This is a genomic window from Streptomyces sp. NPDC048191, from assembly GCF_040652655.1.
Taxonomy (GTDB): Bacteria; Actinomycetota; Actinomycetes; order Streptomycetales; family Streptomycetaceae; genus Streptomyces.
In genome coordinates this window covers 55,143-112,347 of the sequence record NZ_JBEZMO010000005.1, presented here as the reverse complement: position 1 = coordinate 112,347, position 57,205 = coordinate 55,143, and the positions used below count along the sequence as shown (strand labels likewise).

General features: G+C 70.7%; 49 protein-coding genes (1 of these 49 running past the window's edge). 23 read left to right on the top strand and 26 right to left on the bottom strand.

Annotated features, from left to right (window positions below):
• Positions 1 to 44 precede the first annotated feature (44 nt).
• The gene (locus tag AB0D93_RS11040) at positions 45 to 911 is read right to left on the bottom strand and encodes an amidohydrolase family protein (protein WP_362116584.1); all 867 of its coding nucleotides are present in this window, start codon (positions 909 to 911) and stop codon (positions 45 to 47) included.
• Positions 912 to 949: 38 nt separating this feature from the next.
• On the opposite strand from AB0D93_RS11040, the gene AB0D93_RS11035 reads away from it, so the two are divergent.
• Complete coding sequence (locus tag AB0D93_RS11035) at positions 950 to 1,303, top strand: MerR family transcriptional regulator (RefSeq protein ID WP_362116581.1); 354 nt, start codon at positions 950 to 952, stop codon at positions 1,301 to 1,303.
• 253 nt (positions 1,304 to 1,556) lie between these two features.
• Here AB0D93_RS11035 and AB0D93_RS11030 read toward each other — a convergent pair whose 3' ends face one another.
• Positions 1,557 to 3,191: a M48 family metallopeptidase gene (locus AB0D93_RS11030; RefSeq protein WP_362116577.1), complete on the bottom strand. Its 1,635-nt coding sequence runs from the start codon at positions 3,189 to 3,191 to the stop codon at positions 1,557 to 1,559.
• 164 nt (positions 3,192 to 3,355) lie between these two features.
• The gene (locus tag AB0D93_RS11025) at positions 3,356 to 4,474 is read right to left on the bottom strand and encodes a hypothetical protein (RefSeq protein ID WP_362116574.1); all 1,119 of its coding nucleotides are present in this window, start codon (positions 4,472 to 4,474) and stop codon (positions 3,356 to 3,358) included.
• 204 nt (positions 4,475 to 4,678) lie between these two features.
• Between AB0D93_RS11025 and AB0D93_RS11020 the strand changes: the two genes are divergently transcribed.
• Positions 4,679 to 5,833, top strand: a complete 1,155-nt coding sequence (locus tag AB0D93_RS11020) for a cystathionine gamma-synthase (protein WP_362116571.1) — start codon at positions 4,679 to 4,681, stop codon at positions 5,831 to 5,833.
• A 375-nt stretch (positions 5,834 to 6,208) separates the two neighbouring features.
• Here the strand turns inward: AB0D93_RS11020 and AB0D93_RS11015 are convergent, their stop codons facing one another.
• From AB0D93_RS11015 to AB0D93_RS11005, 3 genes are all read right to left on the bottom strand, one after another.
• Complete coding sequence (locus AB0D93_RS11015) at positions 6,209 to 6,457, bottom strand: hypothetical protein (protein WP_362116568.1); 249 nt, start codon at positions 6,455 to 6,457, stop codon at positions 6,209 to 6,211.
• 55 nt (positions 6,458 to 6,512) lie between these two features.
• Positions 6,513 to 7,016: a sigma factor-like helix-turn-helix DNA-binding protein gene (locus AB0D93_RS11010; protein ID WP_362116565.1), complete on the bottom strand. Its 504-nt coding sequence runs from the start codon at positions 7,014 to 7,016 to the stop codon at positions 6,513 to 6,515.
• A gap of 150 nt (positions 7,017 to 7,166) precedes the next feature.
• Complete coding sequence (locus AB0D93_RS11005; protein ID WP_362117224.1) at positions 7,167 to 7,670, bottom strand: MarR family transcriptional regulator; 504 nt, start codon at positions 7,668 to 7,670, stop codon at positions 7,167 to 7,169.
• 162 nt (positions 7,671 to 7,832) lie between these two features.
• Here AB0D93_RS11005 and ilvA point away from each other — a divergent pair, with 162 nt between their 5' ends.
• The 3 genes from ilvA to AB0D93_RS10990 all read left to right on the top strand — a co-directional run bounded on the left by ilvA (position 7,833) and on the right by AB0D93_RS10990 (position 11,089).
• Positions 7,833 to 9,062 carry a threonine ammonia-lyase gene (gene ilvA, locus AB0D93_RS11000; RefSeq protein WP_362116562.1) on the top strand — a complete coding sequence of 410 codons (1,230 nt, stop codon included), beginning with the start codon at positions 7,833 to 7,835 and terminating at the stop codon, positions 9,060 to 9,062.
• Between the two features lie 208 nt (positions 9,063 to 9,270).
• A complete protein-coding gene (locus tag AB0D93_RS10995; protein WP_362116559.1) occupies positions 9,271 to 10,254 on the top strand; it encodes an ATP-binding cassette domain-containing protein in 984 nt (327 codons plus the stop codon).
• Between the two features lie 43 nt (positions 10,255 to 10,297).
• Positions 10,298 to 11,089 carry an ABC transporter permease gene (locus tag AB0D93_RS10990; RefSeq protein ID WP_362116556.1) on the top strand — a complete coding sequence of 264 codons (792 nt, stop codon included), beginning with the start codon at positions 10,298 to 10,300 and terminating at the stop codon, positions 11,087 to 11,089.
• Between the two features lie 532 nt (positions 11,090 to 11,621).
• Here the strand turns inward: AB0D93_RS10990 and AB0D93_RS10985 are convergent.
• The 3 genes from AB0D93_RS10985 to AB0D93_RS10975 form a co-directional block, all read right to left on the bottom strand.
• A complete protein-coding gene (locus tag AB0D93_RS10985; RefSeq protein WP_362116553.1) occupies positions 11,622 to 11,942 on the bottom strand; it encodes a hypothetical protein in 321 nt (106 codons plus the stop codon).
• 185 nt (positions 11,943 to 12,127) lie between these two features.
• Positions 12,128 to 12,628: a transcription elongation factor GreA gene (greA, locus tag AB0D93_RS10980; protein WP_360148976.1), complete on the bottom strand. Its 501-nt coding sequence runs from the start codon at positions 12,626 to 12,628 to the stop codon at positions 12,128 to 12,130.
• Between the two features lie 190 nt (positions 12,629 to 12,818).
• Positions 12,819 to 13,217, bottom strand: a complete 399-nt coding sequence (locus AB0D93_RS10975; protein ID WP_362116550.1) for a DUF4307 domain-containing protein — start codon at positions 13,215 to 13,217, stop codon at positions 12,819 to 12,821.
• Positions 13,218 to 13,331: 114 nt separating this feature from the next.
• Between AB0D93_RS10975 and mca the strand changes: the two genes are divergently transcribed.
• Together mca and AB0D93_RS10965 are read left to right on the top strand one after the other, a co-directional pair.
• Positions 13,332 to 14,213 carry a mycothiol conjugate amidase Mca gene (gene mca, locus AB0D93_RS10970; protein WP_362116547.1) on the top strand — a complete coding sequence of 294 codons (882 nt, stop codon included), beginning with the start codon at positions 13,332 to 13,334 and terminating at the stop codon, positions 14,211 to 14,213.
• Complete coding sequence (locus AB0D93_RS10965) at positions 14,206 to 14,451, top strand: hypothetical protein (RefSeq protein ID WP_362116544.1); 246 nt, start codon at positions 14,206 to 14,208, stop codon at positions 14,449 to 14,451. The genes mca and AB0D93_RS10965 overlap by 8 nt, the downstream gene beginning before the upstream one ends.
• A gap of 9 nt (positions 14,452 to 14,460) precedes the next feature.
• Here AB0D93_RS10965 and AB0D93_RS10960 read toward each other — a convergent pair whose 3' ends face one another.
• Positions 14,461 to 17,664 (bottom strand): tetratricopeptide repeat protein, encoded by a 3,204-nt coding sequence (locus tag AB0D93_RS10960; protein ID WP_362117222.1) that lies wholly within the window; start codon positions 17,662 to 17,664, stop codon positions 14,461 to 14,463.
• Positions 17,665 to 17,842: 178 nt separating this feature from the next.
• Complete coding sequence (locus AB0D93_RS10955; protein WP_362116541.1) at positions 17,843 to 18,232, bottom strand: hypothetical protein; 390 nt, start codon at positions 18,230 to 18,232, stop codon at positions 17,843 to 17,845.
• A gap of 123 nt (positions 18,233 to 18,355) precedes the next feature.
• On the opposite strand from AB0D93_RS10955, the gene AB0D93_RS10950 reads away from it, so the two are divergent.
• The 6 genes from AB0D93_RS10950 to AB0D93_RS10925 all read left to right on the top strand — a co-directional run bounded on the left by AB0D93_RS10950 (position 18,356) and on the right by AB0D93_RS10925 (position 27,679).
• Positions 18,356 to 18,946, top strand: a complete 591-nt coding sequence (locus tag AB0D93_RS10950) for a helix-turn-helix domain-containing protein (protein ID WP_362116538.1) — start codon at positions 18,356 to 18,358, stop codon at positions 18,944 to 18,946.
• Entirely contained in the window at positions 18,927 to 20,957 is a 2,031-nt protein-coding gene (locus AB0D93_RS10945; protein WP_362116535.1) for a thioredoxin domain-containing protein, read from the top strand. The genes AB0D93_RS10950 and AB0D93_RS10945 overlap by 20 nt, the downstream gene beginning before the upstream one ends.
• A 239-nt stretch (positions 20,958 to 21,196) precedes the next feature.
• Positions 21,197 to 22,465 (top strand): glycosyltransferase, encoded by a 1,269-nt coding sequence (locus tag AB0D93_RS10940; protein WP_362116532.1) that lies wholly within the window; start codon positions 21,197 to 21,199, stop codon positions 22,463 to 22,465.
• The gene (locus tag AB0D93_RS10935) at positions 22,462 to 24,108 is read left to right on the top strand and encodes a glycosyltransferase family 39 protein (RefSeq protein ID WP_362116529.1); all 1,647 of its coding nucleotides are present in this window, start codon (positions 22,462 to 22,464) and stop codon (positions 24,106 to 24,108) included. The genes AB0D93_RS10940 and AB0D93_RS10935 overlap by 4 nt, the downstream gene beginning before the upstream one ends.
• A complete protein-coding gene (locus AB0D93_RS10930; protein WP_362116526.1) occupies positions 24,105 to 25,274 on the top strand; it encodes a glycosyltransferase family 2 protein in 1,170 nt (389 codons plus the stop codon). Before AB0D93_RS10935 ends, AB0D93_RS10930 begins: the two co-directional genes overlap by 4 nt.
• Positions 25,271 to 27,679, top strand: a complete 2,409-nt coding sequence (locus AB0D93_RS10925) for a galactose oxidase early set domain-containing protein (protein ID WP_362116523.1) — start codon at positions 25,271 to 25,273, stop codon at positions 27,677 to 27,679. Before AB0D93_RS10930 ends, AB0D93_RS10925 begins: the two co-directional genes overlap by 4 nt.
• A 5-nt stretch (positions 27,680 to 27,684) precedes the next feature.
• Here AB0D93_RS10925 and AB0D93_RS10920 read toward each other — a convergent pair whose 3' ends face one another.
• From AB0D93_RS10920 to AB0D93_RS10905, 4 genes are all read right to left on the bottom strand, one after another.
• Positions 27,685 to 28,407, bottom strand: coding sequence for a Mut7-C RNAse domain-containing protein (locus AB0D93_RS10920; RefSeq protein ID WP_362116520.1), 723 nt, complete (start codon positions 28,405 to 28,407; stop codon positions 27,685 to 27,687).
• Between the two features lie 33 nt (positions 28,408 to 28,440).
• Entirely contained in the window at positions 28,441 to 29,082 is a 642-nt protein-coding gene (locus AB0D93_RS10915) for a TetR family transcriptional regulator (RefSeq protein WP_362116517.1), read from the bottom strand.
• Positions 29,079 to 30,683, bottom strand: coding sequence for an MFS transporter (locus AB0D93_RS10910; RefSeq protein WP_362116514.1), 1,605 nt, complete (start codon positions 30,681 to 30,683; stop codon positions 29,079 to 29,081). Before AB0D93_RS10910 ends, AB0D93_RS10915 begins: the two co-directional genes overlap by 4 nt.
• 111 nt (positions 30,684 to 30,794) lie before the next feature.
• A complete protein-coding gene (locus AB0D93_RS10905) occupies positions 30,795 to 31,508 on the bottom strand; it encodes a hemolysin III family protein (RefSeq protein ID WP_362116511.1) in 714 nt (237 codons plus the stop codon).
• A gap of 367 nt (positions 31,509 to 31,875) precedes the next feature.
• Here AB0D93_RS10905 and AB0D93_RS10900 point away from each other — a divergent pair, with 367 nt between their 5' ends.
• Positions 31,876 to 33,693, top strand: coding sequence for a phosphoenolpyruvate carboxykinase (GTP) (locus AB0D93_RS10900; protein WP_362116508.1), 1,818 nt, complete (start codon positions 31,876 to 31,878; stop codon positions 33,691 to 33,693).
• Positions 33,694 to 34,106: 413 nt separating this feature from the next.
• Here AB0D93_RS10900 and AB0D93_RS10895 read toward each other — a convergent pair whose 3' ends face one another.
• Together AB0D93_RS10895 and AB0D93_RS10890 are read right to left on the bottom strand one after the other, a co-directional pair.
• Positions 34,107 to 34,517: a hypothetical protein gene (locus AB0D93_RS10895; protein ID WP_362116505.1), complete on the bottom strand. Its 411-nt coding sequence runs from the start codon at positions 34,515 to 34,517 to the stop codon at positions 34,107 to 34,109.
• Positions 34,518 to 34,606: 89 nt separating this feature from the next.
• Positions 34,607 to 35,818 (bottom strand): pyridoxal phosphate-dependent aminotransferase, encoded by a 1,212-nt coding sequence (locus tag AB0D93_RS10890; RefSeq protein ID WP_362116502.1) that lies wholly within the window; start codon positions 35,816 to 35,818, stop codon positions 34,607 to 34,609.
• A 239-nt stretch (positions 35,819 to 36,057) separates the two neighbouring features.
• Between AB0D93_RS10890 and AB0D93_RS10885 the strand changes: the two genes are divergently transcribed.
• Positions 36,058 to 36,825, top strand: coding sequence for a hypothetical protein (locus AB0D93_RS10885; RefSeq protein ID WP_362116499.1), 768 nt, complete (start codon positions 36,058 to 36,060; stop codon positions 36,823 to 36,825).
• 835 nt (positions 36,826 to 37,660) lie between these two features.
• On the top strand, positions 37,661 to 38,494 hold the full coding sequence (locus AB0D93_RS10880; RefSeq protein ID WP_362116496.1) for a serine protease: 834 nt from the start codon (positions 37,661 to 37,663) through the stop codon (positions 38,492 to 38,494).
• Here AB0D93_RS10880 and AB0D93_RS10875 read toward each other — a convergent pair.
• Entirely contained in the window at positions 38,491 to 40,104 is a 1,614-nt protein-coding gene (locus AB0D93_RS10875; protein WP_362116493.1) for a D-aminoacylase, read from the bottom strand. The genes AB0D93_RS10880 and AB0D93_RS10875 overlap by 4 nt on opposite strands.
• 24 nt (positions 40,105 to 40,128) lie before the next feature.
• Positions 40,129 to 41,394: an amino acid deaminase gene (locus AB0D93_RS10870; RefSeq protein ID WP_362116490.1), complete on the bottom strand. Its 1,266-nt coding sequence runs from the start codon at positions 41,392 to 41,394 to the stop codon at positions 40,129 to 40,131.
• A 159-nt stretch (positions 41,395 to 41,553) separates the two neighbouring features.
• Here AB0D93_RS10870 and AB0D93_RS10865 point away from each other — a divergent pair, with 159 nt between their 5' ends.
• From AB0D93_RS10865 to AB0D93_RS10845, 5 genes are all read left to right on the top strand, one after another.
• Entirely contained in the window at positions 41,554 to 42,594 is a 1,041-nt protein-coding gene (locus AB0D93_RS10865) for a sugar kinase (RefSeq protein ID WP_362116487.1), read from the top strand.
• The gene (locus AB0D93_RS10860; RefSeq protein ID WP_362116483.1) at positions 42,591 to 43,373 is read left to right on the top strand and encodes an IclR family transcriptional regulator; all 783 of its coding nucleotides are present in this window, start codon (positions 42,591 to 42,593) and stop codon (positions 43,371 to 43,373) included. The genes AB0D93_RS10865 and AB0D93_RS10860 overlap by 4 nt, the downstream gene beginning before the upstream one ends.
• A gap of 16 nt (positions 43,374 to 43,389) precedes the next feature.
• Positions 43,390 to 43,800, top strand: a complete 411-nt coding sequence (locus tag AB0D93_RS10855; RefSeq protein WP_362116480.1) for a RidA family protein — start codon at positions 43,390 to 43,392, stop codon at positions 43,798 to 43,800.
• A gap of 113 nt (positions 43,801 to 43,913) precedes the next feature.
• A complete protein-coding gene (locus AB0D93_RS10850; RefSeq protein ID WP_362116477.1) occupies positions 43,914 to 45,392 on the top strand; it encodes a gluconate:H+ symporter in 1,479 nt (492 codons plus the stop codon).
• Positions 45,393 to 45,465: 73 nt separating this feature from the next.
• Positions 45,466 to 46,065, top strand: a complete 600-nt coding sequence (locus tag AB0D93_RS10845) for a hypothetical protein (protein ID WP_362116474.1) — start codon at positions 45,466 to 45,468, stop codon at positions 46,063 to 46,065.
• Between the two features lie 258 nt (positions 46,066 to 46,323).
• Here AB0D93_RS10845 and AB0D93_RS10840 read toward each other — a convergent pair whose 3' ends face one another.
• Both AB0D93_RS10840 and AB0D93_RS10835 read right to left on the bottom strand, forming a co-directional pair.
• On the bottom strand, positions 46,324 to 46,527 hold the full coding sequence (locus AB0D93_RS10840; protein ID WP_362116471.1) for a DUF397 domain-containing protein: 204 nt from the start codon (positions 46,525 to 46,527) through the stop codon (positions 46,324 to 46,326).
• Positions 46,528 to 46,535: 8 nt separating this feature from the next.
• Positions 46,536 to 47,387 carry a helix-turn-helix transcriptional regulator gene (locus AB0D93_RS10835; RefSeq protein WP_362116468.1) on the bottom strand — a complete coding sequence of 284 codons (852 nt, stop codon included), beginning with the start codon at positions 47,385 to 47,387 and terminating at the stop codon, positions 46,536 to 46,538.
• 205 nt (positions 47,388 to 47,592) lie between these two features.
• Between AB0D93_RS10835 and AB0D93_RS10830 the strand changes: the two genes are divergently transcribed.
• Both AB0D93_RS10830 and AB0D93_RS10825 read left to right on the top strand, forming a co-directional pair.
• Positions 47,593 to 48,012 (top strand): ATP-binding protein, encoded by a 420-nt coding sequence (locus AB0D93_RS10830; protein ID WP_362116465.1) that lies wholly within the window; start codon positions 47,593 to 47,595, stop codon positions 48,010 to 48,012.
• Entirely contained in the window at positions 48,012 to 48,908 is an 897-nt protein-coding gene (locus AB0D93_RS10825; RefSeq protein WP_362117219.1) for a hypothetical protein, read from the top strand. Before AB0D93_RS10830 ends, AB0D93_RS10825 begins: the two co-directional genes overlap by 1 nt.
• A gap of 654 nt (positions 48,909 to 49,562) precedes the next feature.
• Here the strand turns inward: AB0D93_RS10825 and AB0D93_RS10820 are convergent.
• The 5 genes from AB0D93_RS10820 to AB0D93_RS10800 all read right to left on the bottom strand — a co-directional run.
• Positions 49,563 to 54,266 (bottom strand): putative T7SS-secreted protein, encoded by a 4,704-nt coding sequence (locus AB0D93_RS10820; RefSeq protein ID WP_362116462.1) that lies wholly within the window; start codon positions 54,264 to 54,266, stop codon positions 49,563 to 49,565.
• Positions 54,266 to 54,928 (bottom strand): hypothetical protein, encoded by a 663-nt coding sequence (locus AB0D93_RS10815; protein WP_362116459.1) that lies wholly within the window; start codon positions 54,926 to 54,928, stop codon positions 54,266 to 54,268. Before AB0D93_RS10815 ends, AB0D93_RS10820 begins: the two co-directional genes overlap by 1 nt.
• A complete protein-coding gene (locus AB0D93_RS10810) occupies positions 54,925 to 55,446 on the bottom strand; it encodes a hypothetical protein (protein ID WP_362116456.1) in 522 nt (173 codons plus the stop codon). The genes AB0D93_RS10815 and AB0D93_RS10810 overlap by 4 nt, the downstream gene beginning before the upstream one ends.
• Positions 55,447 to 55,522: 76 nt before the next feature.
• Positions 55,523 to 56,173: a CatB-related O-acetyltransferase gene (locus AB0D93_RS10805; protein ID WP_362116453.1), complete on the bottom strand. Its 651-nt coding sequence runs from the start codon at positions 56,171 to 56,173 to the stop codon at positions 55,523 to 55,525.
• A 152-nt stretch (positions 56,174 to 56,325) separates the two neighbouring features.
• Positions 56,326 to 57,205 carry the 3' portion of a glycoside hydrolase family 18 protein gene (locus tag AB0D93_RS10800; protein ID WP_362116450.1) on the bottom strand. 842 nt of this gene lie beyond the right edge of the window, so the window shows 880 of its 1,722 coding nt (coding positions 843-1,722); the start codon falls outside the window, past its right edge; its stop codon occupies positions 56,326 to 56,328.

Genomic DNA, 57,205 nt, shown 5'->3' with positions numbered 1-57,205 from the left:
CGAGCGGTGAATGTACGGGGAAGGGGCCGTCGGCGTCGCCGGAATTAGCGGGCGTCCCCGGTGATGCCCAGCAAGGCGGCCGCGTTGCCGCCGAGGACCCGCTCGCGGACCTCCGCGGACCGCGTCGCCCGCTCCACGGTCGTACGCGCCACGACCGGGTCGCCGTAGGGGGCGTCGGAGCCGAAGAGGGCGCGCTCGGGGAGCTCGCGGACGGCGAGCCGTACGGCGAGGACCAGGAACGCGGTGGACAGCTCCAGGTACATGCCGGGCGTGTCCCGGACCAGCTCTATGGCCTCCATCCAGTGCAGGCCGCCCAGCTGGCTGACGACCAGCGGGACGCGCGGGTGGCGGCGGGAGAGGGCGGCGAGCGTGCGCAGGTCCTCCGCGGTGGTGGGCGCGAACCCGTGCACGACCACCGGCAGCCCGCCGTGGTCGGCGGCGGCCCGCAGCACCGGCTCCAGCCGGCGCCGGCCCGCCCCGGCGCGGGCGTCAGCTCCCCGATCCCGCGCAGCCCCCGCCCCACCACGTCCTCGGCGACGGCCTGTTCGACCTCCGCGTCCGGCAACTCCAGCGGCACGGACCCGAAGCCGACGAACCGCTCCGGGTGGGCGCCGACGGCCGCGACCACCTCCTGCAGAGCGCCGGCGAACGCCTCCCGCGATCCACCGGTCCCGCCGAGCGCGGTGTCCAGCACGGCGAACTCCCGGCGCAGGCCCGCCAGATCGGTGGCGCGCTCGGGGTGGGGACGGGTGGGGAACAGGACGGCCCTGTCGACGCCGGCCGCGTCGAGGGCGGCGAGATGGAGACCGACGGGGTCGTGCACATGCCCGTGCGCATCGATGATCATTTCTCTCCTCGGAGCCGTGGAACAGTGATCCGCGCGGGAGCGTTGCAGCCTGACACGGTGACAAGGTCAAACAGCGGCCGGGCCGGGAAACGGATGGTGGGAATGCTGATCGGCGAACTGTCGGCCCGCACGGGCGCCAGCCCCCGCCTCCTGCGCCACTACGAACACACCGGTCTGCTGACCCCGCACCGCCGCGCCAACGGCTACCGCGAGTACGCGGAGGAGGACGTCCGCACCGTCCGCCGCATCCGCACCCTCCTCGCGGCGGGCCTGCCGACCAGGGTGGTCGCCGCCCTGTTGCCCTGCACTGCCGACGGCGGGACGGAACCGGCCCTCGCGCCCTGCCCGGGCGTCGCCGAGGCACTGCGTGGCCGGCTGGCCGAACTCGACGACCGAGTCGCCCGGTTGCAGGCGGAACGCACGGAACTACGCCGCCTGATCGAAGAGTTGCCGTGAGGCCCGGTACCCGGATCCGGTACTCGGCCCGTGGCGACCGCCGGCCGGCCGCCTTCTCCCTGCTGCCCTACAGGCCGGTCACCACGGTCTCCAGCGCCGGCAACTCGGCGTGACGGCTGTCGCCGCATACTGGCGCCGGCCCCACGCCTACCTCGATCCGGAGGTACGCGCGGGTGTCTCGCTGCTCGCCCAGACCGGTCAGCGGCGGGGTCGGTCCGTTCGTCGTTCGTCGGGGGAAGGAGCGGGGTGCCGGTCAGGCGTCCTGGGTCGCCGGGGGCAGCAGGGCGCGCAGGGGCGCGGTGTCGGGGTCGTCGGCGAGTGCCGCGTCCACCGCCGCGTCCAGCGCGGCCTCCGGGCCGTCGCCCTGCGCGGTCCGCGAAGCCCAGCCCGGCAGTCGTACGGAGGCCGGCCGGGACCAGGAGAACTCCCAGTGCAGCAGCGAACGGGCGCTGAACTCGGCCAGCACCATCGTCCGCACCGACCTGGCCAGCACGGGCCGTACGAACTCGCGGAACGCCCGCCCCTTCGCGGCGGCCGCCTCCTCGGACAGCGGCAGCCGCTCGGCCAGCCGCCACAGCCGTCCCTCGTCGATGACCTGCAGCAGTGCGGCCGGCGTCGGCGGCTGCCCGGTGTAGTCGGCCAGCGCCCGGTGCAGCGGGGTATGCGCGGCGGACAGACCCGTGGCCATCGAGACGTCCAGCAGCTCCTCCCAGCCGGCGGCGCGCCGGAAGGCGAGCACCTCGTCGGTCAGTACGGCGTCCTCCAGCGCGGCCAGGGTCCGCTCCGGGTCGGCGAGCAGGCCGAGGGCCGCGCCCTTGGCCTCCTCGGTGCGTCCGTCGGCGGGCAGCGCCTCGATCCGGCGCACCCGCTCGGCGATCGGCGGGTGGGAGTCGTACGGCGAGACCGGCTCCTCGGGCAACTCCGTGCGCAGCTCCACCAGCTCGAGCTCACGAGCCGTCAGCAGCTTGCCGAAGCCGCCGAAGAACTCGCCGCGCGGCGGCAGCAGCCCGGACTGCAGGCCGAGGGTGGCGTAGGAGTCGAGGTAGAAGCCGTGGGACGCGGACAGCACCGGGATCTCGCGCAGCGCCGACGCCGTCGCATCGCGCCCGGCGATCCGCGCGGCGGCCAGGTCGGCGGCGAACTCCTGGCCGCGCGCGGTGGAGAGCGAGGCGCGCATGTAGAACTTGGCGTACGCGGTGTAGATCGCCGCCATCAGCCGGTACGTCGCCCCGGAGCCGGTGGTGTCGACCGCCTTGGCCTTCTTGCCCTTGGCGACCCGCTTGGCGGCGGCCTGCTCCTGCCGGGCCCGTTCGGCGGCCACCTTGCCGTCCGCCTTGGCGTGGAACTGCCCGATGACCCGGGCGAGTTGCACCCGGCCCCGCACGACCAGCGCGGACAGCCTGGTGTCGCCGCCGGTGAAGTGGCCGTACTCATGGGCGAGTACGGCCCGCAGCTGGGCCTCGGTCAGGCCGGTCAGCAGCGGCACGCCGAGGTGCAGGCGGCGTGGGCCGGGGCGCAGGCCGAGCAGTCGCGGTTCCTCGCTGACGGACGCGTTGACGTCACCGGTGAGCAGGATCCGGTCGGGAACGCGGGTGCCGGCCGCCGCCGCGACGTCCCGGACCAGCGTCCACAGCCGGGGCTCGTCGGCCTCCGAGACCGGGAGGCCGGGGCCGTCCTCACCCTTGGGCGTGCGCAGCATGAACAAGCCGCGGACGACGGGGACGGCGAGCAGCACCGACACGAGGGCGATCTTCGCGGCGACCGGCCCGTGTCCCCAGGTGAAGGCGGCGATGTCGAGACCGAGCAGCGCCGCGAGCAGCACGAGGCTCAGCAGATAGAAACCGAGCAGCAGAACGAGAGCGCGCAGCGCGCGCAGAGTTGCGCCCATCGGGCAGATCCCCCCACAGGACCTCAGAAACAGGACATGGCGCAGCACGGGACCGACGTCCGTCGGTGTGCGTGGTGCGGTGTGGGGGGATGCCGGAGTATGCCCTACCGCAGGTCAGCAGGGCAATGCGGATACGGCGCCGGGTGCGGGCCGCGGCCGTCGGCTCAGCCGGGCAGGGTGGCCGGGCTGCCGCCGTTGGCCTCGTAACCGGCCACCGCCAGGGCACGGTAGACGGCGAACTCGCCCGCCGGGTCGCCGGACAGCGTCCAGGGCAGCGCGCCGATGTGCCCGTCGACGTGTATCAGCTGCTGCATGGCCTCCTGCCAGCGCTCGGCGCGGACCAGGAAGAAGATCAGCAGATGGCGGACGTGCGCCTGCATCGGGTCGTCGGGGCGGGCCGAGTGCACCGCGTGCAGGGCGCCGTGCATCGCCCTGGTGACGACCTCGCTCTGGTAGAAGCCCGCGACCAGGTTCACCTCGGGGAGGTGCTCGAAGACCGCGAACAGTGGCAGCGCGGCGAGCAGCGAACCCTGCGGGGCGCGGGCCGCGGCCGCCTCGGCGAAGGCGTACGCCTGCGCGCGCGAGCCGTGCCACTTCTCGCACCAGTAGTGCAGCGCGGCCAGATGCGCGCCCATGTGGTGCGGGGCGCGGTCGAGGATCTTCAGCCACAGCTGCTCGAACTCGTCCCGGGAACAGGCGAGTCCGCGGGCGACGGACAGCTCGACGACATACGGCACCGGGTCGCCCGGGGACAGCAGGGCCGCCTGCGCGCACGCGTCCCGCGCCTCCTCCATGATGATCCGGAAGTCTTCCGTGCCCGGCGTCGACGTCCGCCAGGCCTGCTGCGCCAGGAACTCCGCGTACACGGCCGCGGCGCCCGCGTCCTTGGGCTGCTCGGCCCGCCACACCCGCAGCCACTGGCCGCCCGGTGTCTCGTGTATCCCGCCGGGCCGCTGCTGCAGCTCCAGCGCGGCGGCGCCCGCGAAGGCCTGCACGCGCTGCCAGCGCAGCTCGCCCTCGGTCTCGGTGCCGGCCAGCAGCTGGGAGGCCGCGCGATAGTCCTGGGTGCGCTGCACCAGCTCCAGGACGTCCAGCAGGTCCTGGTCCGGGCCGGGCATGCGCACGTCCAGCTCCTCCTGGCGCACGAAGCCGTACGCCGCCGGGTCGGCCGCGTCCGGGTGTCCCGGGGGAACCTGCTCGATCACCCCGCGCCTGCGCCGCACGACCGAGAGCAGCACGAAGCTCAGCATGAGCAGCGCCATCAGCAGCCAGAGAATCGCCATGCCCCCAAGCGAACCAGACGTCGCCGACAATTGGCCAACCCCGCCGCGGAGCTGTGGAAAACTCCGGACCGGTCCATGACAGGTGGGACCCGCGGCGGTTTCCGCGGGAGCGCCTGCCGTTCCACACGGGGAAATCCCTCCGTCCGGTGCGGCCCGAGCCGTGCGGGCGTCAGCATCCGGCCAAGCGCACTACGCTCGGTGCTCATGAGCGACAGGCACATCAGTCAGCACTTCGAGACCCTCGCGATCCACGCGGGCAACACCGCGGATCCCCTCACCGGCGCGGTCGTCCCGCCGATCTACCAGGTCTCGACCTACAAGCAGGACGGCGTCGGAGGGCTGCGCGGCGGCTACGAGTACAGCCGCAGCGCCAACCCCACCCGCACCGCCCTCGAGGAGAACCTCGCCGCGCTGGAGGGCGGCCGCCGCGGCCTCGCCTTCGCGTCCGGCCTGGCGGCCGAGGACACCCTGCTGCGCACGCTGCTCAGCCCCGGCGACCACGTGGTCATCCCGAACGACGCCTACGGCGGCACCTTCCGCCTCTTCGCCAAGGTCGTCACCCGCTGGGGCGTGGAGTGGTCCGTCGCCGACACCAGCGACCCGGCCGCCGTGCGCGCCGCGATCACCCCGAAGACCAAGGCCGTCTGGGTGGAGACCCCCTCCAACCCGCTGCTCGGCATCACCGACATCGCCGCCGTCGCCGCCGTCGCGCACGACGCGGGCGCCAAGCTCGTCGTCGACAACACCTTCGCCACGCCCTATCTGCAGCAGCCGCTTGCGCTCGGCGCGGACGTCGTCGTCCACTCCCTGACCAAGTACATGGGCGGGCACTCGGACGTGGTCGGCGGCGCGCTGATCGTCTCCGACCAGGGCCTCGGCGAGGAGCTCGCCTACCACCAGAACGCGATGGGCGCCGTCGCCGGCCCCTTCGACTCCTGGCTGGTGCTGCGCGGCACCAAGACCCTCGCCGTGCGGATGGACCGGCACAGCGAGAACGCCACGAAGATCGCCGACATGCTGACCCGGCACGCGTGCGTGACCCAGGTGCTGTACCCGGGCCTGCCCGAGCACCCCGGGCACGAGGTCGCCGCGAAGCAGATGAAGGCGTTCGGCGGCATGGTGTCCTTCCGGGTCGAGGGCGGCGAGGAGGCCGCCGTCGAGGTGTGCAACCGCGCCAAGGTGTTCACCCTCGGCGAGTCGCTCGGCGGCGTCGAGTCCCTCATCGAGCACCCCGGCCGGATGACCCACGCCTCCGCGGCCGGCTCCGCGCTGGAGGTCCCCGCCGACCTGGTACGCCTGTCCGTGGGCATCGAGAACGTCGACGACCTGCTGGCAGACCTGCAGCAGGCCCTGGGCTAGCCGACGGCCCGGGCCCGGCGGCGGAACGGCTGCCCGACGGGCCGCACCCGCCGGGGACAGCAGGCCCGCCCACCGCTACGTGGGCGGGCCGCAACCCACCTCGGCGCACGGCCGTACCGGCGACGGTCGTTGCTCCGAGGCTGTACCTGCCATTCCCCCGGCGCCGGGTCGTACCGGCGATATCCCGTCGGCGCGCGGTCGTACTGGCGGTTTTCCGTCGGTCCACGGCCGTACCGGCGACGGCCCGTCGGCCCACGGCCGTACCGGCGACGGCCCGTCGGTCCACGGCCGTACCGGCGACAGCCCGTCGGCCCACGGCCGTACCGGCGACTGCCACGGCCCCCAGCCGCACCTGCACTCCCTCAGCCGCTCGGCTCACCAGCCGGTGATCGGGGGAGTCGTCTGGGAGGGTGGCTGCGTCCAGGGGTGCACACGGGCCGCCCAGACGGTGAACGCGACGACCGCGGCGCAGGTCAGCAGCAACAGCACCCGGCGCACGAGCTGCCTGCGCCGCAGCAGGCGCTCGCCGCGGCGCACCGCCTCCGCGCGCAGGTCCGGCGGCACCGGCGCCGGGGCCCGCTCCATGATCTGCCGCGCGGCGGCCTCCCGTTCGGGCCGATTCACCGTGCCCTCCCCCTCCTCCGGGGTTCAGGGGCGCCCGTGCCCCCGGGACCGACCCTCATGACGGCGCCACCTCCCTGCCCGCCGTACGGGGCGTGGTGGCGCGGGCCGGATGGAGCAGGGTGGCCGTCGCGCGGTCGCAGATGGTGTGGACGCGGTCCGCGGGGAGACCGAGGAGGGCCGCCGCCTGTTCCTCGGCGACGCCTTCGTAGAGGCGCAGTACCAGGATCAGCCGTTCCTGCGGGGTGAGCGCGGCGAGCGGGCAGCGCGGATCGGGCCGGGCGCGGCCGAAGGCGCCGTGCCGGTGCCACGTCGCACGTGCGAAGCGGGTGGCGAGGTACTGGCGGGCGCAGTCGTACGGATCCTCGCCGTGCAGCCGGTCCCAGCGCGCGTAGGTGTGGGCGAGCGCGTGCGTGAGCAGGCGCCGCGCGCGCGGGTTGGCGTCCGGCGCCTCCGCCGTGAACAGCGTGGCGGCATGCAGCAGACGCCCGGCCGCGCCCGCGACGAACGCCTCGAACTCCCGGGCCCGGCGGGCACCTCGGGACACCTGCCGATCACGCACCGCGCCTCCCCCTAGAGGGGCCCTGTCCGGTACGGGACAGGTGAACCGCGTACGAACGACACAGGACCCGGTCGTCTCATATGAGGCCAGCGAAGGCCCGGGGTCAAGACTCCGGCACCGACCGGTCCGTGCCGCGGCGGGCGTCCGCCCTCAGGACGCCGGGGGCTGCTCCGCCGACGCGCCCCCGACCGTCATCCGCGCGGACAGCGCGCCGTTGAAGCGGGTCAGGAGCGTGCAGAACTGTTCGCGCTCCTCCGGCGCCCAGTCCTGCGTCAGTTCGGCCATCAGCTGACGCCGGGAGGAACGTACCTCCTCCAGCCGGGCCACCCCGCGCGGGGACAGCTGAAGGACCACCGCACGCCCGTCCTCGGGGTGCGAGGTGCGCTTGACCAGCCCGGTGTCGACCAGCGGAGCCACCTGCCGGGTGACCGTGGAGGAGTCGATGCCCATGCTCGCGGCGAGCGCCTTGACGCCCATCGGGCCTTCCTTGTCGAGGCGGTTGAGCAGCAGATACGCCGCGCGGTCCATGGAGTTGCGCACCTGCCCGACCCCGCCGAGCCGCGTCTGTTCGGCACGCCGGGCGAACACCGCCACCTCGTGCTGCAGGGTGTCGAGAAGACCGGTGTCACCGACGGTCGTCATGTCCATCGACATTTCAGGTGTTGTGGGCATGGCCGGAGGCTCGCTTCATGAAGGGCTGCTGGGTTGGGGGACAGGGTACGCGGCCCGGCGGCGGGCCGTACCGGCGCTGCGCAAACCGGTCTCGGAGCTTGGTCACACCCGCCGTGTACGACCGTGAACTGCGATGCTGGAGTCATGAGCTACGGCACGGCTGACTCCTTGCGTTCCGTCACCCTCGACGATGTGCGCGGCGCCCAGAAGATGCTCTCGGGTGTGGCACGGGTGACCGCGATGGAGGGCAGCCGGCACCTGACCCAGCTGGTCGGCGCGCCGGTGCAGCTGAAGTGCGAGAACCTCCAGCGCACCGGCTCGTTCAAGCTGCGCGGCGCCTATGTGCGCATCGCCGGGCTGCTGCCGGAGCAGCGGGCGATGGGCGTGGTGGCCGCGAGTGCCGGGAACCACGCGCAGGGCGTGGCGCTGGCCTCGGCGCTGCTCGGTGTGCACTCCACGGTGTTCATGCCGAAGGGCGCCCCGCTGCCCAAGATCAGCGCGACCCGGGACTACGGCGCCGAGGTGCGCCTGCACGGACAGGTGGTCGACGAGACGCTGGCCGCCGCCGAGGAGTACGCCGCCGAGACGGGCGCGGTGTTCATCCACCCCTTCGACCACCCGGACATCATCGCCGGGCAGGGCACGGTCGGCCTGGAGATCCTGGAGCAGTGCCCGGAGGTGCGCACGATCGTCGTCGGTGTCGGCGGCGGCGGGCTCGCGGCCGGGATCGCGGTGGCGGTGAAGGCGATCCGGCCGGAGGTCAGGATCGTCGGTGTGCAGGCGGAGGGCGCGGCGGCCTATCCGCCCTCGCTGGCCGCCGGGCGCCCGGTGTCGGTGCAGAACCCGGCGACGATGGCCGACGGCATCAAGGTGGGGCGGCCCGGCCTGGTGCCGTTCGGGATCGTCAGGGACCTGGTCGACGAGGTGCGCACGGTCAGCGAGGACCAGTTGTCGGCCGCGCTGCTGCTGTGCCTGGAGCGGGCCAAGCTGGTCGTGGAGCCGGCCGGGGCGAGCCCGGTCGGGGCGCTGCTGGCCGCGCCGGACGCCTTCGAGGGCCCGGTCGTCGCGGTGCTCTCCGGCGGGAACGTGGACCCGGTGCTGATGCAGCGCGTGCTGCGGCACGGCATGGCCGCGCAGGGCCGCTACCTGGCCGTTCGGCTCCGGCTGACGGACCGCCCGGGCGCCCTCGCCACACTTCTGGGGGCGTTGTCAGTGGTCGACGCTAATGTCCTCGACGTGAGCCACGTCCGAACCGATCCCCGGCTCGGGCTCACGGAGGCGGAGGTGGAGTTGCACCTCGAGACGAAGGGCCCGGCGCACTGCGCCGAGGTCGGCCAGGCCCTGCGGGACGCGGGTTACACCGTCATCGACTGAGAGCCCCGGCTCCAGGCCCGGAACCCGACCGATCACTCGTTCGAGTCAATACCCGGTCCATCCCATTGAGAGACGCGATACATCGCGTTATGGTGTGGTCGGCCACCCGCCTTCTGCCCGCAGGAAATCCGTGGGCGGATCCGGGTGCGCGAACCCAGCTCTTCCGAAGAATCCCTGACGACGATCCCCCGATGACGTGGAGACAGACATGCCAGGCGCCATCCATGCCGAAGGCCTGGTGAAGACCTTCGGTGACGTAAGGGCACTCGACGGCGTAGACCTGGACGTGCCCGAAGGCACGGTCCTCGGCCTGCTCGGGCCGAACGGCGCCGGCAAGACGACGGCCGTCCGCTGCCTGACGACCCTGCTGCGCCCCGACAGCGGCAAGGCGGTCGTCGCGGGCGTGGACGTACTGAAAGACCCCGACGCCGTGCGCCGCTCCATCGGCCTGTCCGGCCAGTTCGCGGCGGTCGACGAATACCTGACCGGCCGGGAGAACCTGCAGATGGTCGGGCAGCTCTACCAGATGAAGGCCAAGACGGCCAGGCAGCGCGCGTCTGAGCTGCTGGAGCAGTTCAACCTCGCGGACGCCGCCGACCGCCCCGCCAAGACCTACTCCGGAGGCATGCGCCGCCGGCTCGACCTCGCCGCGGCCCTGGTCGTCTCGCCGCCGGTGATGTTCATGGACGAGCCGACGACCGGCCTCGACCCGCGCAACCGCCAGCAACTGTGGGAAGTCATCAAACAGCTCGTCTCCGGCGGTACGACCCTGCTGCTCACCACTCAGTACCTGGAGGAGGCCGACCACCTCGCCCACGACATCGCGGTGGTCGACCACGGCCGGGTCATCGCCAAGGGCACCTCCGACCAGCTCAAGGCCCGGACGGGCGGCGAGCGCGTCGAGGTCGTGGTGCACGAGCGCGAGCACATCGCGAGCACCGCGGAGGTGCTGCGCGGCTTCGGCAAGGGCGACGTCACGGTCGAGGAGCACACCCGCAAGCTCACCGTCCCGGTCACCGGCGGCGCCAAGCTGCTCGCCGAGATCATCCGCGAGCTGGACACCCGCGGGACCGAGATAGACGACATCGGGCTGCGCCGCCCCACCCTCGACGACGTCTTCCTGTCGCTGACAGGACACATGGCCGAGAGCGCCGGCCAGGACGAGGCGAACGGCAAGGAGGCCGTGAAGTGAGCACCGTCAGCGAAGCCTTGAAGGGTCAGGTGAAGTGAGCGCCATGAGCGATTCCCTGGTGATCGCCCGCCGGAACTTGATCCGCATGGGCCGGATTCCTGAAATGCTCATCTTCGGGCTGATCCAGCCCATCATGTTCGTGGTGCTGTTCACCTACGTGTTCGGCGGCTCGATCCAGGTCGGTTCGTCCAACTCCACCCAGGCGTACCGCGAGTTCCTGATGGCCGGCATCTTCGCCCAGACCGTCACGTTCGCCACGGCGGGCGCCGGTGCGGGCATCGCCGACGACATGCACAAGGGCCTCATCGACCGCTTCCGCTCCCTGCCCATGGCGCGCGGCGCGGTCCTGACCGGGCGCACCCTGGCCGACCTGGTCCAGACGGCGCTCACCCTCGTCGTCCTGGCGGTCGTCGCCCTGATCGTCGGCTGGCGCACGCACGAGAACCTCGGCAAGGTCCTCGCCGGTTTCGGCCTGCTCCTGCTGCTCGGGTACGCGTTCTCGTGGATCGGCGCGCTCATCGGCCTGTCCGTGCGCACTCCTGAAGCGGCGACCTCGGGCGGCCTGATCTGGCTGTTCCCGCTGACCTTCATCTCGAACGCGTTCGTGGACGCGAACCAGATGCCGGCCTTCCTGCGGCACATAGCGGAGTGGAACCCGTTCAGCGCCACCGTGCAGGCCGCGCGCGAGATGTTCGGCAACCTCCCGCCGGGCTTCCACGCGTCCGGTGCCTGGCCCATGCAGCACCCCGTGTGGGCCTCGCTGATCTGGTCGGTCGTGATCATCCTGGTCTTCCGCACGCTCGCGGTGCGCAAGTACCGCCGCGCGGCCGGGTAACGGCTCCGCGTCGACGCTCCACAGGGAGGAGCCCCCTCCGGACGCCGGAGGGGGCTCCTTCTACTCGGTCTCGGTCGGCGACGGCCTAGTCGGTCTCGGTCGGCGACGGGGCGGGAATCACTTGCCCGTTCCTGCCGTCCCTCCCTCTCCTGCCGCTGTGACCCCTTCTGCCGCGATGACCATGCATCCCGTGCCGTCCGGGCTTTCCTGTCGGGCCGGTGGGGCCGGCCGGACCAGAGGGGCCCGAGGGGCCGGGCGGGCCGGACGGGGCGTGCTCGATGAGCTGTGCGATGCGTTGTGACGGCAGTTCGTCGAGCTCATTTTGGTGGATGATGAGCGCAGTTGCCTGCCCGACAAGCGCGACGGTCAGCACTGCGCCGAGCACGAGACGGCGCCGCGGGCCGCGCAGCACCTCGTTTACGCTTCTCACGTCGTTCCTCACGCTGTGTGACGGTACAAGTGCCGCAGAGAGCTTCTCTGCTTGATCGGGGGTGGAGCGGCGTCGGCCGTATGGCGACGATGGCGCTCACCGTCACCCGGGGGCGACAGCGTCCTTGCCGTCCTTGCCGTCCTTCCCGGGAGGGCCGTTCTGTCCGTCCTGCCCGTCCGTCCCGTCCTTCCCGTCCTTGCCCTGAGGGCCGATGGGGCCGGGGGGGCCGGGGGGGCCGGGGGGGCCGGACGGGCCGGACGGACCCGGCACGAGGCGCTGATCCTGGAGGTCGATGGGTTGTGTCTGCAGTCGATCGATTTGCATTGCCTGGGTGATGATCGCAGCCGACTGCGCGACGAGCGCGACGGTCAGCACTGCGCCGATCACATGGTGGCGCCGCGGGCTGCGCAGCGCTTCGATCACGCTTCTCACATTTTTCCTCACGGTGTGTGACGGCGACGGGCGAAAGCTTAGAGGACGAGGGCTTGCGCAAGCTGGAACGCCGCGTCGAGTGTCTGCCCCGGGCGACCGGCCGCCGGTTCCGGATACGACGAAGCCCCCGCTGTCCGGCGGACAGCGGGGGCTCCACGTCGGATCGGGTGGGTGGATCAGCCCGAGTACGGCTCGGCCTTCAGGATCTTCACCGAGGCCTTCTTGCCGTTGGGCAGCTCGTACTCCGCGTCCTCACCGACCTTGTGGCCGATGACGCCCGCGCCGAGCGGGGACTGCGGCGAGTACGTCTCGATGTCGGCGCTCGCGTACTCGCGGGAGGCGAGCAGGAACGTCAGCGTGTCGTCCTCGTCACCGTCGAAGGCGATCGTGACGACCATGCCCGGCGCGACGGCGCCGTCGGCGGAGGCCGGAGCCTCGCCCACCTTGGCGTTCTCGAGAAGCTGGGTCAGCTGCCGCACGCGCAGCTCCTGCTTGCCCTGCTCCTCCTTGGCCGCGTGGTACCCGCCGTTCTCGCGCAGGTCGCCCTCCTCGCGCGCGGCCGCGATCTTGGCGGCGATCTCCGTGCGCGCAGGACCAGTAAGGTACTCAAGCTCGTCCTTGAGCTTGTTGTACGCCTCCTGGGTCAGCCAGGTGACGTTCTCGCTGGTCTGGGTCACAGGGTGCTCCTCGTCGGTACTGGGAATACAAAGCATCGCCCTACCCAGAAGCATGTTCCCTCTTGGAAGGGCGAAACCACGAGCCTAACAATTCAAGGCCGGAAGGGGGAGGACATAAGCCATCAGAATCACATCAGCGCAGGTCAGCATGTACGTATTCCGGGTGAGGCGGGGAAGCGTCCGGTCCCGGTCAGCCGGTGTGGCAGCCGAGCAGCTCGGCCGTCGTGCCCTTCGCCGTCGTACGCAGAGTGACGACCCTGTCGATGCGCGTGGCCGACCCGTTGAAGCGGAAGTCGGCCCGGCCCACCTCGGAGCCGTCCGCCGCCTGTGAGCGCAGGGTGCAGTAGCCGTCGGTACCGGAGTCCTTGTGGACCTCCAGATGCACCTTCACCGCGTTGTCCGTGGCGTCGAAGGTGATCACCTGGGCGCTGATCTTGCTCTCCACGACGTAGTGGTAGGCGAAGTAACCGACCAGCGCGAGCAGGGCCGCGCCCAGGACCGTACCGGCGATTTTGAGCTTGTGGTCCGCACGCTCGTCCGAGGAACGGCCGTAGCGGCCCTCGGGCAGCCGCGCGCTCGCCGTACTCATGATCGTCCTCTCGGCAGGAACCGGACCCGGAATTATTCGCCCCCCGTTTCCGTCACTATAGAAGCCGCCGATCGCGCCGAGACCACGGGGCGCCGACTTACCGAGGATTGAGTCTTGACTGACCAGCTGCGACTGATGGCCGTTCACGCGCACCCCGACGACGAGTCGAGCAAGGGCGCGGCCACCATGGCGAAGTACGTGTCCGAGGGGGTGGACGTGCTGGTGGTGACCTGCACCGGCGGAGAGCGCGGGTCCATCCTCAATCCCAAGCTGCAGGGCGACAAGTACATCGAGGAGCACATCCACGAGGTACGCAAGAAGGAGATGGACGAGGCCCGCGAGATCCTCGGGGTCAAGCAGGACTGGCTCGGCTTCGTCGACTCGGGTCTGCCCGAGGGCGACCCGCTGCCGCCGCTGCCCGAGGGCTGCTTCGCCCTGGAGGACGTCGACAAGGCGGCCGGCGAGCTGGTGCGCAGGATCCGTGCCTTCCGCCCGCAGGTGATCACCACCTATGACGAGAACGGTGGTTACCCGCACCCCGACCACATCATGACCCACAAGATCTCGATGGTGGCGTTCGAGGGCGCGGCGGACTCCGAGAAGTACCCGGAGAGCGAGTTCGGCCCGGCCTACCAGCCGCAGAAGCTGTACTACAACCAGGGCTTCAACCGTCCCCGCACCGAGGCGCTGCACAACGCCATGCTGGAGCGCGGCCTGGAGTCGCCGTACGGGGAGTGGCTCAAGCGCTGGAGCGAGATGGAGCGCACCGAGCGCACGCTGACCACGCACATTCCGTGCGCGGACTTCTTCGAGATCCGCGACAAGGCGCTGATCGCGCACGCCACGCAGATCGACCCCGACGGCGGCTGGTTCAAGGTGCCGATGGAGCTGCAGAGGGAGGTCTGGCCGACGGAGGAGTACGAGCTGGCGAAGTCTCTCGTCGATACCTCCCTCCCCGAGGACGACCTCTTCGCGGGCATCCGCGACAATGCCTGACATGAGCGCAAGCGTGAGCCTGGCAGTGACGCACCTCGTCCCCCTCGCCAAGGAGGTCGACGAGAACAAGGTCACCCCCGGTGTCCTCGGCTTCATCGTCTTCGCGGTGATGGCCCTGGCGGTCTGGGGCCTGATGAAGTCGATGAGCAAGCACATGAACAAGGTCGACTTCAAGGAGTCCCCGGACCCCTCGGCCGACAAGGCCGACAAGGCCGACTCCGCGGCACGCCGGAGCTGACCCGGGACCTCAGCGCCCCGACGGTACCGCCACTCCCATCACCTCCCGGGCGTGGCGGTCCGGCGTCATGCGCAGGCGCCACGCCTGCCAGCCGTCCTCCAGGCTGACCCCGCGTTCCAGCAGCAGGGCGTACGCCGAGACGTAGTCCGCCAGTTTCTCGTCCCGCAGCGCATGGCCGGCCCGGGCCAGGTGGGCCAGCTCCTCCTGGGCGACCGCCGTTCCCACTTCCACCCCGCCGGGCGCCGCGTAGGGCAGCAGGGTGCAGCGCAGGAAACGCGCCCAGTCCTCGCCGCGCCGGTCGCCGTAGGAGGCGAACAGGTCCAGTGCCTCGTCGGTGAGGGCCAGCGCCGCCTGCGTACGGGCGTTGCCCGCGTCCACCACCGCCAGCTCCAGGCATGTCCACGCCTCGCCGTGGGCGACGCCGATGCGCTGGAAGTCGGCGCGGGCGTCCATCAGGAGCTGCCGGGCGAAGCCGGAGTTGCGCAGCGAACCGGTCCGCGCGGCCCGCTGGTCGCGGGTGACCCGGGCCGAGTGGTGCCGGGCGCAGGCCAGGCCGTACACGTCCCGCATCCGGGAGAACATCGTGCGGGACCGCTCCAGATCGCGCACCGCCTGGTCCAGATCGCCGGCCTCCTCCAGGGCCTGGCCCAGGTAGTACAGCGTCCATGCCTCGCCGCGTGCGTCCTCGTTCTCCCGGTGCCGGGCGGCGGCCTGCCCGAGGGCGTCCACGGCCGGTGCGGCGTCGCCGTCCACCAGGCGGGCCCGGGCCAGCTGGGTGAGCGCCCACGCCTCACCGCGCGCGTCGTGTGTTTCGCCGTACCGGTCCAGGGCCGCCCGCAGTTCGGTCTCCGCGCGCGGTACGTCGCCCATGCGCAGCGCCAGCTGGCCGAGCTGGAAGTGTGCCCACGCCTCACCGTGCACCGAGCCGCCCGCGCGATGCAGGACCAGGGAGCGGGTGAGCAACTCCTGGGCCTGCGCCAGCCGGGCCCGGTCGCGCTGGACGGCGGCCAGGGCGTGCATCGTCCAGGCCCGGTCGGTGGCCAGCTCCGGCGCCGCCTGCAGATCCAGCGCCTCCTGCAGCTTGGCGGCGGCCTCGGTGAGGTTGCCCTGGTGGTGCAGGGTGATCCCGAGGGAGCACAGGGCCCGGGCCGCCCCCGCGTCGTGGTGCGCCTCCCGGTACAGGTCCACCACCGAGGCCAGTGTGGTGCGCGCCTTGTCCAGCTCGCCCAGCTGCCGGGCCGCGATGCCGGTGCGCCACTGCACCGAACGCACCAGCAGCCCCTGGTCCACGGCCTCGGCCAGCTCGCTGATCTCGCCGAGCCGGTAGAGGTCGCCGCGCAGCAGGCAGTAGTCGCACAGCGCGCCCAGCAGGTTCTGCACCGCCGACTGGTCCACACCCTCCGCGTGCCGCAGTGTCGCGGTGATGAAGCTCGACTCGTCGTCCAGCCAGCGCAGCGCCTCGTCCAGCGAGGTGAAGCCGTGCGGGCCGAACTGGTGCGAGCGCGTCGACATGTTCCCGTCGACCAGGCGCAGCACCGAGTCGGCCAGCTCCGCGTAGTTCACGATCAGCCGTTCCTGCGCGGCCGCGCGCTCGGCCGGGTCCTCCTCGTCCAGCAGCCGGGCCTGGGCGAAGCCGCGCACCAGGTCGTGAAGCCGGTAGCGGCTGCCGCGCACATGGTCGAGCAGGCCGGACCCGGCGAGGGCGACGAGGTGACGCGTGGCCTCGGCCTCGTCCGTCGCGAGCAGGGCGGCCGCCGCCGCGGCGCCCAGCGAGGCCCGGCCCGCGAGCGCGAGCCGGCGCAGTAGCCGGCGCGTCGGCTCCGGCTGGTCGGTGTAGCGCAGCCACAGGACCCGCTCCACGGGCTCCACCGGACCGTACGCGCCGAGGTCCGTGGCCAGCTGCCGGGGCGAGCGCGGACCCAGTGCGGAGCCGGCGATCCGCAGTGCCAGCGGCAGCCCGCCGGTGAGGTCCCGGATCCGGTCGGCGGATTCGGCGTCGTACGGTCCCGAGGCGTCCTCGGCGGCCGCGCCGAGCAATTCCTCGGCACCCGCGGCGTCCAGCGCCTCGACGGGCAGGTGGTGCACCCAGGCCGGCAGCTCCGCGGACAGGTCGAGGGCGCTGCCGGCGGTGACCAGGACCAGGCTGTCGGAGCGCTCGGGCACCAGCGCCCGCACCTGCTCCGGGTCCGAGGCGTCGTCCAGCACGATCGTCACCGGCAGGCCCGCCAGGTGCCGGTGGTACAGCTCGCCGAGCCGCTTGACCTGCTGGTCGGGGGAGGAGCGCTCCCGGAACAGCAGCTGCTCGCGAGGCGCGCCGAGCCGGTTGAGCAGATGCAGCAGGGCGTCCCGGACCGGCAGCGGCGCCTCCTCCCGCCCGCCGCCGCGCAGATCCACGACCACCGCGCCGCGGAAGTGGTCCCGCAGTTCGTGCGCCGCACGCACCGCGAGCGTGGTCCGGCCGGAGCCGGGCTCGCCGTGCAGCACCACCACCGTCGGCCGGGTCTCCGTGGCCGCCCGGGCCGCCTGTGCCCACTGCCGGATCTGTGCCAGCTCCGCCCGGCGCCCCGCGAACGGACCCTCCGTGTCGGGGAGTTGCCCGAACGACTGCTCCAGCACCGTGCGCCGCCGGGCCGCCGCGCTCTTGTCCGCGCCGCGCAGCGCGGGGCCGCCCTTCTTCTTCGGGCCCGTGGAAGCGCTCAGCACCCGCTGCTGGTCGAGGAACGGGCGGATGCCGCGCACCTCCAGCGCGGTCAGCCACTGCAGCCGCAGCTGTTCCGGTCCGCCGGGCCGGCCGGCCGCGCCCGCGTGGCGATGCGCGGCCGGCAGATGGGCGCCGGCCACCTTCACCACGGAGGCGGCGGCACCGACCACGCCCGCGGTGACGCCCGCGCCGACGGCCGTACCGGCACCGGTGCCCAGGGACAGGTCGGCCACCGCGGCGGCGACCGCCGCGACCACCGCCACCATCAAGGCGGTTGTGGCGCCCTCCCGGGCGTAGCGCTGCCCGAAGGTCGGCCGGCCCGCCTCGGCCTCGTCCAGCGCGCGGGTATACGTCTCGTACTCCTCGCCGGCCGCCTCCGCCATCGCGTCCAGCGCACCGCGCGCCCGCGACAGCAGCAGCTGTCCGTCGATCCGCCCGCCCGAGCGCCGTACCTCCTCCTCGACGGCCCGCACCAGCAGCCGCTCGGCCTCCGCCCGATGGCCGTCCCGCATGTCCCGTCCCCCTCCGGAGCCAACTTCCTTGTCCACGAGTGTCCTTCGCGGAAGGCGCGAACGGGAGAGGTGGTTCCCGGTGGGGAGTTGGGGAGGAGCGGCGACGACCTTGTGAGCGTGTGCCGTGCGGGGCCGGAGCGGCGGTCGGCGAAGCGGCACGGCGCACTCGGGCGGAACCTCAGCGTCCTTCCGCCCGCCGCGCCTCGCCCAGCGCCAGCAGGACGCACGCCCCCGCCAGCCCCGCCTCGCCCACCGCGCACACCAGAGCCTCGGCCAGGGGGGTGCCCGTGCCTGCCGTCGTTATGTCGAACCAGGCGTCCAGCAGCGCAACCGATGCCGTCGCCGAGGCCGTCAGGCGGGCCCTGGCGTCGCCGCGCAGGCCGAGGAGAGCGGTCGTCGCGCAGAGCGCCGCCATGAGGACGTCGAGACCGATCCAGGCCAGTGGCCAGTGGTCCACCTCCGTACTGTCCGGAAGGGTCAGGCCCAGCACCACCGTCCACGGAACCAGCAGGGCCGCGGCCACCCCCAGCAGGACCGACGGCCACTTCCTCCGCTCGATCACGGTCACGCCCACGTCCTCCCCGCTCGTCGTCCCTCGACTGCGTCCACCCTAGACCGCAGAGAAATCTCTGCAAAGAAATCTCGGCACACCTCAGGGACGTCTCCGGGTTCTCAGGGTTACGGTGGCGGCATGACCGACGGCCTGCCCGAGATGACCAGCCTGGAGCGCACCGCCCTCTACAAGTCCCTCGGCAACCCGCTGCGCCGCCGGATCCTCGACTACCTCGGCCGGCACGGCGAGGCCAACTCCACCGTCCTCGCCCGCGAACTCGGCGAGAGCTCCGGCACCACCAGCTACCACCTGCGCAAACTGGCCGAGCAACGGCTCATCGAGGAGATCCCGGAGAAGTCCGGCGGGCGTGAGCGCTGGTGGCGGACGCTGCCCTTCCGGCACACCACGCCCGATCCGGCCACCATGGCCCCGGAGGAGTACGCGGCCGCCGAACAGCTCGCCCTGCTCAAGATCGAGGTCGACACCCGGCTCTTCCGCCGCGTCCACGAGGAGTACCGCGGCCCCCAGGGCTGGGCCCAGGTGCAGCGCGCCGGCGCCTGGATGACCAAGGACGACCTGCACGCCTTCGTCCGCGCCTACCACGAACTGCTCGACCGCTACGGCCACACCCGCGAGGACGCTCCCGAAGGGGCGCGCCACGTGGACCTGCGCTTCTACGCCGCACCCGAGCCCGTGGGAGAGTGGAACGGTGAACCGACTGGCCCATGAGACGTCCCCGTATCTCCTCCAGCACGCAGACAACCCCGTCGACTGGTGGCCCTGGTCGGCCGAGGCCTTCGCCGAGGCGCGCCAGGCGGGCAAACCCGTCCTGCTGAGCGTCGGATACAGCAGCTGTCACTGGTGTCACGTCATGGCGCACGAGTCCTTCGAGGACCGGGCCACCGCCGACTACCTCAACGAGCACTTCGTCAGCGTCAAGGTCGACCGCGAGGAGCGGCCCGACGTCGACGCCGTCTACATGGAGGCGGTGCAGGCCGCCACGGGCCAGGGCGGCTGGCCGATGACCGTCTTCCTGACCCCGGACGCCGAGCCCTTCTACTTCGGCACCTACTTCCCGCCCGCGCCGCGGCACGGCATGCCCTCCTTCCGGCAGGTGCTGGAAGGTGTGCAGCAGGCCTGGAGCACCCGCCGGGACGAGGTCGCGGAGGTCGCCGGGAAGATCGTCCGCGATCTCGCCCAGCGGGAGCTCGGCCACCACGCCCCGCAGCCGCCCGGCGAACAGGAACTCGCCCAGGCCCTCCTCGGGCTCACCCGTGAGTACGACCCGCAGCGCGGCGGATTCGGCGGGGCGCCGAAGTTCCCGCCGTCCATGGTGCTGGAGTTCCTGCTCCGCCATCACGCGCGGACCGGCGCCGAGGGTGCGCTCCAGATGGCCGTGGACACCTGTGAGCGCATGGCCCGGGGCGGGATCTACGACCAGCTCGGTGGCGGGTTCGCCCGGTACTCCGTCGACCGTGACTGGATCGTGCCGCACTTCGAGAAGATGCTGTACGACAACGCGCTGCTCTGCCGCGTGTACGCCCATCTCTGGCGGGCCACGGGATCGGATCTCGCCCGGCGCGTCGCCCTGGAGACCGCCGACTTCCTCGTGCGTGAACTGCGCACGGAGGAGGGCGGGTTCGCCTCGGCGCTCGACGCCGACAGCGACGACGGCACGGGGCGGCACGTCGAGGGCGCGTACTACGTGTGGACGCCGGAGCGGCTGCGGGCCGTCCTCGGGGACGCCGACGGCGACCTCGCCGCCCGGTACTTCGGCGTGAGTGACGAGGGCACCTTCGAGCACGGTCAGTCCGTCCTCCAACTCCCGCAGACCGAGGGGGTGTTCGACGCCGAGCAGGTCACCTCCGTCAAGGAGCGGCTGCTCGCCGCCCGGGCGGAGCGTCCCGCACCCGGCCGGGACGACAAGGTCGTCGCCGCCTGGAACGGTCTCGCGATCGCCGCGCTCGCCGAGACCGGCGCCTACTTCGAGCGGCCCGATCTCGTCGAGGCCGCGGTCGCCGCCGCCGATCTCCTCGTACGGGTGCACCTGGACGACCACGCCCGTCTCGCCCGCACCAGCAAGGACGGCCGTGTCGGCCCCAACGCCGGCGTGCTGGAGGACTACGGCGACGTCGCCGAGGGCTTCCTCGCGCTCGCGTCCGTGACCGGCGAGGGCGTCTGGCTGGACTTCGCCGGACTGCTCCTCGACCACGTGCTGACGCGCTTCACCGACCCCGGCACCGGGGCGCTCTACGACACCGCGTCCGACGCCGAGCAACTCATCCGCCGGCCGCAGGACCCCACGGACAACGCCACCCCGTCGGGCTGGAGCGCGGCCGCCGGTGCCCTGCTGGGCTATGCCGCGCACACCGGCTCCGAGCCCCACCGGACCGGTGCCGAAAGGGCGTTGGGTGTCGTGAAGGCCCTCGGCCCGCGCGTGCCCCGGTTCATCGGCTGGGGGCTCGCCGTCGCCGAGGCCCTGCTCGACGGGCCGAAGGAGGTCGCCGTCGTCGGACCCGGCCTCGCGGAGAGGACGACCGCCCTGCACCGTACGGCACTTCTGGGCACCGCCCCGGGTGCCGTCGTCGCCGTGGGCACTGCGGACAGTGACGAGTTCCCGCTCCTCGCCGACCGGCCGCTCGTGGCCGGTGAGCCGGCTGCGTACGTCTGCCGCAACTTCACCTGTGACACGCCGACGACCGACCCGGAACGGCTGGGTGCCGTGCTCAACCGCCGCTGACGCGACACCGAGCGGCCGCTGAGCTGCGCCGGGCGGGTGTGGCGCGGGCAGTCGAACTGTCCGAATGTGAGCAGGTGTTCGGATAGATCCCACTACCCGCACCACCGTTCCGAAACACGCTATTTATCGGAAGAGCTCCCACACTTCACACATCCCACCTACTCTCTCCACAGCGGGTTGACGGCTGGTCACTCACCGTCGCCCGCACAGGGGGTAATCGGGGATCTGGGGGGATCTTTTTGCTGACGTCTGTCTTCATCGCCGTCGTCTCACTGGCTCTGTTCTGGATGGCGGCCTTCACCCTGTGGTGGCAGATGCACGCGTGGCGTACGCCCGAGGTGCTGGCCTCCACCCGGTTCGGCAGACCGGACGGTGACGAACACCTGTCGTTCTCACTGCTGTTGCCGGCCCGGCACGAGCAGGCGGTGCTGGACCACACCATCCAGCGGCTGCTGGAATCCACACACACCGACTTCGAGATCATCGTGATCGTCGGGCACGACGACCCGGAGACGACGGAGGTGGCCGACAGGGCCGCCGAGCGCGACCCGCGCGTCCGGGTCGTCGTCGACACCCACGAGAAGAAGAACAAGCCGAAGGCCATGAACACGGCGCTGCCGCACTGCCGCGGTGACGTCGTCGGGGTCTTCGACGCCGAGGACCAGGTCCACCCGGAGCTGCTCGCCCACGTGGACCACGCCTTCCGCACCACCGGCGCGGACGTCGTCCAGGGCGGGGTCCAGCTCATCAACTTCCACTCCAGCTGGTACAGCCTGCGCAACTGCCTGGAGTACTTCTTCTGGTTCCGCTCCCGGCTGCACCTGCACGCGCAGAAGGGGTTCATCCCGCTCGGCGGGAACACCGTGTTCGTCCGGACCGGCGTCCTCAGGGAAGCGGACGGCTGGGACCCCAACTGCCTCGCCGAGGACTGCGACCTGGGGGTCCGGCTCTCGTCCGTCGGCAAGAAGGTGGTCGTCGCCTACGACTCCGACATGGTCACCCGCGAGGAGACTCCCGGAAGCCTCATGTCGCTGCTCAAGCAGCGCACCCGCTGGAACCAGGGCTTCCTGCAGGTGTACCGGAAGAAGGACTGGAGGCAACTGCCCTCCCTCAGGCAGCGGTTGCTCGCCCGGTACACGCTGATGACACCGTTCCTGCAGGCGTTCTCCGGCGTGGTCATCCCGGTCAACGCGGCCGTCGCGCTCTTCCTCGACGTGCCCGTCGGTGTCGCCTTCCTCACTTTCCTGCCGCTGGTCACCGCCGCCGTCACCTTCGTCTTCGAGGTGGTCGGACTGCACGACTTCGGCAAGCAGTACGGCCTGAAGGTCCGCCTCGTCCACTACGTGAAGCTCATCGTGGGCGGCCCCTTCTACCAGGTCCTCCTCGCCGGTGCCGCGATCCGTGCCGTGTGGCGCGAGCAACGCGGGCGCAACGACTGGGAGCTGACCACGCACGTCGGCGCGCACCTCACCGCGGCCGAGCCGACCCGAGAGGACGTTCCCGCGTGACCTCGACACTTCCCGCGGTGACCGCAGCGAAGGTCCCCGCAGGGCGCTCAGCCGCGCCCGAAACGCCCCCGGCCGGCCGGGAACGGCCGCCGCTGCGGCTCCGCTCCTCCCGGTCCGACCTGCTGCTGTGCGGTGTCCTGCTCGCGGCGATCCTCGTCGTCCAGGGCTGGAACATCGCCGACTACCCGTCCCTCAGCGACGACGAGGGCACCTACCTCGCCCAGGCCTGGGCCGTCCAGCAGGGCCGCGGCCTCGCCCACTACACCTACTGGTACGACCACCCGCCGCTCGGCTGGATCCAGATAGCCCTGCTCAGCTGGGTCCCCTCGTGGCTCAGCCCCGGCTCGATGACCGTCGGCGCCATGCGGGTCACCATGCTGCTGGTCAGCGGCGTCAGCGCGGTGCTCCTCTACGTCCTCGGCCGCCGGCTCTCACTGCCCCGCTGGGCCGCCGGGCTCGGCATGGCCCTGTTCGGGCTCTCCCCGCTCGCCGTCGTCCTCAGCAGGGAGATCTTCCTCGACAACATCGCCGTGATGTGGCTGCTGCTGGCGTTCTGCCTCGCCGCCTCGCCCAGCCGTCACCTCTGGCACCACTTCGGCGCGGGCCTCGCCGCCGCCGCGGGCGTGCTCACCAAGGAGACGATGCTCGTCGTCCTGCCCGCCCTGTTCGTCACCATGTGGCGGAACAGCCACCGCGACACCCGCAAGTTCGCCCTCACCGGAGCGGTCACCGCCTGTGCCCTGATCGGCTTCTCCTACCCGCTGTTCGCCCTGCTCAAGGGTGAGCTGTTCCCCGGCGCCGGGCACGTGTCCCTGTGGGACGGCATCACGTACCAGATGTCCAGGCCGGGCTCGGGCTTCATCCTCGACCAGGGCTCCGGCTCGTACGGCGTCCTGCACTCCTGGCTCTACTACGACCGCGTGCTGCCCCTCGGCGGCCTCGCCGCGGCCCTGCTCCTGCTGCTCACCTGGCGCTGGTCGGTCACCGCCCGGGCGCTCGCCGGACCGTCCCTGACCGTGGCGATCCTCGCCGCCGTGGCCCTGCGGCCGGGCGGCTATCTGCCCGCCATGTACGTCATCGGCGCGCTGCCCTTCCTCGCGCTGGTCCTCGCCGGCGGTGCCGCCTCCGTCGCCCACGCCGTCATCCGCAGGTGGCGGGCGGAGAACGAGCGCCGGTACCTCACCGGCGGCCGGTACGCGCTCGCCGCCGTGCTCGCCCTCGCCGCCAGCGCCTACGTCGTACCGCACTGGTACGACGGCGACCGCACCGCCGTCACCGCCGACGCCAACAAGCCCTACCGGCAGGCCTCCCACTGGCTGGGCACGAAGGTGGCGGACCCGGAGCACACCCGGGTCCTCGTCGACGACGCCCTCTGGCTGGACCTCGTGCACGCCGGCTACCGGCCCGGACTCGGGGCCATCTGGTTCTACAAGGCCGACCTCGACCCGGCCGTCACCAAGACCATGCCGCACGGCTGGCGGGACATCGACTACGTCGTCGCCTCGCCCACCGTGCGCCGCGACGCCAAGGACCTGCCCAACGTGAAGGCCGCCATCCAGCACTCCACCCCCGTCGCCACCTTCGGCACCGGCCAGGACCGCATCGAGATCCGGCAGATCCAGGCCGCCGGAGGCGCCCGATGAGCGAGTACACCGCCCCGGCACAGCGCCTCGACGCCGTGGAGGTCCCGGAACCCGGCGCCGTCACCATCGTCGTACCGACCTTCAACGAGTCCGCGAACGTCCGGCGGCTGCTGCACCAGATCACCGAGTCGGTGCCCGCACGGCTGCCCTGCGAGGTCGTCTTCGTGGACGACTCCACCGACGACACCCCCGACGTGATCCGCGAGGCCGCCCGCGACTGCCCGTTCCCGGTGGCCGTGCTGCACCGGGAGGAACCCGTCGGCGGGCTCGGCGGGGCGGTCGTCGAGGGGCTGAAGGCGGCGACCTCGGAGTGGATCGTCGTCATGGACGGCGACTGCCAGCATCCCCCCTCGCTGGTACCGGAGTTGGTGGCCACCGGCGAGCGGCTGAACGCCGGGCTGGTCGTCGCCTCCCGGTACATCGAGGGCGGCAGCCGGGCCGGGCTCGCCGGCGGCTACCGGGTGGCCGTCTCACGCGGCGCGACCTGGCTCACCAAGGCGCTCTTCCCGCGCCGGCTGCGCGGCATCAGCGACCCGATGAGTGGTTTCTTCGCCATCCGGCGCAGCGCGGTGACGGCGGACGTCCTCAAGCCCCTCGGCTACAAGATCCTGCTGGAGCTGGCCGTCCGCAGCCGCCCCCGGCGGGTCGCCGAGGTGCCGTTCGTCTTCCAGGACCGGTTCGCGGGCGAGTCCAAGTCGAGCGCGCGGGAGGGCTTCCGTTTCCTGCGCCACCTGGTGGGCCTGCGCACCGCGTCACCGGTCGCCCGCATGGTCGGCTTCGGGCTGATCGGCGCGAGCGGGTTCGTGCCGAACCTCGTCGGGCTGTGGGCACTGACCGCCCTCGGCATGCACTACGTGCTCGCGGAGATCCTCGCCAACCAGCTCGGGGTCGCCTGGAACTTCCTGCTCATCGAGCAGTTGCTGTTCCGCGACCGGCGCGCCCACCGCCGCTGGTGGGACCGGCTCGGCCGGTTCGCGCTGCTCGCCAACGCCGACCTGGTGCTGCGCATCCCGCTGATCGCCCTGCTCGTCGGCCGGTTCGGCATGGGCGCCCTGCCCGCCACCGCGCTCGCGCTGGTCATGACGTTCGTCCTGCGCTTCGCCGGCACCGAGGCGCTGGTCTACCTCCCTCGGCACCGGGGGAGCCGAGCAAGGAGAGCCGTGTGAGTACGACGTACCGCAGACGCCGCAGACGGACCGCGCTGGCCGGGGTGGGCGCCCTGACCGCCGGTCTGCTCCTGACCGCGCCTCAGCCGGCGGAGGCCGCCAACCTGATCAAGAACCCCGGCTTCGAGACCGCCGGTACGGACGGCATGCCGTACTGCTGGGAGAAGTCGGGCTGGGGCGACAACGACTTCAGCTTCGAGACGACCTCGGACGCGCACTCCGGGTCCCGGGCCATGAAGGTCACGCTGACCCGCCGGGTCGACGGCGACCGCAAGGCGCTGATCACGGAGTCCACCGATTGCGCGCCGGCCGTGACCGTCGGCAAGCAGTACGACCTGGGGCTCTGGTACAGGACGACCACCCCCGACGCCAACGTCACCCTCTTCCGGCACGACACGACCGCCGGCTGGCAGTACTGGACCGACCTCAAGACGCTGGACATGGCGTCGGCCTGGACGCAGGCCACGGTCCGCACCCCGGAGGTCCCGGCCGGCACCGACCGCATCACCTGGGGTGTCTCCGTCTACGGCACCGGTTCGGCGACCACCGACGACTACACCATGGACCAGGTCCCGGACGTGGTGCCGCCGGCCCAGTGCACCGGCACCACCGACCAGTGCGCGAACGGCAGTTGGTCGGTCCTGCCCACCCAGAACCCGGTCCGCTCCATGCACTCCGTCGTGCTCAACGACGGCAAGGTGCTGCTGATCGCCGGGTCGGGCAACAGCGAGGAGAACTTCAACGCGGGCACGTTCACGAGCGCGGTGTACGACCCGTCCAACGGCACCTACAAGGTCATCCCCACCCCGAAGGACATGTTCTGCGCGGGGCACGTCCAGCTGCAGGACGGCAGGGTGCTGGTCCTGAGCGGAAACAAGGCGTACCCGGTCGCGGGCGGGCACGGGTACGAGGGGTTCAAGGACTCGTACGTCTTCGACCCGAAGACCGAGACCTACAGCAAGACCAACGATCTGAACGACGGCCACTGGTACCCGTCGGCGACCGAGCTGGGCAACGGTGACGTCGTCTCCTTCGGCGGGCTGCGAGAGGACTCCACCGGCTCGGTGACGGCCGAGAGGTTCAGTGACGCGCAGAACCAGTGGCTGCCGCTGTCGCAGGTCAACCAGACCTGGTCGTACTGGGGCCTGTACCCGGCGATGATCCTCATGCAGGACGGCCGCCTCTTCTACACGGGCAGCCATGTCTTCGGCAACAACATCCCGGGCACGGGTTCGGCGATCTACGACTACGACGCCAACACGGTCACGCAGATCCCCGGCCTGCGGAACAAGGACGAGCGCGACCAGTCGGCGAGCGTGCTGCTGCCCCCGGCCCAGGACCAGAAGGTCCTCACCATCGGCGGCGGCAACATCGACTCCAACCCGGACGCGAACCGCCTCACCGACCTGATCGACCTCAAGCAGGCCAACCCGTCGTACGTCGCCGGTCCGCCCGTCCCGCAGGGCACGGTCGACCTCGGCAACGGGCCCCAGCCGGAGACCGGCAACCAGGGCAAGATGTACGTCTCCGCGGTCCTGCTGCCCGACGGCAAGGTGCTGGAGACCGGCGGCGCCCTGCACAACCGGGCCAACCCCGTGTACGAGTCCTCGATCTACGACCCCGGCACCAGCACCTTCGACCCCGTGGCCGCCGACCCCGAGTCCCGCGGCTACCACTCCTCGGCGTTCCTGCTGCCCGACGGCCGCGTGATGACCACCGGCGACAACCCGGGCAACGGCACCTGGAACCACAACGTGTCGATCTACACCCCGCCGTACCTCTACAAGGGCACACGTCCGGTGATCACCTCGGTGATCAACCAGGAGTGGAAGTACGGCGACACCCAGCGGATCACGGTCGACCGCCCCGTCGCCAAGGCCGAGTTGATCCGCCCGGCGGCGGTCACGCACTCGTCCGACCCCAACCAGCGGTTCGTCGACCTGCCGCTGAGCGTGGACGGCGACAACGTGGACCTGAACGTCACGAACAACCCGGACATCGCCCCGCCCGGCTGGTACATGCTTTTTGCGGTGGACGCCAACGGGGTGCCCTCGGTGGCCAAGTGGGTCCACCTGACCGGCCCGGCGGCGCTCGGCGCCGCGTCACCGCACGTCCACGCCTTCGCCGACTCGCTGTCCGGCAAGGTGTCAGGCCCCGCCAGGAGGAAGGCCGCGCAGCAGGTCAGCCCGACGATCTCCGGCTGCGACCGGCACTACGGCTCGGTCAACGTGTGCGTGCCGACGGTGTTCCCGCCGCAGGTGAGGAAGACCACGGCCGCCCGCTGCACCTGGCTCCGGCAGAACCACTACGGCCGGCTGAAGGTCAACGGCGGTGACGACCCCCTGGGGTTGGACCGGAACCGGAACGGGACCGCCTGCGACAAGGGGGATGTGACCAGACGCTGACCGCGTCAACCGTGCTCCGCCAGGGCGCGCTCCACGATGGCCTCCAGCTGGTCGTGGTGCGCGCCCTTCCAGTACGCGCGGCCACACTCCGTGCACTGGGCGAAGACGTCGTACGAGCGCTGGGTGCCGTGTTTGAGCTGGTCGGCGACCTCGGCCTTGGTGGCCTGCTTGAGGAGGCCGTTGCAGGCCGTGCAGCGGGTCCAGGGGTTGAGAACGGGGGCGAAGCGGCCGAGGACGTCGTGGAGCTGGTCGTCGGGGCGGTGGCTGTAGACGAACGCGCCGGCCCACAGCTCGCGGCGGCGCAGCAGGCCACGGTCGCGGCTGAGCATCACCCGCTTCTCGGCGGCCGAGCGGGCGGCGAGGGCGGGGTCGCCGATGTCCGTCGACTCGTACGCCGTGTCCACGCCGAGCAGGCGGAGGCGGCGGGCGAGCGTGCCGAGGTGGACGTCCAGGAGGAAGCGGAGCGGGGCGCCGGGGACCTGCTGGGGGCGGTCGACCGGGCGCACCTCCACCGTCTCGCCCGCCTTCGGGATGTGTGACACCGCTACCTCGCTGCCGTCCACGACCAGCGCGCCGACCTCGGTCAGCGGGACGCCGAGGGACTCGATGACGTGGCCGAGCGTCGAGACGCCGTCCGTGCCGAGCGGCGTGGCTCCGGCCCGCCGGGCGGCCGGTACGAACAGGTGGAGCGCGGGGGCGACTTCGACGTGGATCTCCGGTCGGTTCACTCCGTCAGCATCGCACGCGAGGCCGGCCGGCCCTCAGCGGTTTTCGTTCGGCAGGCCGTGCTCCATGACGTCCAGGGCGCGGTCGATCAGGGAAGTGAAGTCGTCCCTGTGGTCGTTCTCCGCCCAGTACATCGACGTCTCCATCAGGCCGCCGATCAGGGACATGGCGTAGACCCGGACCTCCAGGCCGTCCGGGTCGCGTCCGGTGCGCTCGCCGATGGCCTGGCAGAGCATCCGGCCGGTCGCCGACATGCTCTCCATCATCCGCGAGCGCACCGCGGGGACCTGCACCATGAGGTGGGTGCGCAGCCGGGACACCTCCTGGTCCTCGGACGTGCCGAGCTGGACGGCCCGGTGCAGGACGTACCGGAGGGTGTCCGTCCAGGGCTCGTCGGCGGGCCGCTCCCGGATCTCCGCCAGGATGATCGGGTCGTACTCGTCCGTGAGGACGATGTCCTCCTTGGTCGGGAAGTACCGGAAGACGGTCGACGGTGACACCTCGGCCCGCTCGGCGATCTGCTCGACGGTCGTCGCGTCGTAGCCCTGTTCGCGGACGAGGGCGTAGGTCGCCGCGCGGATCGCCTCCCGGGTCTTGATCTTCTTGCGCTCACGCAGCCCCGGCTGCGGGCGGTCGGCGGAGGGGAGGGGGGAGCGTGCGGCCGTCATGCCGGTCATTGTCCGGCATCCGCGACGGGAGCGGCCACGGCCGGGGTCTCCTTCGGCCCGGTCCGCCCCACGACGGGGGCGCTGGGCAGCAGCAGGGCCGCGAGCAGGGCCGCCACCAGGGAGGCGATCCCGCACACGATCAGCACCAGGGTCATGCCGTGGACGTACGCGGTGTTCGCGGAGGCCGCCAGGTGGGCCGAGCCGCTGTATGCGGCCACCGCATGGGCGGCCACCACGGACTCCCCGGCCGTGTGCGCCACCGGACCGGGTAGCCCGGTCACGTCGAGCCGGGACCGGAAGGCGCTCGCGAGGAGGCTGCCGAGCAGCGCGATGCCGATGGCGCCGCCCACCTGGCGGAGCGTCATGAGCAGCCCGGAGCCGCTGCCCGCCCGGTCGGCGGGCAGGGTGCCGAGCGCGCCGTCCATCGCCGGGACGACCGCGAAGCCGAAGCCCAGTCCGGTGATCGACAGCCACAGGGCGGTGAAGCCGTACCCGGAGTCCGTGGTGGTACGGCTGCCCAGCAGGGCGGCGAAGGCGAGCACGACCAGGCCCGCGCTGACCACCGAGCGCGCCCCGAACCGGGCGACGGCCGACTGGGCCCCCTTGGCCGCGACCATCAGGCCGGCGGTCAACGGCAGCAGCCTCAGACCGGTGCCGAAGGCGTCGTGACCGAGCACCGCCTGAAGGTAGGTCGGCACGGTGAACATCAGGCCCGAGAGCACGAACATCACCAGGGTCGCGGCGGTGGTGTTGAGCAGGAAGCCGCGGTGTGTCAGCAGGTTCATGTCGAGCATGGGGCGGGTCGTCCGGCGTTCGCGGCGCACGAGCGCGCCGAGCAGGACGGCGGCCGTCGCGAACACCGCCAGCACGAGGCCGTCGCCCCAGCCCCGGTCCGGGGCCTCGATGATCGCGTAGATCAGCGCGCCGAGCCCGGTGGCCGTGAGCGCGGTGGAGACGGTGTCGACCTTCGGGCCCGCCGGGATGGGGGTCCCCCCGCTCGAACGAAGCCGAGAGTGGGGGAGGCTCTCCGGGAGCAGGAAGACGCAGGCGGCGATGGAGAGCGCGGCCATCGGGATGTTGATCAGGAAGACCGAGCCCCACCAGAAGTGGCCCAGCAGCCAGCCGCCGACGAGGGGGCCGAGCGGCATGCCGAGGGCCGAGGCGGTGGAGATCAGGGCAACGGCCTTGCCGCGCTCGTCCGGCCCGAACATCGCGGGCAGCACGGACAACGACAGGGGCATGATCAGTGCGGCGCCGACGCCCATCACCGCGCGGGCGGCGATCACGGCGTCCACGTCGCCGGCCAGGGCGCCGAGCACCGAGCCCCCGAGGAAGACGGCGAGTCCGGCGATGAGCATCAGGCGCCGGCCGAATCGGTCGCCGAGCAGACCGGCCGGGAGCATCAGCGCGGCGAAGACGATGACGTACGCGTCCGCCATCCACTGTTGCTGTCCCGTGGTGGCGTCGAGCTGCCCGGCCATGGTCGGCAGGGCCACGTTGAGGATCGTCGAGTCGAAGGCGAGCACCAGCATGCTCGCGACCAGGGCCCCGAGGGCCCACCAGCGGCGGGGGTCGCGCCGCGTCTCGTCGGTGTGAGTGACAGTCGCCATGAAAAGAGAGTAACTCTCAAATTCTTGTGACTGTCAATAGAGTGACGGTTTCAGGGCATACGAAAACGGCCACGGCTGGTGAGCCGTGGCCGTGGAGTGAGGGGGGTTCGGTTACGCGTGCTGGTACGCCACCAGCGAGATGCCGACGTAGTGGACGACGAACGCGGCGAGCGTGAACGAGTGGAAGACCTCGTGGAAGCCGAACCAGCGCGGTGACGGGTTCGGTCGCTTGATGCCGTAGACCACGCCGCCGGCGCTGTAGAGCAGACCGCCGACGATCACCAGGACCAGGACCGCGATGCCGCCGGTGCGCAGGAAGTCGGGCAGGAAGAAGACGGCCGCCCAGCCCATGGCGATGTAGCAGGGCGTGTAGAGCCAGCGCGGGGCGCCGACCCAGAAGACGCGGAAGACGATGCCGGCCGCCGCGGCGGCCCAGATCCCCCACAGCAGCCACTGGCCCTTGGCGCCGGGCAGGAGCAGCAGGGTCAGGGGGGTGTAGGTGCCCGCGATGATCAGGAAGATGTTGGCGTGATCCAGGCGGCGCAGGACGCCGTCCATCCGCGGGCCCCAGTCGCCGCGGTGGTACAGCGCGCTGACGCCGAAGAGCAGGCAGGCGGTCAGGACGTAGATCCCGCAGGCGATGCGGCCTCTGGTGGAGTCGGCGAGCGCGGTGAGCACGAGCCCTGCGATGAGCACGGCCGGGAACATGCCGAGGTGCAGCCAGCCGCGGAGCCGGGGCTTCACCGGATGCGGCAAGGAGAGCGCGACGGGACCGCGGCCGTCGGCCGGCGAGTCCATGGGCGCGTCGGGGGCGGGCGCAGTCATGGGCCGCATCGTACCTACGGAACCGTAAGTTACGAATCAGTGCGGCGCGTGAAGGTGCGCATAGTGGCCATCGTCTCATGGCGGGTGTGACGCGGGTGTTCAAAAAGTCCTTCAGGCGAACTCAACGTGCACGTAAAGGAACACCGAGGTACCCAGGAAAGATGCGAAAACCGTGGCCTTCCTCACGCCGCTCACCTGTGACCCCCTCTGGACATATGCGCACTCTCGACGGATGATCAAATGAGTGCGGTCGGCACCGGATGAGCGCCAACAGTCGAACGACTGCGAAGCATCCGGGTCGCAGCCCCCACGGGGCCCCAAGGAAAAATCCCTTACCAGGGCAAAAATCCCTCACTTAGGAGCAATCGTGGCGCGCGACATCGCGGCTCCCGCCCCCACCAACCACCAGGAACTGATCTCGTGGGTCAACGAGATCGCCGAACTGACCCAGCCGGACAGTGTGGTCTGGTGCGACGGCTCCGAGGCCGAGTACGAGCGACTGTGCGAAGAGCTCGTGGCCAAGGGCACCTTCAGGAAGCTCGACCCGATCAAGCGTCCCAACTCCTACTACGCCGCTTCCGACCCGACCGACGTCGCGCGCGTCGAGGACCGGACCTTCATCTGCTCCGAGAAGGAGGAGGACGCGGGCCCGACCAACCACTGGAAGGCCCCCGCCGAGATGCGGGAGATCTTCAGCGGCGAGAAGGGCCTGTTCCGTGGCTCGATGCGGGGCCGCACCATGTACGTCGTCCCGTTCTGCATGGGCCCGCTCGGCTCCCCGCTCTCCGCGATCGGCGTGGAGATCACCGACTCCGCCTACGTCGCCGTCTCCATGCGCACGATGACGCGCATGGGCCAGGCCGTCCTGGACGAACTCGGCGACAGCGGCTTCTTCGTGAAGGCCGTCCACTCCCTCGGCGCCCCGCTCGAGGAGGGCCAGGACGACGTCGCGTGGCCGTGCAACTCCACCAAGTACATCTCGCACTTCCCCGAGGACCGCGAGATCTGGTCCTACGGCTCCGGCTACGGCGGCAACGCCCTGCTCGGCAAGAAGTGCTACGCGCTGCGCATCGCCTCGGTCATGGCGCGTGACGAGGGCTGGCTGGCCGAGCACATGCTGATCCTCAAGCTCACCCCGCCGCAGGGCGAGTCCAAGTACGTCGCCGCCGCCTTCCCGAGCGCCTGCGGCAAGACCAACCTCGCCATGCTGGAGCCCACGATCTCCGGCTGGACCGTGGAGACCATCGGCGACGACATCGCCTGGATGCGCTTCGGCGAGGACGGCCGGCTGTACGCGATCAACCCCGAGGCGGGCTTCTTCGGCGTCGCGCCCGGCACCGGTGAGCACACCAACGCCAACGCGATGAAGACCCTGTGGGGCAACTCGGTCTTCACCAACGTCGCCCTCACCGACGACAACGACGTGTGGTGGGAGGGCATGACGGAGGAGACCCCGGCCCACCTGACGGACTGGAAGGGCCGCGACTGGACCCCGGACTCCGCCGAGCCCGCCGCGCACCCCAACGCGCGCTTCACCACGCCCGCCTCGCAGTGCCCGATCATCGCGCCGGAGTGGGAGGACCCCAAGGGCGTGCCGATCTCGGCGATCCTCTTCGGCGGTCGGCGCGCCAGCGCGGTGCCGCTGGTGACGGAGTCCTTCGACTGGAACCACGGCGTCTTCCTCGGCGCCAACGTGGCCTCCGAGAAGACCGCCGCCGCCGAGGGCAAGGTCGGCGAGCTGCGCCGCGACCCGTTCGCGATGCTGCCGTTCTGCGGCTACAACATGGGCGACTACATGGGCCACTGGGTCGACGTCGCCAAGGGCAAGGACCAGTCCAAGCTGCCGCGGATCTACTACGTCAACTGGTTCCGCAAGAACGACGAGGGCAAGTTCGTCTGGCCGGGCTTCGGCGAGAACTCCCGTGTCCTGAAGTGGATCGTGGAGCGCCTGGAGGGCAGGGCCGAGGGCGTCGAGACCCCGATCGGCGTGCTGCCGGCCAAGGGCGCGCTGGACACCAAGGGCCTCGAACTGTCCGACTCCGACCTGGACTTCCTGCTCACGGTCGACAAGGAGGTCTGGCGCGAGGAGGCCGCCCTGGTCCCCGAGCACCTCAACACCTTCGGCGACCACACCCCGAAGGAGCTGTGGGACCAGTACCACGCGCTGGTGGAGCGCCTGGGCTAGTCCCGCCCGAGACTCCACGGCCGGCCGCCGTGCCCTGACCAGCGATCGTCCCGGCCGGCCGTGGTGACATGCCGGCGAGGCCCGCACAACGGCGTGGGGGTCCTGGGCCTGTCGTCACGTTCCCGCTCGCCCCGCGGGAGCACGACGGCAGGCCCTCGCCTGTCCGCCGGCCCCGGCACTGCGATGCCGTCAGAGGCGCGGGGAACCGCGCGACCAGCCACAGCGAACCGGCACTCGCGCGACGGCACGAGCCCCTACGGCGAGACCTGCTCCCGGCCCACCGCACCGGCGCCACGCGCAGCACCCCAGGAAGCCGGCCGGAGCCGGCGCGGTGTATGGCTCCCGGTCCGCGCGTCGCTGCGGGTGCACGCGGACCGGGGCCGATCGAGGGACCCCGGTGGGTCAGTGGGGGGTCAGTGGGCGGCGGAGCTGGGCGCCGGCGCGGAGCTGTGCGCGTCCATGCGCTCCGCCGCGAGGATCGCCGCCGAGGTGTCCGCACGGGACGCGGCGACGACCAGTGCCCGGCCCGCCAGGGCGTGCGCGCGCCGGTGCAGCGCCGCGGGCTCACCGGTGGTGGACGGCGCCGCCCGCAGCGGGGCGCGCCCTCCCCGGAGCCGGGCCACCTGCCCGGCGAGCCGCTCGGCAGCGGTGTCCAGGTCGGCCGACGGAGTCAGCCCGCGCAGCTCGTCGGTCACGGTGAGCAGCGCCGCGAGGTGTCCGGCGAGCTGGATGTCCAGCTCCTCCTCGCGCGAGCGGTGGGGGAAGTCGGAGGCGCGGTCGGCCCTTGTGCTGTGGACCGACTTGGTGCGGATCGGTTCGTACATGGGGAACGGCCTCCTGTGCGCTGACAGGAAGCCATCCTAGCTTGGATTTCGTCTAAAGTTGAGCCGGGTCACGGAATGAAGTCCGTCGACTACGGCTGGCCGTATCCGTCCAGGAAGTTCCCGATCCGGGTGATCGCGTCCCGCAGGTCGCCGACCGAGGGCAGGGTCACCACCCGGAAGTGGTCCGGCTCGGGCCAGTTGAAGCCCGTGCCCTGGACGACCATGATCTTCTCCTGGCGCAGCAGGTCCAGGACCATCTGCCGGTCGTCCTTGATCTTGAAGACCTGGGGGTCGAGGCGCGGGAAGAGGTACAGCGCGCCCTTGGGGCGCACGCAGCTCACGCCCGGGATCTGCGTCAGCAGTTCGTACGCCGTGTCCACCTGCTCCTTCAGCCGGCCGCCCGGCAGGACGAGGTCCTTGATCGACTGGCGTCCGCTGAGCGCGGCGACCACTCCGTGCTGCCCCGGCATGTTGGCGCACAGTCGCATGTTCGCCAGGATCGTCAGACCCTCGATGTAGGAGTCGGCGTGCGCGCGCGGGCCGGAGATCGACATCCAGCCGACCCGGTAGCCGGCCACCCGGTACGCCTTCGACATGCCGTTGAAGGTGAGGGTGAGCAGGTCGGGGGCGATCTTCGCGGTCGGGGTGTGCGTGGCCCCGTCGTAGAGGATCTTGTCGTAGATCTCGTCGGAGCACACCAGCAGGTTGTGCCGGCGGGCGATGTCGGTCAGGCCCTTCAGCATCGCCTCGTCGTACACCGCGCCCGTGGGGTTGTTCGGGTTGATGATGACGATGGCCTTGGTGCGGTCGGTGACCTTGCGCTCGACGTCGGCGAGGTCCGGCATCCAGTCGGACTGCTCGTCGCAGCGGTAGTGGACCGCCGTACCGCCGGACAGGGAGACGGCCGCCGTCCACAGGGGGTAGTCGGGGGCCGGGACCAGGACCTCGTCGCCGTCGTCGAGCAGCCCCTGCATGGCCATCACGATCAGCTCGGAGACGCCGTTGCCGATGAAGACGTGCTCGACGTCCGTCTCGATGCCGAGGGTCTGGTTGTGCATGACGACCGCGCGGCGGGCGGCCAGCAGGCCCTTGGCGTCGCCGTAGCCGTGCGCGCTGGAGACGTTGCGGAGGATGTCCTCCAGGATCTCCGGGGGGCACTCGAAGCCGAAGGCGGCCGGGTTGCCGGTGTTGAGCTTGAGGATGCGGTGCCCCGCCGCCTCAAGCCGCATGGCCTCCTCGAGAACCGGGCCCCGGATCTCGTAACAGACGTTGGCGAGCTTGGTCGACTGGATCACCTGCATGTCGTGAGCTTACGGCCCGGTATCGCCGCGTGGCTCGTGTTTTCCGACACGTGAGACACGGAGGTTTGCCCGGATATCGCCCCTCGCTGTCTCAGGAACCGCTTGCCTCCCTAAAATGCGGTGCCGCTCCGCCGGGCCTGGCCGGCGCGGCGGGGCCGTCCGGGGGTGGGTCCGAACGGGTGGTCGTGGGTACAGCGAGGCGGAGTGGGGCGGGGATGCACGAAGAGACAGAGCCGGGGATGGACGACAGACGCGGTCCGGGTGAGACGCCCCAGGCTCCGCCCGACGGGTACGACGCCGGGCCGGCTCAGACCCTGCCGCAGGCAGGGTACGACGCCGGGCCGGCTCAGACCCTGCCGCAGGCCGGCCCGACGCCGTCCGCCCCGGCTCCGCCGAACGTGTACGTCCCCCGGGCGGTCTCCGCTCCGGCGTACGACGAGTACGCCGACCCCGCCGCCGCCCACGGCTGGCAGAACGCCTACGACGAGACCCGGGAGCTCCCCCCGCTGATCGAACCGGTCGAACCGGCCGGCCAGTCGCTGCCGGGGGAGGGCCGGGCCGCGCGGCGGCGTGCCGAGCGGCGCACGGGCGGCCGGCGCCGGGTGGCGGCCGTCGCCGGGGCGCTGGGAGTGGCCGGCGCGGTCGCGGTGATCGCCGTTCTGGCGGGCGGCTCGGACTCTCCCGCCCCGGACGGTTCCGGTCCGGCCGGCGGCACCCGCGCCGCCGTCGGTGACTCCGCCGACGCGAGCCCCCGTACGGACGCCGGGTCCCCGGCCGCGGGTACCTCGACGTCGGCCGCCGGGGCCCCCTCGGTCTCGTCGTCCCCCTCGTCCGCCGCCCCGGCCGTCCGCGCGTCCCAGGAGCGGTCGGCCGGCGCCCCGACCACCCCGGCCGCCACCACGACGCCGCCCGCTCCCACGTCCACGGTCACGACGGCCGGCCCGTCGGCGTCCGCGTCCGGTGTCCCGGCCGGCTGGGGGCACGGCCGTGGCAGGCACCATCACTGACGGGGCTGGGGGAGTTCCCCGCTCTCTCGGGGCCCGGCGGGACGGGCCTCGTGGGTCCGCCGGGCCCCTCCGTCCCAACTGGCGTGCGTTTGGCGCGACGTGTCCGCGTGACCCGCGGGGTTGTCGCATGACCGAGCAGCCCCTCCCTTCTCCCGCCGGGCAGCCGGTGCGCTCTTCCGGCGTGCTCGCCTCCGACGGGGACCGTGAGCGGACGCCCGGTGAGCCGGCCGCCGCGGCGCACGGGCTGCCCGAACCCGGTGATCGCCGCTCTGGCGGGCGGCTCGGACTCTCCCGCCCCGGACGGTTCCGGTCCGGCCGACGGCACCCGCGCCGCCGTCGGTGACTCCGCCGACGCGAGCCCCCGTACGGACGCCGGGACCCCGGCCGCGGGTACCTCGGCGTCGGCCGCCGGGGCCCCCTCGGTCCCGTCGTCCCCCTCGTCCGCCGCCCCGGCCGTCCGCGCGTCCCAGGGGTGGCGGCCGGCGCCCCGAGCGCCCCGGCCGCCGCCACGACGCCGCCCGCTCCCACGTCCACGGTCACGACGGCCGGCCCGTCGGCGTCCGCGTCCGGTGGTGGACCCGGCGCCCGCCTCCCGTTTCGCGCCGGCCCTGTTCGGCGCCGTCGTCACCAAGCCGAAGGGTGCCGGCGAGTAGCCGCTCTCCGCGCCCAAGCCGGCTGATCCGCCGCTGAGTTGGCCGGCGCTCTCCGCACAGGGAAACCCCTATGACCTGAGCCGGCTTCTTGTTCCCGCCCCTCTCTGCGCTGACAATGCGCATGACAAACAGCGGGCGACCGGAGAACTCCGGTCGCCCAAGTCGTAAGAGGGGACCCCCACATGAACAAGCCTCTCCTTGCCGCACTCTCCTCCCTGGCCATAGCCGGGCTGGGTGCCGCACCCGCGGTCGCCGCGCCGCACACCGCCGTCAAGCCCAAGGCGACCGTCGACTTCGCCGGCACCGTGGCGCTCAGCAACTGCTCCGGCTCCGTCATCCGCTTTCCGAACTCGGCCGACACCGACCCGGCGCTCGTGCTCACCAACGGCCACTGCCTGGAGACCGGCTTCCCCGACCCCGGCCAGGTCATCACCGGCCAGTCCTCCAGCCGCACCTTCGGCCTGCTGAACTCCTCCGGCAGCAAGGTCGCCACCCTGCGCGCCAACCAGGTCGTCTACTCGACCATGACGGACACCGACGTCACGATCTACCGGCTGACCACCACGTACGCCCAGATCAAGAGCTCGTACGGGATCAGCCCGCTCACCGTGAACGACACCCACCCCACCGCCGGCGCCGCCATCAAGGTCGTCTCCGCCTTCTGGAAGCGCACCTACAGCTGCAGCATCGACGGGTTCGTGTACCGCCTGAAGGAGGGCGACTGGACCTGGAAGGACTCGGTCCGTTACACCTCCTCCTGCAACACCATCGGCGGCACCTCGGGCTCCCCGGTGATCGACACCGGCACCGGCAAGGTCGTCGCCGTGAACAACACCGGCAACGAGGACGGCGAGACCTGCACGGAGAACAACCCGTGCGAGGTGGACCAGAACGGCAACGTCACCATCCACCAGGGCATCAACTACGCCGAGGAGACCTACCTGATCCCGGCCTGCTTCACCACGGGCAACAAGCTGAACCTCAGCGCGTCCGGCTGCACCCTGCCCAAGCCCTAACCGGCGGCCGTACGGCGGACGGACCGGCCCGCGAGCACGTCCGTCCGCTTCCCGTCCTCGATGACGAACCGGCCGTCGACCAGCACGTGCGGGATGCCCGTGGGAAGGGTGCGGGGCTCGGCGAACGTGGCGCCGGGCGCCACTGTCCGCGGGTCGAACAGCACCAGGTCGGCCCGGTACCCCTCGCGCACCAGCCCCCGGTCCGGCAGCCGCAGCCGGGCGGCGGGCCGGGACGTGAGACGGGCGACGCACTCCTCCAGGGAGAGGACCCCCAACTCCCGGACGTAGTGGCCGAGGTAGCGCGGGAAGGTGCCGTAGGCGCGCGGGTGCGGCTTGTCGCCCCGGAGGATGCCGTCGGAGCCGCCGGTGTGGGTGCGGTGGCGCATGATCGTGCGGACGTTGTCCTCGTGGCCGACGTGCTGGAGGATCGTCGTACCGAGCCGGTCCTCGACCAGCAGCCGGCGGGCGGTGTCCCACGGGGCCTCGCCGCGCCGCTCGGCCGCCTCCCGGACGCTGCGGCCCACGAGGTCGCCGAGGGCGGGCTCGGTGACGCCGGAGATCTCGATCGTCTCCCACTCCACGGGCACGCCGTGGCAGCCGTCCGAGCCGGTCACCTCCAGGTCGTGCCGGATCCGCGCGGCCGTCGCCGGGTCGGTGAGCCGGGCCAGGACCTCCTCCGGCCCGCCCTCGCTCGCCCAGCTCGGCAGCAGCGCGGCCAGGGTGGTGCAGCCGGGGGTGTAGGGATAGGTGTCCAGCGAGATGTCCGCGCCGGCGTCCAGCGCCCGGTCGAGCAGGGCGAGCAGCTCGGGCGCCCGGCCCTCGTTCACACCGAAGTTCATCGTCGCGTGGGCCAGATGCAGCGGGCAGCCGGCCTCCCGGGTGAGGGCGACCATCTCGGCGTAGGCCTCCAGGGCGCCGGCGCCGTAGGAGCGGTGGTGCGGGCAGTAGTAGCCGCCGTACGACGCCACCACCCGGCACAGCTCGGTCAGTTCGGCGTCCGGGGCGTACATGCCGGGCGTGTACGTCAGCCCGGACGACAGCCCGACCGCGCCCTGCTCCAGCCCCTCCGCGACCAACTGCCGCATCCGGTCCAGCTCTTCGGGGGTCGCCGGGCGGTCCTCCCAGCCGACGACGAGCGCGCGGAGCGTGCCCTGGGGGATGAGATAGGCCGCGTTGACGGCGATGCCCCGGTCCAGCCGGTCGAGATACCCGCCGACCGAGCGCCAGTCGAAGTCGATGTCCTCGCCGTACCCGTTCCACCCGGTGATCGCCCGCCGCACCTCCTCCAGTGTCCGGTCGTCCACCGGCGCGTAACTCAGCCCGTCCTGCCCGAGGACTTCGAGGGTCACCCCCTGGGCCGCCTTCGCGCTGTGGTCGGGGTCGCGCAGCAGGGCGAGGTCGGAGTGGGCGTGCATGTCGATGAAGCCGGGGGAGAGGACCAGGCCCTCCGCGTCCAGCTCCCGCATGGCGCGCGGGCGCTGGCAGCCGGCCGCGGCGGCCTCCTTGACGATCGAGACGATCCGGCCGTCGTCGACCACCACGTCCGCCCGGTACGACGCCTCGCCGCTGCCGTCGACGACGTCGGCGTCCCGGATGACCAGGTCCTCCATGTCCCGCCTCCCTTTCACCGGCTCCTAGAAGAACGTACGGATGTAGTCGACGACCGTCCCGTCGGCCTCGGCCACCGGGATCAGCTGCCACTTGTCGAACGACGTGCACGGGTGCGACAGGCCGAGGCCGATCCAGTCACCGACCTCCAGCTCCGCGCCCGGTTCGGTGCGCAGCCAGGCGTGCTGGTCGGACAGCCCGGTCACGGTGATGCCGTCGGCCGGGCGCTCCACGCCGTCCCGGCGTACCACCTGGGCGGCGGGCAGGTCCAGGTCGTAGGCCGCGTCGCGCTTGCCCGCGTTGGCGAAGGCCTGCTCGGGAGTGGGCCGGGAGACGACCTGCGCCCACAGCCGGAACGCGGGCTCCAGCGCACCCTCCTCCGGGACCCGGGTGAACGGGGTGATCCTGCGGTAGTGCCCGTCGTCGTGCGAGACGTACGCCCCCGAGCGCAGCAGCTTCAGCACGGGCAGGGAGAGTGCGGGGATGCCGGCGAAGGTGTCGGCCACCGCGTCGAACCAGGCGCTGCCGCCCGCGCTGACGACGATCTCCTCCGCGTCCTTCAGCAGGCCGGCCCCGTCGAGGCCGGCGGCGAGCGCCACCAGCCGCCGCAGATACGACCGCACGCGCTCCGGATCGGCCTGCGGTACCTCGCCCTCGTACCCCGCCACGCCGACGAGCCGCAGCGTCGCGGTGCCCGCCACGGCCTCGGCGACGGCCCGGGCGTCCGCCTCCGTGCGCACCCCGGTGCGGGCCCCGTCGCCGGCACCCAGCTCGACCACGACGTCCACGGGCCGGGGGCAGCCCTCGAGCGCGGCGTCCATCAGCTCGACACCGCGCACGGAGTCGACGTAGCAGACGAACCGGAATCCGGGATCGGCGGCGAGCTCGCCGCCGATCCAGCGGAGCGCGGCCGCGTCCACGAGTTCGTTGGCGAGGAACACCCGCTGGATGCCGAACTCCCGGGCGACCCGCACCTGGTGGGGCACCGCCAGCGTGATCCCCCAGGCGCCGTGCTCGATCTGGCGGTGGAAGAGCTGCGGGGCCATGGAGGTCTTGCCGTGCGGGGCGAAGGCCAGGCCGTGCCGGACGGTGTACGTCTCCATGAGCGCCAGGTTGTGCTCCAGGCGCTCGGCGGAGAGCGCGAGCACCGGGGTGGGAAAGGCGTCCGTGAAGAGGTTGCGGCGCTGGGCCGCCAGTTCGCCGACGGTGAGGCCGTCGGCGTCCGGCGGGAGGCCCTTGAAGCGGTGGTCGACGCGTTCCTCGGCCAGCCGGACGAGCGCTTCGCTGCTCATGGAGCCCCTCTCTCGCCGTTGCATTCTGTGCAACGGGCATTGCATGGGTTGCTGAATGGTGTCTAGCATCTCGCCGACATCGGGTCAACGGAGCCGTGACCCGAGCATCGGACAGGAGTCATCATCAACGACGCTGCTTACGCCGTGAAGGGTGCGGCCATGGACGCGGTGGACGTGGTCGCGCTCGGCGAGTCCATGGTCACCTTCCTGCCCAGCCGGCCGGGACGCCTCGCGGACGTGCCCTCCTTCGACCGCGCGATCGGCGGCGCCGAGTCCAACGTGGCCTGTGTGCTGGCCGCCGCCGGGCACAGCGCGCGGTGGGTCGGCCGGGTCGGCGCGGACGGCTTCGGCGACCACCTGGTGGAGCGGATCGCCGGGTACGGCGTCGACGTCTCGTCCGTGTCCCGGGACCCGGCCCGCCCGACCGGCGTCTACTTCCGCACGGCCGGCGACCGGGGCACGGGCGCGCACGAGGTGGCGTACTACCGGGCGGGTTCGGCGGCGTCCGCCATGTCCGCGGGCAACGTCGACCTCGCGGCGGCACGGACGGGCCGGGTGCTGCATCTGTCGGGGATCACGGCGGCGCTGTCCGACGACTGCCTGGAGCTGATGCGCGAGCTGACGGCACCCCGCCCCGGCCGCCCGCTGGTGTCCTTCGACGTCAACTACCGGCCCTCGCTGTGGCGCGATCCCGACGGGCCGCGCGTACTGCTGGACCTGGCGCGGCACGCGGACATCGTGTTCGTGGGGGACGACGAGGCACGGGACGCCTGGGGGCTGCACGGCGGACGATCCATCGCCGAAGCGCTGCCCGAACCGGCCATCGTCGTCGTCAAGCAGGGCGAGGGCGGAGCGACCGCTTTCGACAAGAACACCGACGGCATGGAGGACGCCGACGGTACCGTGACGTTCGTCCGTGCCCCGAAGGTGGACGTCGTCGCCCACGTCGGCGCGGGAGACGCCTTCGCCGCCGGCTTCCTCTCCGGCACCCTCCGCGAGCTCCCCCTGAAGGCCCGCCTCCGACTCGGCCACCTCTTCGCCGCCGCCGCCCTCACCACCCCCGGCGACCTGGCCGCGCCTCCCGCCCGGGACCACGCCGACCGCCTGACCGCCCTGGACGACACCGCATGGGGGAGACTTCGACTCGCCCCCGGCTGGACGCAGGCCGGGCGGGCCACACAGGAGGCGAACACCCCATGAGTCAGACCGTCGACCGCGCCCTGAGCATCCTGCCGCTGCTCGCCGAGGGCCCCGCCGACCTCGGCCAGGTCGCCGACCGCCTCGGCGTGCACAAGTCCACGGCCCTCCGCCTCCTGCGCACCCTGCACGAACACGGTCTGGTCTACCGCCAGTCCGACCAGCGCTACCGTCTCGGCGCCCGCCTCTTCGCCCTCGCCCAGGAGGCGATGGAGAACCTCGACATCCGCGAGATCGCCCACCCCCACCTCGTACGGCTGAACGAGGCCTGCGGGCACACCGTGCACCTCGCCGTCCACGAGGAGGGCGAGGTCCTCTACATCGACAAGGTCGACAGCCGCTACCCCGTCCGCATGTACTCGCGGATCGGCAAACCCGTCGCCATCACGGTCGCCGCCGTCGCCAAACTCCTCCTCGCCGACCTGCCCGAAGCCGAGCGCCGAGCCCTCGCGGACAAGCTCGAATACCCCCTGTACACGGCCCGTTCGACGCCGAACGCCGAGGCCTTCCTCAAGGAACTGGCCACGGTCCGCGAACAGGGCTGGGCCACCGACCTCGGTGGCCACGAGGAGTCCATCAACTGCGTCGCCGCCCCCGTCCGCGGCGCCGACGGCCGCGTGGTCGCCGCGATGTCGGTGTCCGCCCCGAACGTGGTCGTCACCGCCGAGGAACTCCTCACCCTGCTCCCGCAGGTCCGCCGTACCGCGGACGCGATCAGCGGCGAGTACTCCGGAAGAACGCCCGTGACGGACCCCACGAGGGCCCCGCATGACCGACGATGACCGACAAGGACCCCGTATGACCGAGAAGACCGCCCTCACCCCGAAGACCCACACCACCCCGCCCGCGAAGTTCTCGCACGGTGTCAGGAAGGGCAACATCCTCCAGGTCGCCGGCCAGGTCGGCTTCCTGCCGGCCGAGGAGGGCAAGCCCCCCACGCCGGCCGGTCCCACCCTGCGCGAGCAGACCCTCCAGACCCTCGCCAACGTCAAGGCGATCCTCGAAGAGGGCGGCGCGGGCTGGGACGACGTGATGATGATCCGCGTCTATCTGACGGACGTGGACCACTTCGCCGAGATGAACGAGATCTACAACACCTACTTCGAGGAGCAGGGCCTCACCCAGCCGCCCGCCGCCCGGACCACCGTCTACGTCGGTCTCCCGGCCGGCCTCCTCATCGAGATCGACGCGCTCGCCGTCCTGAGCTGACGTCCCCTCACCCTCCGCACCGCCCTCACGGCACGGCGGCCCCCACCCCCGGGCCGCCGTGCCGCGATCCCCCCTGCCCGAAAGCACCATGTACTTACCCAGAGGACCCCCGTATGCCCTCCCCGTCCCTGGCCGCGACCGCGCCGGCCACCCCACCGCACACCGGAGGCCTGCTCCTCCTCGTCGACGGCACCCCCGGCCTCCTCACCGTCGCCGGCCTCGGCATAGCCCTGTTGCTGTACCTGATCATCAAGGTCCGGCTGCAGCCCTTCGTGGCCCTCCTCGCCGTCTCCATAGCCGTGGGCCTGCTGGCCGGTCTCTCGGTCACCGAACTCTTCGGCACCGTCCAGCGCTCCGACGCCGTCTCCACCATCGAGTCCGGCATGGGTGGCATCCTCGGCCACGTCGCGATCATCATCGGCCTCGGTACGATGCTCGGCGCGATCCTGGAGGTCAGCGGCGGCGCGGAGGTACTGGCGGCCCGCCTGCTGGCCCTGTTCGGCGAGCGCCGAGCCCCCCTGGCGATGGGCCTGACGGGCCTGATCTTCGGTATCCCGGTCTTCTTCGACGTCGGCATCTTCGTCCTGGCCCCGCTCGTCTACGCGGCGGCCAAGCGAGGCGGCAAGTCCATCCTCCTGTACTGCCTCCCCCTCCTGGCCGGCCTGTCCATGACCCACGCCTTCCTGCCGCCGCACCCCGGCCCCGTCGCCGCCGCGGGCCTGCTGCACGTCCAGCTCGGCTGGGTCATCCTGATGGGCATCGTCTGCGGCCTCCCGGCCGTACTTGCCGCCTGGGCGTTCTCCGCCTGGATCGGAAAGCGGATCTTCGTCGCCGTACCGCAGGACATGGCCGAGGCGGCGGAGGAGGCGAAGCAGGCGGTCGTGGCCGAACAGCGCGCCCAGGGAGTGGAGCCCCAGGAGCACCCGGTCCCGCTCACCACGGTCCTGGCCATCATCGGTACACCGCTGATCCTCATCCTGGCGGCCACCTTCTCCTCGATCGCCCTGGACCCGTCCCCCGGCCGCTCGGTCCTGGAGTTCTTCGGCAGCCCCTTCGTGGCCCTGACCCTGGCCCTGCTCCTGGCCTACTACCTGCTGGGCATCCGGCGCGGCTGGTCCCGCAAGTCCCTGGAAACGGTGTCGACTTCCTCCCTGAAGCCGGTCGGCAACATCCTGCTGGTGGTCGGCGCGGGCGGGATCTTCGGCGCCGTGCTGAAGGCGAGCGGGGTCGCCCAGGCCCTGTCGGACACCTTCCACGGCGTGGGCCTGCCGGTGATCGTGCTGTCGTACCTGATCTCCCTCGTCCTCCGGGTGGCCCAGGGCTCGGCGACGGTGGCGATCGTGACGACGGCGGGCATCGTGGCCCCCCTGCTGTCGGAGGGCCACCACTCGCAGGCCTTCGTGGCCCTGGTCATCATGGCGATCTCGGCGGGCTCCATCTTCGCCTCGCACGTCAACGACGGCGGTTTCTGGATGGTCGCCAAGTACTTCGGCATCAGCGAACGGGACACGCTGCGGACGTGGACGGTCCTGGAATCGGTGCTGTCCGTCGCGGGGTTCGCGGTGGCGGCGGCGGTGAGCGTGTTCGTGTGAACGTGACGTGAGTGAAACCGGGGATGGGCGGGCTGACTGGTTCCGGCACAGGGAAGTCGTCCATACTGCCGCCGTGGAGCAGCGCATAGGAGCGAGCAGCAAGCCGTCCGAGGCCGAGCCGTTGAAGGCCGAGCCCGTGACGGGCGCCGGTTTCGACCCGGCGTTCATCCCCGGAATCACGGTCCCGGCGCCGACGAGGTCCGACGAACCGGAGCCGGAGCCGGAGCCGGAGCCGCTGGACGCGGAAGCGGAGGCGGAGGCGGCGCGGTCATCGACGGCGTCGGATCCGGAGGACGCCGTCCCCGAATCCGACGCCACCGAGGAAACCGCGGAAGAAGGGGCCGAGGGCCCGGTCTTCGAGGCCGCCGACCGCCGAGCGAAGATCGTGGCCGACCGCAAGGGCGTCCGCCTGCGCCTGGACGAGGAGTCCTGCGAGTTCCGCTGGGACGAGATCGCCGCGGTCGAGACGGAGTCCCCCCGCTTCGGCAAGCGCTACACGATCACCGTGCACACCCCGGACCGCCGCTGGTACCCGATCGAGATCGAGGCGACGACGAAGTCCCACTTCAAGGAGTGGGACGAGCAGCTGGACGCGGTGCTGGACGCGTACTTCGAGGACGGCGAGGCCCCTTCGTCCACCGAGACCGCCGAGGCCGGCGAGGAAACCGAGTGACCGAAGCGGGTCCGGTGGACCTGGTTCACCTGGAGGACGCGGACGGGTCCCGTTGCGTCGTAGGCGTGACGGGACCGAGCGGGCCCATCGGTGACACCCCTCGCGCGGATGTGCTGCTCTCCACGGCCTTCGCCGACGCACGCGTGGACATGCCTGCACATCCTCGCGGGTGATCTCGACGCCCGGCAGGGCGACCTGACCGAACCGGCGCCGGGAAAGAACGCGGGCCCGACGACCACCGCGAACGGGTGAACCGGGTCAGGCGGACCTGGGGGAAGAAGTCCCCTTCAGGGAGTCGATGAAGGGGACGAAGGCGGTGGCGGGGAAGGTGAGGGTGGCTCGGGCGGGTGTTTTGGAGTCGCGGATGGCTATGTGGGTGTCCAGGTCGGCCACTTCGACACAGTCGTTCCCCTCGCCTCCGCCGGAGAAGGACGACTTCTTCCACGAGGTGGTGATGTTCATGCCGGTCCTCACAGCTCCTTCGCCAACTGGTGGATGAGGTCACGCGACTGCTCGGGGGACAGTGCCTGTTCCCGCACCTTACGGAAGAGTTTTCGAAAGTGCTCCAGTTGGGCTTCGGAGTCGACGAAGGCTGTGCCGTGTGGAGCGTCGCGTACGACGGTGTCCAGTCGGGGGACCGCTCCACCGAGGTGAACCATGGTGCTTCCGGCTCCCGCGAAGTCGTGCAACGCGAAGGGGATGATCCGCACCGCGACATGGTCGGCCTCGGACACTTCCAGGATGCGGTTCAGCTGAGCCCGGGAGGCTGCCCGTCCGGCCACCTGAATGCGGAGCGCTGCCTCATGGATCACGGTCTCGTACGGGATGGGCTCGGGCCCGTCGATGACGACCCTCCGCTTCATCCGGTGCTCCACGCGGAGGTCCACTTCGCTGTCCGGGAACTCGGGATTCATGTAGGCGAAGAGGGCTCGGGCATAGTCCTCCGTCTGAAATAGCCCCGGTACGTGGATGACTGCCACGTCGTGGCGGAACGTCGCGTGATGGTCCAGCTCGGCGAGATCCTGGTAGGCGGCTGGTAGGACAGCCCGGTATTCCTCCCACCACCCCCGGGTACGGTCGGTCGCCATGTACGCAAGCGCATCGATCAACTCTGCATCGGCACAGGCATAGTTGGCGGCAAGTCGACGCACACGCTGCTCGCTCACACCCGCGATCCCGGACTCGATCTGACTCATCTGGACGGAGCTCGCCCCCAATAGGCTCGCCGCCTCAGTCGCTTTGAGGCCGGCCGCCTCTCGCAGCCTGCGCAGCTCACTGCCCAGGCGTACCTGGCGAGCGGTGGGGTGCCGACGTGCTGGCACGGTGCCCTTCTTTCATCAACGGCCTTGATGAGGTGACTCGTTCGAGGGTCAGATTACGCGACCGGCTTGCCGTGAATGAAATTTATGACCTACCTTCAGTGACGTACCGCATACGCAGCGGAAGCGCACCGTGTCGTCCTGCCATGACGGCTGCGGCAATGCCACCGCGCGCGAAATCCCCTCACCTCGACGGAGTTGATGACGCATGCCCGAAAACGAGTCCTTCGAGTCCTGGGGCTACACGCTCTACATCCCCAACGACCTCAGAGCGGTGACTGTGTGCCGCCGCACCCTGCGCCTGATCCTGACGCTGCATGGTCTGATCGGGATCGTGGACACCGCCGAACTGCTGGCGGCGGAGCTGGTCTCGAACGCCGTACGGCACACCAAGGGGCCGGCGGCGCTGAGGGTCCGCCGCACGCCGGAGGGGATGGTGTGGATCGGGGCGTGGGACACCGACCCCGCGCCGCCGGATCCGCCGCGTCCGCTGGAGCGGGTGGCGGAGCTGGAGGACGGGCGGGGGCTGGCGATGGTGAAGAGTTGCTCGGACTACTGGGGCTGGCAGCCTACGGCGCGGTTCGGGGACCGGGGGAAGTACGTGTGGTGTGAGCTGGGGGCGGCGTGATGGTCGGCTCGTCGCACGAGGCGTTGCACCGGATCTTCCAGAAGGATCCGACGCTGCTCACGAAAGCGTTACAGAAGGTCCTGCACGTGCCCTTCCCTCAGCCGCGGGAGATCGCGGCGCTGAACATCGACCTGACCGAGATCGAACCGGTCGAGCGCCGTGTGGACACGCTGCTGCGGGCGGAGACGGACGAGGGCACGTACCTGCTGGTGGTCGAGTCGCAGGGGAAGGTGGACGAGCGCAAGCGGGGCAGCTGGCCGTACTACCTGAGCTATTTGTATGAGAAATTCCGTTGCGAGCCGGTACTGATCGTCATCACCCAGAGCAGTACGACGGCCAGGTGGGCCTCGCGCCCGATCCGGCTCGGATTCCCGGGCTGGGAGTCGCTGACGGTACGGCCGCTGGTGCTCGGCCCGGACAACGTGCCGGTGATCGCGGACGAGCGACAGGCCCAGAAGGACGTCCCCCTTGCGGTGCTGTCGGCCATGACACACGGGCGTGGCCCGCAGGCTCCGGCCATACTGGAATCCCTGGCCGCCGCCCTGCGGACCATCGACCCCGACAGCGCCGCAGTCTTCGTGCAGTTTGTCGACTCCTGCCTGGCCGACCCCCAGGCGAAGCAGATGTGGAGGGACCTGATGACGGCGATCCAGTACTTCTGGCGACACCCGCTGGCCGAGCAGGTACGCGAAGAAGGACGGGAGCAGGGACTGGAGCAAGGCCGGGCCCAGGCCAAGGCGGAGATGGTGCTCCAGATCCTGGGATGGCGCAAAATCCCGGTGCCCGATACCTTCCGCGAGCGAGTCGAAGCCTGCACGGACCTGGCCCAGCTGGAGGCCTGGGCCCAGCGTGCCGTACATGCCACGGATGCGGCGGAGTTGTTCGCTGACGAGTGAGCAAGTGACCGTCGAGCCGCTCGCTTCTCGGCCAGTTTCGTGCTTCCGGGAGGCATGGGGAAGCAGCGAGCAAGCGGCCCGAAAGGGCGATGGCCCCGACGGTGTTGGGGGCAGCCGGGGGTTCCGGCGCCGGCAATATATCGTCGGTGTATCGAAGAACAGCCTGCTCGATATCTGAGGCCTCTGTCCACGTGGCGGGTTCCGTGAGCTCCGGAACCCGCCACGTGGCGGACCGCACGACGTCATTTGCCCTGCCGATATGGGACGGGTGAGGAGAATTACCTCAATTCATCTATGCGGTGCCGCGTAGCGGTCCGAATCGCGATGGCGCGTGGTGGTTGCCTTCATCTTCGTGCCACTGGCAACTGGCCGCTTGAATATATCCCTCACCTTCATTCAGGAGGAAGAGGGTGCCGTGTGACGGGGTGATTCCACGCTTTTGTAGGAATTCTGCGCGCTCGTTCTCGTCAAGTTGTGTGATCTCCAGATCTTTATAGCTAGGCCTTAGGTGTATCAACTCGACGGCTGGGAAAAAGACGTCGATGCGCGTCTCGTAGAGTTGTGGCTGGAAGCTCCTGAGGAGCAGTGAGGAATGTGAAACAGAGTACTGCCATACTTGGAATCCTCGACTCCAATAAGCAACTTGACGCACTATTACCTCGCAGGCATGGGCCAGGTGGTTGGTTCGGGGACTATAACCGCTTTACCGTTCTCGTAAAACGTGATCGTATCCCAGGTGCGATCTTCTAGTCGGACGGCCTTTCCGATGTGATACATCTCGCGTTCTGTTGCCCACCAGTTCCAGTCGTCGCCCATGCCATTCTTGTAAGCATTCATGAACTTCTCTGCTGGGGTGTCTCCAAAGAATCCATCCATGAGGACGTGGAGATGGACGTTCGGGTTGTGCGCTGCGGCCCTCACCTCGGATTCCCATCCTGTATGGTTATCAAGAAAGTGTGTATATCCGTTTTCTTCTGCGAATCTACGCAAATTGTCTGGATTGGCCGGGTCCGGATTTCGGATACCGAGTGCCACATTATTAGGGCATGTGTCTGGTGCGAGACCTAGCGCGTCAGTCTGTCGATGTGGGGCATGGACGTATGTGGCGGGATTGGGATCAGGTGCGAGCCCGAGAGGATCCGGAGTTAGGTACCGAGCCGTTTCGGGATCGAAATGGCGGAAGTAGTTGTAATGAAGGCCCGTTTCCAGGTCGCAGTACTGGCCCGGGAAGCGTAGCGGAGTGTACGCCGTACTGTCCCTGGCCCAGGCCGTCGCCCCCCACAGAGTGCTCCGGGCGCGCCAAGCCACATCGCCTTGTTCGTCGACGAGTTCACTCGGGGTGCCGACAAGGTCTGTGATGATGGCGAAGAAACGGGAGTCGATTTCTTCTTGTGGGGCGTCGGCCGCGACGATGCGTTCGGTTTGGGTGATGGGGCTGAGGCCCTGGTGCTCCCAGGTGAGAGTGACAGGGTGGAGCCCCTCAGATGTTGTGGTCTGTTCGCAGAGAGTGGTGCCGTCCCACGTGAAGTCCACCTCCTCCAGGACCGTTTCGCCGTCCTCGGCCATGCGGAGTTTGGCTGTACGGCGGCTCAGGGGGTCGTAGGTGTAGCGCCAGCGGGTGCCGTCGGGGGTGATCACCGAGGTGAGGCGGTCCTCGGCATCCCATTCGTAGTGCCAGGTGTCCGGCTTGCGGGACAGGCGGGTTTTCTGGCGGAGGGTGATGCGGCCGAGGGCGTCGTGTTCGTAGCGGACGTTGCCGGCTCGGGTGAGGCGGGTGCCTGTGTAGGTGCGTGGGCCCGTTGCTTCCGTGCCCGGGTGGTCCGACGGCCAGGACGCTTGGGTCTGGTTGCCTGCCTCGTCGTAGGCGTAGCTTTCCGTCCAGTTCGTCGCGTGGACTGCCGTGACCCGGCCTGTTGCGTCCAGGTCGAAGCGGCGGGTGCCGGACAGGTGGTCTTCGATGCCGATCACGTTGCCGTCGGCCCGGTAGGTGTACGCCCGGTGCTGGACCCTGTGGCCCGCAGCTCCGGTCACCGACTGGGTGGTCAAGCGGCCCAACGCGTCGAAGGTGTGCTCCAGCGTGAGCGTTTCGCCGAAGTGGCGGGTCAGTTCGCGGCCCGCCTCGTCGTACGTGAAGTCGATGGCTCGGCCTGATGCCACCATGTTCGTGCGGTGGCCTGCTGCGTCGTACGTCCAGGTGGTGACGGCGCCTGTCGGTGTGGTGCGGCCCGTGCGGCGGCCCAGGGCGTCGTACGTGTATTTCACCGTGCGGCCGTTGACGGTCTCTGAGTGGAGGCGGCCGTAGCGGTCGCGGAGCAGTGTCAGGGTTGTGCCGCCCGGGCCCGTGGCCTGGGCCAGTTGGTCGGTGAAGTCGTATGCGTACGTCGTCACCTGGCCTGCCGCGTCTTTGCGGATCACCTGGCCCAGCTCGTTGCGCTCGAATGACGTCACCTCGCTGAGGGCGTTCTGGCGTGAGACCAGGCGGCCCGCGCCGTCGTACTCGTACGTCAGTGTGCGGTGGTCGAAGTCCGTCTCCGACAGCAGGCGTCCGGCCGGGTCGTAGACGTACTCCCACGTCAGGCTCTGTGGGTTCGTGACCTTTGTCAGGCGCAGTTCTGTGTCGTGGGTGAACTCGTAGCGGACGCCGTCAGGGCCTGTGCGGGCGCTCAGGAGGTCGAAGTGGGTGTACTCGAAGCAGGAGAGGCCGCCCAGGGGGTTGGTGTGGCTGGTGCAGTTGCCTTCGCCGTCGTACGTCCAGGTCTCCGTCGTGCCGTCTGGGGCGGTGCGGCGGGTCAGGTGGCCTTCGATCGACCATTCCAGCCGGGTTGTGGCGCCTGTCGCGTCCGTGATCGCGGTGGGGTGGCCCAAAGCGTCCCGTTGGTATCGGGTCACCGCGCCCAGCGGGTCCGTCACCGTCACCGGGAGGCCGGTGCGGTCGCAGACCACGGTCGTGATGTGGCCCAGCGGGTCCGTGACGGAGGTCAGGTGGCCGGCCTCGTTGTACGTGAACCGGGTCGTCTGGCCTGCCGGGTCCGTGACCGATGTGCGGTTGCCCCGCTCGTCATACGTCTGGCGGATCACCGTGCCGTCCGGGTTCACCACCTTCACCGGCAGGCCCAGGTCGTTGTACTGCGCCTTCGACTCGCGCCCGTCCGGGCGGGTCACCGACGTGAGGTTGCCGGCCTCGTCGTACTCGAATGTCGTCGTGTGGCCCAGTGGGTTGGTCGTGGAGAGGAGGCGGTTGTAGCGGTCGCGGACGTAGCGGGTGGTCGCACCGAGTGCGTCTGTCTCTGCCACCACCTGCCAGGCCCCGTTGACCAGGTAGCGGCGGGTGTGGCCCTCGCCGGTCGTGGCCGTGGTGGTGCGCAGGCCTGTCGTGGGGTCCGGGTCCTCGTACGTCAGGCGCAGGGCCATGTGGCCTGCCGCGCCGGCCTCGGCTATGCAGCGGTCCTGGTCGTCGTACTCGTAGGTGTAGGAGCGGTCGTTGGTGTCCGTCCAGGATGTGATCCGGCCCCGGTCGTCGTAGGTGAAGCGGAGGGGCAGGGCGGAGGAGTTGATGACCTCGGTGAGGTTGCCGTCCGTGTAGGCGAAGCGTTTCAGCTCCTCGCCCGTCGCGGTCAGGTGGTACGCCGTGATCCGGCCCGAGTCCGTGGTGATGCTCACGCCCTGGCCGGCACTCGTGTGGATGGCGAGGGGTGTGCCGTCGGTGTCGTAGTCGAAGGTGATCCAGTTGCCGTTGCGGTCGTCTACCTGTTCCAGGACCGCGAGGCCGGGGCCTTGGTCGGCGAAGTGGCGTACGCGGCCGGTGCGGGGGTCGATGATCGTGTAGCCGCCGTCCACGCGGTCCAGGGCAAGGCGGGGGCCGTGGCTGGGGAGGGTCGGTACGCCGGGTGCCGGGTGGGGGTAGGACAGGAGGAGGCCGTCTTCGGTGACGTAGACGACTCCCTCGGCGTCGATCTCCAGGCGCTGGTCCAGGGTGGAGGACCAGGAGGGGCCGAACCAGCGGCCCAGGTGGTAACCGGACTCCACCCGACGCCCGAGTACCAGCGGCAGTGTGCCGGGGAGGGTGACGTCGGTCTGCGGCAGGTACATCTTGCCGGTGGCGAGGTCGATGGGGTCGGTGCCGCCGCTGTATACCGAATCCGGATCCCGCGAGGGCTCGTGCGGGTCCTGGCTGACCTTCTCTCGGGCCGACCCGCGGGCCGCGTCCTCCGCCCCGGCCCGTGCCTCTCGCCGTGCGGCGGCTTCCGCTGCGTCCCGTGCCAGGCCGGCCTCCGCCCCGGCGCCGTCGCCGAGGAGGAACTGGGGGGCCATGCGGCCGCCGAACTCCGAGGGGTCCTTGCGGAACTGGGTCCACATGTCCTTCAGGGCGCGGTCGGGGTGGGAGGCGGTGGAGACCAGGCCGGAGAGGGTCATGCTGACGTTTTGCATGTACTGGGCGGGGTGGGTGAGGTTGTAGGGGTCCTCGGGGTCCAGGCCGCGGGCGAAGTTGATCAGGCCGGCCGTGCCCTTGACGAGGCCCCCGCCGAAATGGGTGAGTTCGATGCCGGTGGACACGGCGTTGTCCACGAGGTCGCCCTTGAGACGCTCCAGCGGCGGAGGCTCGGCCGGGGAGTGCGCGAGGGCCGCCTTCACCTTGCTCTGTGCCTCGCAGGCGGCCGTGTTGCGCTGTTTGCGGGCCTCGGCGAGCTTGTGGACGGCGGCCTGGACGCCGGCCTTGCCCGGATCGTGGAACGGTCCGGGTTTTGCGCCCGGGTCCTGGTCTGTTTTGACCTTGGCGTTGTAGGCGTCGACCTTCTTGTTGTAGGCATCGACGGCGTCCTTGGACGCCTGCACCCCCTTCCTGTACAGCGCTATGGCGTCCTTGGCCTGGCCCTGCGCCCACTGGACGCTGTCGGCGTACGACTCAAGGGCACCGGCGGCCGTATGGCAGGCCTCGGCCGCCTGCGCCCACTTGGCGGGGTGGACCCCGAACTTCTTGCGGAAGGCGTCGCCGCCCTCGCCCTGCCAGCCGGAGGAGTCGACCTTCTTCAGACCCTGACTGACCTTGGTGAAGGCGGCGCTGAAGTCGCGCAGGTGCTTGGCGCTGGCGCGGATCGTGGCAGGGTTGCCGTGGACGAGTTCGTTCGCCTCGTCCGTCTGGCCGAGCTGCTGTTCCCCGGGGGTCGCGCCCAGGTCGGAGGCGACCCCGTCGCCCCAGTCCTCGAGCTTGTCCGCCCATTTGTGCAGTCCGACGTGGTCCAGCTTGTCGCCGACCTTGTGCGCGGCCCAGTCGACGCCCTCGCCGAGCTTCTCCTTGCCCTTGTCGTAGACATGCTCGGCACCGCCCAGCAGCGCATTGGTCACATCCCCCAGGCCCATCAGCCCGCACCGCCCTGCTGCCCGGCGGTCTTGGCGCGGTCCTCGGGGGAGGGGCCGAGGGTGTCGTCCAGCGCCTTGTTGTAGGCGTCGTCCGAGATGCCGAACTCGCCGTGCACATCGGCCGGGTTCAGACCCGGCGGGGCGATGGTGTGGGACGTCATGACGTCGTGTGCGGCGCCCTTCCAGCCCTGCTTGCTGTTGTCCCAGGCCGTCTCGAAGGACTGCCCGCTGTAGTCCGGGTGGGTGTAGGCGTGGGCGGTGCTGCCGGCCCACTGGCCCCAGCTCATCTTCTCGACGTCTTCCTCAGAGGCGTACGGGTTGCCCACCAGCGAGTTCGCACCGACCTTCAACGCACCGCCGACGTACTGATCGGTCTCGTAGTACGTGCCCGCCGCCAGACCCGTCTTCCCGGCGAAGCCGTTGCCCTCGTTGATCAGCGAGCGCACACCCCACTCCCAGCGCTCACAGAACGACTTGAACGCGCCCGTCAGCCCCTCATGCCCCAACTCCAGCCCCGACAGAGCGATCTCACCGAAGCCACGCCCGGCCCCCGCCTCACCGACCATGCCGAGCTCCCTCAGCTCACCCAGCGCATCGGTCAGACCCTTGGCGATCAACGCCAGCCCGTCCGTCCTCAAGTCCTTGCCACTGCTGTCGGTCATGCCGCATCCCCCGTCCCCGTCCCGGTGTCGACCGCCGCCCCGTCCGCCACGATCCCCCGCACCGGCGGGAACAGCGCCCCCTCGCCCTCACTGCCCACATCCAACGCGACCCCGCACGGCACCCCCACCGCCACCACCCCCGCATCCAGCAGACGCGCCCCCAGCCACCGCTGGTACGCCCACTCCCGCTCACCCTCACCTCGCGCGACCGCGAAACGGGCCAGCGCACGCTCGTGAGAGAAGGCGTAGATCCAGCGGACACCACCGGAGTCGGCCGTCAACGGCGCCTCGTCTTCGTCCACCGGCACCAGCACCGCCGTACGACGGAATGCGCCCAGCAGCACCGCGAACGCGCGGCGCCTGCGCTCGACGGCGTCCGGCGACCGAACATCAGGTGAGGGGACGCGGGGCGAGGACTCGGATCGCCCCTCGTCGGATCCGGCCACGTCCATGTAGTCGTACAGCCGTGACCTCGGTATTCGTGCGGTCGAGTCGGAATCGCCCCCGTGTTCGGTCATGCGCCGGATCCTCACACTGGGCCTTCGCGGACTGCAACGCGGTACTCGCGTCACCGCACGGAAATGGCCGAATGTGTCACGTCTGGCGGGCGTCCGGCGCCGCGGCCTCCAGATCGTCGACGCTCCCCGACATGATCGTCCGCACGTGCTCGGTGATGTGTTCCGCCGGCCAGTCCCACCAGGCCACCGCCAGCAGGCGGGCGATGTCGCGGTCGTCGTAGCGGGTGCGGATGAGGCGGGCCGGGTTGCCGCCGACGATGCCGTAGTCGGGGACGTCGCCGGCGACCACGGCTCCGGTCGCGATGATCGCGCCGTGGCCGATCCGTACGCCCGGCATGACCGTCGTGCCGTGGCCGAACCAGACGTCGTTGCCGACGACGGTGTCCCCGCGGTTCGGCAGGCCGGTGAGCAGGTCGAAGTGGTCGGCCCAGGAGCCGCCCATGGTGGGGAAGGGGAAGGTCGAGGGCCCGTCCATGCGGTGGTTGGCGCCGTTCATGATGAACCGCACGCCTGTGCCGAGGGCGCAGAACTTGCCGATGACCAGCTTCTCGGGACCGTAGTGGTAGAGCACGTTGCGCGTCTCGAACGCGGTCGGGTCGTCCGGGTCGTCGTAGTAGGAGTACTCCCCGACCTCGATCAGGGGGGATTGCACCAGCGGCTTGAGCAGCACCACCCGCGGCTGCCCGGGCATGGGGTGGAGGACCGTCGGGTCGGCGGGTACGGGCATGGTGAGCGCATCCTCAGGGGTTGTTCGGGGTCGGTGACCGATCCATGATCGACCTCCGAGCCGTTCAGGACATCCGGTTTGTCGTCTGCGCCGACGCGCGAGGACGCCCGGGCCGTCGAAGGCCCGGGCGTCCTCGCTACGCGAAGGTCATGTCACGGCAGCGCGTGCACATGCGCTCCCACCGCGTTCGACCAGGCGTTCCCCGACGACGCGTCCCAGTTCGTCGACCAGGTCATCGCGCCCCGCAGGTCCGGGTAGGTCCTGGACGGCTTGAAGGAACCGCAGTTCGTGCCGGCCGTCAGGCAGTCCAGGGCGTTGTTCACCACGGACGGTGAGACGTAGCCGCTGCCCGCCGCGCTCGTCGAGGCCGGGAGGCCGAGGCCCACCTGGGAGGGGGACAGGCCGCCCTGGAGCTGGATGCAGGCGAGGGCGGTGAGGAAGTCCACCGATCCCTGGCTGTAGACCTTGCCGTCGCAGCCCAGCATGGAACCGCTGTTGTAGTACTGCATGTTGACGACCGTGAGGATGTCCTTCACGTTCAGCGCGGTCTGGAAGTAGGAGTTCGACGTCGACTGCATGTCGATCGTCTGGGGGGCCATCGTGAGGACGAGGGAGGAGCCCGCCTTTGCCGACAGGGCGCGCAGTGCCTGCGTCATGTACGTCGCGTTGAGTCCGTTCTCCAGGTCGATGTCGACGCCGTCGAAGCCGTACGTCTGCATCAGGGAGTACACCGAGTTGGCGAAGTTCGTCGCCGACGTCGAGTCGTTGATGGACACCGTGCCGTTCTGGCCGCCGATGGAGATGACGACCTTCTTGCCGGCCGCCTGCTTGGCCTTGACGTCCGCCTTGAACTGGTCGACCGTGTAGCCGCCGAGGCCCGAGGAGTCCAGGTTGAAGGTCACCGCTCCCGGCGTCGAGGTGGCGTCGGCGAAGGCCACCGCGATGATGTCGTACGACGACGAGACGTCCGACAGCTTCTGGACCGTGGCGCCGTTGTTGAAGTTCTGCCAGTAGCCGGTCACCGCGTGCTTG

Bases quoted from the DNA above. Each gene is read 5' to 3' on its own strand.
- AB0D93_RS11035 (WP_362116581.1), top strand. From the start codon at position 950: ATGCTGATCGGCGAACTGTCGGCCCGCACGGGCGCCAGCCCCCGCCTC.
- AB0D93_RS11030 (WP_362116577.1), bottom strand. From the start codon at position 3,191: ATGGGCGCAACTCTGCGCGCGCTGCGCGCTCTCGTTCTGCTGCTCGGT.
- AB0D93_RS11025 (WP_362116574.1), bottom strand. From the start codon at position 4,474: ATGGCGATTCTCTGGCTGCTGATGGCGCTGCTCATGCTGAGCTTCGTG.
- AB0D93_RS11020 (WP_362116571.1), top strand. From the start codon at position 4,679: ATGAGCGACAGGCACATCAGTCAGCACTTCGAGACCCTCGCGATCCAC.
- AB0D93_RS11005 (WP_362117224.1), bottom strand. From the start codon at position 7,670: ATGTCGATGGACATGACGACCGTCGGTGACACCGGTCTTCTCGACACC.
- ilvA (WP_362116562.1), top strand. From the start codon at position 7,833: ATGAGCTACGGCACGGCTGACTCCTTGCGTTCCGTCACCCTCGACGAT.
- AB0D93_RS10995 (WP_362116559.1), top strand. From the start codon at position 9,271: ATGCCAGGCGCCATCCATGCCGAAGGCCTGGTGAAGACCTTCGGTGAC.
- AB0D93_RS10990 (WP_362116556.1), top strand. From the start codon at position 10,298: ATGAGCGATTCCCTGGTGATCGCCCGCCGGAACTTGATCCGCATGGGC.
- AB0D93_RS10975 (WP_362116550.1), bottom strand. From the start codon at position 13,217: ATGAGTACGGCGAGCGCGCGGCTGCCCGAGGGCCGCTACGGCCGTTCC.
- AB0D93_RS10965 (WP_362116544.1), top strand. From the start codon at position 14,206: ATGCCTGACATGAGCGCAAGCGTGAGCCTGGCAGTGACGCACCTCGTC.
- AB0D93_RS10960 (WP_362117222.1), bottom strand. From the start codon at position 17,664: ATGCGGGACGGCCATCGGGCGGAGGCCGAGCGGCTGCTGGTGCGGGCC.
- AB0D93_RS10950 (WP_362116538.1), top strand. From the start codon at position 18,356: ATGACCGACGGCCTGCCCGAGATGACCAGCCTGGAGCGCACCGCCCTC.
- AB0D93_RS10930 (WP_362116526.1), top strand. From the start codon at position 24,105: ATGAGCGAGTACACCGCCCCGGCACAGCGCCTCGACGCCGTGGAGGTC.
- AB0D93_RS10915 (WP_362116517.1), bottom strand. From the start codon at position 29,082: ATGACCGGCATGACGGCCGCACGCTCCCCCCTCCCCTCCGCCGACCGC.
- AB0D93_RS10910 (WP_362116514.1), bottom strand. From the start codon at position 30,683: ATGGCGACTGTCACTCACACCGACGAGACGCGGCGCGACCCCCGCCGC.
- AB0D93_RS10905 (WP_362116511.1), bottom strand. From the start codon at position 31,508: ATGACTGCGCCCGCCCCCGACGCGCCCATGGACTCGCCGGCCGACGGC.
- AB0D93_RS10895 (WP_362116505.1), bottom strand. From the start codon at position 34,517: ATGTACGAACCGATCCGCACCAAGTCGGTCCACAGCACAAGGGCCGAC.
- AB0D93_RS10890 (WP_362116502.1), bottom strand. From the start codon at position 35,818: ATGCAGGTGATCCAGTCGACCAAGCTCGCCAACGTCTGTTACGAGATC.
- AB0D93_RS10885 (WP_362116499.1), top strand. From the start codon at position 36,058: ATGGACGACAGACGCGGTCCGGGTGAGACGCCCCAGGCTCCGCCCGAC.
- AB0D93_RS10880 (WP_362116496.1), top strand. From the start codon at position 37,661: ATGAACAAGCCTCTCCTTGCCGCACTCTCCTCCCTGGCCATAGCCGGG.
- AB0D93_RS10875 (WP_362116493.1), bottom strand. From the start codon at position 40,104: ATGGAGGACCTGGTCATCCGGGACGCCGACGTCGTCGACGGCAGCGGC.
- AB0D93_RS10870 (WP_362116490.1), bottom strand. From the start codon at position 41,394: ATGAGCAGCGAAGCGCTCGTCCGGCTGGCCGAGGAACGCGTCGACCAC.
- AB0D93_RS10865 (WP_362116487.1), top strand. From the start codon at position 41,554: ATGGACGCGGTGGACGTGGTCGCGCTCGGCGAGTCCATGGTCACCTTC.
- AB0D93_RS10860 (WP_362116483.1), top strand. From the start codon at position 42,591: ATGAGTCAGACCGTCGACCGCGCCCTGAGCATCCTGCCGCTGCTCGCC.
- AB0D93_RS10855 (WP_362116480.1), top strand. From the start codon at position 43,390: ATGACCGAGAAGACCGCCCTCACCCCGAAGACCCACACCACCCCGCCC.
- AB0D93_RS10850 (WP_362116477.1), top strand. From the start codon at position 43,914: ATGCCCTCCCCGTCCCTGGCCGCGACCGCGCCGGCCACCCCACCGCAC.
- AB0D93_RS10840 (WP_362116471.1), bottom strand. From the start codon at position 46,527: ATGAACATCACCACCTCGTGGAAGAAGTCGTCCTTCTCCGGCGGAGGC.
- AB0D93_RS10830 (WP_362116465.1), top strand. From the start codon at position 47,593: ATGCCCGAAAACGAGTCCTTCGAGTCCTGGGGCTACACGCTCTACATC.
- AB0D93_RS10825 (WP_362117219.1), top strand. From the start codon at position 48,012: ATGGTCGGCTCGTCGCACGAGGCGTTGCACCGGATCTTCCAGAAGGAT.
- AB0D93_RS10820 (WP_362116462.1), bottom strand. From the start codon at position 54,266: ATGGGCCTGGGGGATGTGACCAATGCGCTGCTGGGCGGTGCCGAGCAT.
- AB0D93_RS10815 (WP_362116459.1), bottom strand. From the start codon at position 54,928: ATGACCGACAGCAGTGGCAAGGACTTGAGGACGGACGGGCTGGCGTTG.
- AB0D93_RS10810 (WP_362116456.1), bottom strand. From the start codon at position 55,446: ATGACCGAACACGGGGGCGATTCCGACTCGACCGCACGAATACCGAGG.
- AB0D93_RS10805 (WP_362116453.1), bottom strand. From the start codon at position 56,173: ATGCCCGTACCCGCCGACCCGACGGTCCTCCACCCCATGCCCGGGCAG.